Source organism: Desulfosporosinus sp. (assembly GCF_014237355.1).
Lineage (GTDB): Bacteria > Bacillota > Desulfitobacteriia > Desulfitobacteriales > Desulfitobacteriaceae > Desulfosporosinus.
This window is the reverse complement of record NZ_JABZFS010000050.1, coordinates 115,343-173,013: the sequence shown is the minus strand read 5'-3', so window position 1 is coordinate 173,013 and position 57,671 is coordinate 115,343. Positions and strand designations below refer to the sequence as shown.

General features: G+C 44.0%; 26 protein-coding genes and 1 pseudogene (2 of these 27 running past the window's edge). 5 read left to right on the top strand and 22 right to left on the bottom strand.

Features of this window, described 5'->3' with window-relative positions:
- On the top strand, positions 1-867 hold the 3' portion of the coding sequence (locus HGJ98_RS11325) for a DNRLRE domain-containing protein (protein WP_291351435.1). It extends 276 nt beyond the left edge of the window; the window shows 867 of its 1,143 coding nt (coding positions 277-1,143); the start codon falls outside the window, past its left edge; the stop codon is at positions 865-867.
- A gap of 413 nt (positions 868-1,280) precedes the next feature.
- Here the strand turns inward: HGJ98_RS11325 and HGJ98_RS11320 are convergent, their stop codons facing one another.
- Together HGJ98_RS11320 and HGJ98_RS11315 are read right to left on the bottom strand one after the other, a co-directional pair.
- Complete coding sequence (locus HGJ98_RS11320) at positions 1,281-2,969, bottom strand: PAS domain-containing hybrid sensor histidine kinase/response regulator (protein ID WP_291351433.1); 1,689 nt, start codon at positions 2,967-2,969, stop codon at positions 1,281-1,283.
- Between the two features lie 34 nt (positions 2,970-3,003).
- Positions 3,004-5,886 carry a CheR family methyltransferase gene (locus HGJ98_RS11315; protein ID WP_291351431.1) on the bottom strand — a complete coding sequence of 961 codons (2,883 nt, stop codon included), beginning with the start codon at positions 5,884-5,886 and terminating at the stop codon, positions 3,004-3,006.
- 213 nt (positions 5,887-6,099) lie between these two features.
- Between HGJ98_RS11315 and HGJ98_RS11310 the strand changes: the two genes are divergently transcribed.
- Positions 6,100-7,071 (top strand): DUF3231 family protein, encoded by a 972-nt coding sequence (locus HGJ98_RS11310; RefSeq protein ID WP_291351429.1) that lies wholly within the window; start codon positions 6,100-6,102, stop codon positions 7,069-7,071.
- 127 nt (positions 7,072-7,198) lie between these two features.
- On the opposite strand, the gene HGJ98_RS11305 is transcribed toward HGJ98_RS11310, so the two are convergent.
- The 10 genes from HGJ98_RS11305 to HGJ98_RS11260 all read right to left on the bottom strand — a co-directional run bounded on the left by HGJ98_RS11305 (position 7,199) and on the right by HGJ98_RS11260 (position 39,877).
- Complete coding sequence (locus HGJ98_RS11305) at positions 7,199-7,981, bottom strand: hypothetical protein (protein ID WP_291351427.1); 783 nt, start codon at positions 7,979-7,981, stop codon at positions 7,199-7,201.
- A 104-nt stretch (positions 7,982-8,085) separates the two neighbouring features.
- A complete protein-coding gene (locus HGJ98_RS11300) occupies positions 8,086-8,229 on the bottom strand; it encodes a hypothetical protein (RefSeq protein ID WP_291351425.1) in 144 nt (47 codons plus the stop codon).
- Positions 8,230-8,471: 242 nt separating this feature from the next.
- A complete protein-coding gene (locus HGJ98_RS11295; protein WP_291351423.1) occupies positions 8,472-24,599 on the bottom strand; it encodes an InlB B-repeat-containing protein in 16,128 nt (5,375 codons plus the stop codon).
- Between the two features lie 159 nt (positions 24,600-24,758).
- A complete protein-coding gene (locus tag HGJ98_RS11290; RefSeq protein WP_291351421.1) occupies positions 24,759-24,923 on the bottom strand; it encodes a hypothetical protein in 165 nt (54 codons plus the stop codon).
- Positions 24,920-25,240 (bottom strand): hypothetical protein, encoded by a 321-nt coding sequence (locus HGJ98_RS11285; RefSeq protein WP_291351419.1) that lies wholly within the window; start codon positions 25,238-25,240, stop codon positions 24,920-24,922. The genes HGJ98_RS11290 and HGJ98_RS11285 overlap by 4 nt, the downstream gene beginning before the upstream one ends.
- A 229-nt stretch (positions 25,241-25,469) precedes the next feature.
- Positions 25,470-26,336 (bottom strand): response regulator, encoded by an 867-nt coding sequence (locus HGJ98_RS11280; RefSeq protein WP_291351417.1) that lies wholly within the window; start codon positions 26,334-26,336, stop codon positions 25,470-25,472.
- Positions 26,333-28,273 carry a histidine kinase gene (locus HGJ98_RS11275; protein ID WP_291351414.1) on the bottom strand — a complete coding sequence of 647 codons (1,941 nt, stop codon included), beginning with the start codon at positions 28,271-28,273 and terminating at the stop codon, positions 26,333-26,335. The genes HGJ98_RS11280 and HGJ98_RS11275 overlap by 4 nt, the downstream gene beginning before the upstream one ends.
- A 152-nt stretch (positions 28,274-28,425) precedes the next feature.
- Entirely contained in the window at positions 28,426-28,698 is a 273-nt protein-coding gene (locus tag HGJ98_RS11270) for a hypothetical protein (RefSeq protein ID WP_291351412.1), read from the bottom strand.
- Positions 28,699-29,015: 317 nt separating this feature from the next.
- Complete coding sequence (locus HGJ98_RS11265; RefSeq protein ID WP_291351410.1) at positions 29,016-39,182, bottom strand: cell wall-binding repeat-containing protein; 10,167 nt, start codon at positions 39,180-39,182, stop codon at positions 29,016-29,018.
- Positions 39,182-39,877: a hypothetical protein gene (locus HGJ98_RS11260; RefSeq protein WP_291351408.1), complete on the bottom strand. Its 696-nt coding sequence runs from the start codon at positions 39,875-39,877 to the stop codon at positions 39,182-39,184. The genes HGJ98_RS11265 and HGJ98_RS11260 overlap by 1 nt, the downstream gene beginning before the upstream one ends.
- Before the next feature lie 497 nt (positions 39,878-40,374).
- Here HGJ98_RS11260 and HGJ98_RS11255 point away from each other — a divergent pair, with 497 nt between their 5' ends.
- Positions 40,375-41,649 (top strand): ATP-binding protein, encoded by a 1,275-nt coding sequence (locus HGJ98_RS11255; RefSeq protein ID WP_291351406.1) that lies wholly within the window; start codon positions 40,375-40,377, stop codon positions 41,647-41,649.
- On the opposite strand, the gene HGJ98_RS11250 is transcribed toward HGJ98_RS11255, so the two are convergent.
- A complete protein-coding gene (locus tag HGJ98_RS11250) occupies positions 41,639-43,597 on the bottom strand; it encodes a cell wall-binding repeat-containing protein (protein ID WP_291351404.1) in 1,959 nt (652 codons plus the stop codon). The genes HGJ98_RS11255 and HGJ98_RS11250 overlap by 11 nt on opposite strands.
- 262 nt (positions 43,598-43,859) lie before the next feature.
- Positions 43,860-44,303 (bottom strand): hypothetical protein, encoded by a 444-nt coding sequence (locus tag HGJ98_RS11245; protein ID WP_291351402.1) that lies wholly within the window; start codon positions 44,301-44,303, stop codon positions 43,860-43,862.
- Positions 44,304-44,666: 363 nt separating this feature from the next.
- On the opposite strand from HGJ98_RS11245, the gene HGJ98_RS11240 reads away from it, so the two are divergent.
- Both HGJ98_RS11240 and HGJ98_RS11235 read left to right on the top strand, forming a co-directional pair.
- On the top strand, positions 44,667-45,404 hold the full coding sequence (locus HGJ98_RS11240; protein WP_291351401.1) for a LytTR family DNA-binding domain-containing protein: 738 nt from the start codon (positions 44,667-44,669) through the stop codon (positions 45,402-45,404).
- Between the two features lie 220 nt (positions 45,405-45,624).
- Positions 45,625-47,745: pseudogene (locus HGJ98_RS11235) on the top strand (thioredoxin domain-containing protein).
- 292 nt (positions 47,746-48,037) lie between these two features.
- Here the strand turns inward: HGJ98_RS11235 and HGJ98_RS11230 are convergent.
- The 8 genes from HGJ98_RS11230 to HGJ98_RS11195 all read right to left on the bottom strand — a co-directional run.
- A complete protein-coding gene (locus HGJ98_RS11230; RefSeq protein WP_291351399.1) occupies positions 48,038-49,105 on the bottom strand; it encodes an HD-GYP domain-containing protein in 1,068 nt (355 codons plus the stop codon).
- A gap of 329 nt (positions 49,106-49,434) precedes the next feature.
- Positions 49,435-51,366, bottom strand: coding sequence for an adenine deaminase (ade, locus tag HGJ98_RS11225; RefSeq protein ID WP_367142720.1), 1,932 nt, complete (start codon positions 51,364-51,366; stop codon positions 49,435-49,437).
- A gap of 2 nt (positions 51,367-51,368) precedes the next feature.
- The gene (locus HGJ98_RS11220; RefSeq protein WP_291351397.1) at positions 51,369-52,700 is read right to left on the bottom strand and encodes a 5'-deoxyadenosine deaminase; all 1,332 of its coding nucleotides are present in this window, start codon (positions 52,698-52,700) and stop codon (positions 51,369-51,371) included.
- A 220-nt stretch (positions 52,701-52,920) separates the two neighbouring features.
- On the bottom strand, positions 52,921-54,276 hold the full coding sequence (locus tag HGJ98_RS11215; protein WP_291351395.1) for an NCS2 family permease: 1,356 nt from the start codon (positions 54,274-54,276) through the stop codon (positions 52,921-52,923).
- 183 nt (positions 54,277-54,459) lie between these two features.
- Positions 54,460-55,464: a molybdopterin cofactor-binding domain-containing protein gene (locus HGJ98_RS11210; RefSeq protein ID WP_291351393.1), complete on the bottom strand. Its 1,005-nt coding sequence runs from the start codon at positions 55,462-55,464 to the stop codon at positions 54,460-54,462.
- The gene (locus tag HGJ98_RS11205; protein ID WP_291351391.1) at positions 55,461-56,726 is read right to left on the bottom strand and encodes a molybdopterin cofactor-binding domain-containing protein; all 1,266 of its coding nucleotides are present in this window, start codon (positions 56,724-56,726) and stop codon (positions 55,461-55,463) included. The genes HGJ98_RS11210 and HGJ98_RS11205 overlap by 4 nt, the downstream gene beginning before the upstream one ends.
- On the bottom strand, positions 56,723-57,190 hold the full coding sequence (locus tag HGJ98_RS11200; protein WP_291351389.1) for a (2Fe-2S)-binding protein: 468 nt from the start codon (positions 57,188-57,190) through the stop codon (positions 56,723-56,725). Before HGJ98_RS11200 ends, HGJ98_RS11205 begins: the two co-directional genes overlap by 4 nt.
- Positions 57,187-57,671: the 3' portion of an FAD binding domain-containing protein gene (locus HGJ98_RS11195; RefSeq protein ID WP_291351387.1), read on the bottom strand. Its footprint extends 358 nt past the window's final position; only the last 485 of its 843 coding nucleotides appear in the window; its start codon lies off the right edge, out of view; its stop codon occupies positions 57,187-57,189. Before HGJ98_RS11195 ends, HGJ98_RS11200 begins: the two co-directional genes overlap by 4 nt.

The following is a 57,671-nucleotide window of genomic DNA, read 5'->3' as shown; positions in this document are numbered from 1 at the left end:
GAAAATGATTTTAGCCAAGCGATTGTAACATGGGACACGGCACCGAATACTGTCATTACCCCCTATTCCTTTAATATAACTGATAGCAATGTAGGAACTTATATATCTGTTGATATAACAAGTTTAGTTCAGGGCTGGAGTAATATGTGTCATGAAAATTTTGGCATTACACTTATAGGTAAGGAAGGTAAGGCAAACACAATCATTGGGTACGAAAGTACAAATAATGTCAATCCGCCATATTTGCTCGTGAACTATAGCTCATGTGCGGGAGTCACCGGGGCAACAGGTGCAACCGGAGCAACTGGGACTGCTGGGGCTTCTGGGGCTACCGGTGCTGTTGGAGCTACTGGCTCTAATGGAGCTACCGGCGCTACCGGTGCTACCGGTGCTACCGGTGCTACTGGAGCCGCTGGTGCTACCGGCGCTACCGGCGATACTGGCGCTACCGGCGCGGGATTAGCTGAATTCGCCTATATTTACAATTTAGGTCTTCAAGTTGTACCTCTAGAAGCGGATGTATTATTTAGTGATAACGGAGTAATTGTAGGTAGCATTGCCCATGCACCGGGAACAGCTCCAATTATACTTGGTACTGCGGGCACCTATTCTATCTGGTTTAACGTGGCAGGTGTTGAACCAAACCAGTTCACTCTCTTCCAAAATGGCGTTCCCGTTGCTGGTTCCACCTACGGTTCAGGTGCAGGCACTCAACCGAATCCAGGTATGGTAATCATTACTGCTGATGCTGGTGATGTGTTAACCTTGAGAAACCATACTAGTGCTGCAGCGGCTACCCTACAGACTTTAGCAGGTGGAACTGTAAGTAACGCAGATGCCTCAATCTTGATCCAAAAAATAAGTTAGTTTTCTGACGGTCTTTGTTACTTTGGCGCAAACTGTAGTCAGTCTTTATACCAACGTCTTAACGATAGCTAAAACTAGTCCAGTATATTTAGAAGGAGTCCTCGAACTTGAGGGCTCCGATATTTTGTATACAATCCCTAGTGTAATCAAATATTGATTCTTTTTACCCATAAAAATAGTTATTTTGAAATTTAAGCAATTACAATGAACATTCTGCTCATTGCTTCCAAAGCAAAGGACAATGCGTTATCCTTCTTCAAAAGCGAATCACATAAAAATTGCCCAATAACAATCTACATGAAATGTTGTTCTATCGCTTCTATCGTTTTATAATGCAAATTTCACAGTTCTTTTGAGGAATTCATATAATGATCCTTTGGAATATCGAGAAATGCCGATCTGACAGATAAAGATTACCTGGAGTCCATAACAGCATTCCTAAGGACTCTGCTTAGTTCCTCCAGGCAAAAAGGCTTAGGTAAAGCCGCTCTAAATCCATATTTTTTAAAATCAGTCATAATGGCGTCGTTACAGTAGCCGCTGGAGGTTATGGCCTTGACATGGGGATCGATTTTAATAATCTCCTCTAGGGCCTGTCTGCCACCTGCTCCACCGGGGACCGTTAGATCGAAAATAACAGCATCATAGGGCTCGCCCCTCTCACTGGCTTCCCTGTAAAGAAGGATGGCTTCCTCTCCATCTACGGCAAAGGCAGGTTCACAACCCAACTGGGACAGCATTCCTCCGATAACTTCTCGTATGGAAGCTTGATCATCCATAACCAAAATTTTGCCATGCCCGGAAAGAAACGGTTCTATAGCCTTCTTCACTGTCAGAGCCATTCCCAGTCTAGCTGGAAGGTAGACAGATACAGCTGTCCCTTGACCAGGTTCGGACTCAACCCTAATGTGACCATTGTGCCGCTTTACTATGGAGTAAGAAGTAGCTAATCCTAACCCGTTACCTTGAGCCTTTGTCGTAAAGTAAGGATCAAAAATCCTGTTCAACTGATCTTTATGGATCCCAACGCCTTGATCTTCCACGGTTATCTTCAGATAGGGGCCTATGTTTAAAGGCAGTCCCTCTTCCTCTGTCAAGTATTTGTTCTCACACCTCAAAGACACCGTCCCGCCATTGGGCATAGCCTGCTGGGCATTGATGACCAGATTATTCACCACCTGTCTGATATGTCCGCCATCCACCTCAACCATCCATAAATCATCGGACAATTCAAGTTCATAACGCACATTGGAACCCCTCATAGCAAAAATGACGGTATCATTAAGTAATGGCACGATGGACATCACCTCTTTAAAGGGCTTCCCCCCCTTGGCAAAGGTCAATAACTGCAAGGTTAAATCCGTGGACTGCTGGCAGGCTTTTTCTGCTTCTTCCAATAGTTCCAGGTTTTTTTCCTGCTTCAAATTCTTCATTTTATATAATGAGATGTTACCTAATATTACCGTCAGTAGATTGTTAAAGTCGTGGGCTATCCCCCCAGCCAAAATTCCCAAAGATTCTATCCGTTGATAATTTAATTTATCTTCCTCATTCTTCTTCCGTTCGGTAATATCTTTGACCGCAAGAAAGCAGAGAGTGTTTTTTTCATCGTTTTCTTGCTCCTTTTCTGCTATACCTTCAACTAAAGCACAAAAAACTGTCCCGTCATTCTTCCGGAGGTTCAGCTCGCATTCCTGCTTTGTCTTAATTTGCATTTGCCACAGTGACTTGCAGTAAAGAGAAAAAATGTGCTGGTGTTCAGCTACCACAAAGCTAGTAAACGCCTTACCCAATAACTGATCCTTCTCCACTTCGAATAAAGCAGCCCCAGTCCGGTTTACTTCCAGGATCAGGCCATTGATCCCACAGGTAAAAAAACCTACTGGGGCAAAATCATATAATCTTCTATATTTGTCCCTGGATAATTCGTTCTCCAGACCAACACGCTGCAATTCATCATTTTGCATTGATAATTCGATTTGATGAACCTCCAGTTCCATATTCCCTGTTAGACCATCTGCAGAAATATTCCCTATAGCTCTGTTCTTTTGGTTTCTCAGTGCTTCAGCTTCTGCTTCTTGGCGTAATTTTACACCATCCATGCAATCACCAACCCCCTTATCAAACATAACTAAATTAATTCTCCGTCTTAAAGATGACTAGGATTAAATCTGCGGATGGCTTTTTGCTGTTGATTCGGTAGGCATCGAGGTAAATCTTTTTATTGCCATCGCCTGGGAATTCATAATCCAAAAGGAAGCTTTGAGAAGATATCCCTTCGGTAATAATAGTGGTGATTTTTTCCTCTAACTCGCGAGTATTCCATCGGCCTTTGCTAAGTTGTGAAAGCAACGTGCCTTCAGTCTCTAAAGGCGTTACCTGGAAAACGCGGTAAAAATCAAAGTTTGCTGTTATAACCTTAAAATCACCGTCCAGCACCAGAAGGGGAAAGCCAATGGCCTCAATGATACTAAAGGCATAATCACGTCTGTCCCTAAGCTCAGTGTTTAATAAATTTAGTGCTTTAAGTTTACTGATATTAACAAAAGAAACTACGACACCGGCCACCATGTTTTCGGAAGTTCGATAGGGTGTTAACCGCATCAGGTACCATACCCCCTCTATGGTTTCTACCTCTTTCTCAATATGTCCATATGTCTCCAGAATCCTCTGGGCTTCGCGGACAATATCCGTCTTTCGGAGCTTTGTTACAAGGTGAGCCAGAGGACGACCAACATCTGAGGGAATGATGTTAATAAGCCTAGGGACTAAAGGAGTATACCGCATAATATTCAAATTGCTATCCAGAAATATAAAGGCAATTTCTGTGCTGTTTAAAAGATTCGTCATATCGTCATTGGAGTGGGCCAGTTCATTCAGTTTAGTTTGCAGTTCATTGTTAACGGTTACGACTTCCTCGTAGAGGGACTGCATTTCTTCTCGGGAAGTCTCCATCTCTTCATTTGAACTCTGTAATTCCTCATTAGCGGAGTGTAGTTCTTCGTTGGCCGCGGCTGTCTCCATGTAGGATAATTCAATCTCTTCGATGGTTCTGAATAGTTGAACTTTTGTACTCTTCAGCTCATTCTCCAGTTCGTCGATCCGCGTTACAGCGTTGGACGAGCTGTCACCGATGTTACTTAGCGGAGTATCAACGGGTATTACATTAACTTCCTCAAAGATCACCAGGATCAAACCCTGTAATGCTCCGGGTTCCTCAATCGGCCTAACACCAAAATTAAGCGTGACTTGTTCATCATTGATGATCACCCTCACGCCTTCAATCGTAATTTCTTCTTTTGTTTTAGCTGCTTGACGAAGTACTGCCCTTAAACTATACCGCATTTCCTCCTTAACCATGGTTGCGATGTTTAAGCTAACTTCTCCTGTAGCTAGTTCAAAATATTTTCTACTACGTCCATTGATATAAATGATATCTCCCTTTTCATTAACTATAAAACAGGGTGGGGTATAGTTTTCCAACAACATTTTCTCTATGGAATTAATCATAACTGATTTGTCTGATCCAACGATGCTTGTTAAATCCGCCCTTGCTTTGGCTGCTGTGATTATTGATGAATTGGGAAGAAAATTTGCCCAGACTTTGGAAATGACATCCCGGCGTTTATATAACTTCCATTTGCTATTTAACACAGTATAAAGGTTCGTGTTGCTTCCAAAGGATTCGGAAGGGCCTAAAAAGAGTATTCCATTGGGTAGTAAGCTGAAATGAAAAAGATTGGAAATCTTTTTTTGCAAGGAATTTTCAAAGTATATTAAAAGGTTTCGGCAGCTGATCATATCCACCTTAATAAAAGGCGGGTCTTTAATAAGATCATGAGAAGCAAAAATTATGGTTTCCCGGATTTCCTTCGAAATCCGGTATCGATTTTCTTCCTGCTTAAAAAAGCGTTTTAAGCGCTCAGGGTGTATATCCTCCGCGATACTTAAGGGATATAAGCCAGTTCTTGCCGTTAAAACGGCGTCTTCGTCAATATCTGTAGCAAATAACTGTAGAGTCATATTCTTCCGGGCTTTGTTCATGCATTCCTGAATTATGATTGCCAGGGAGTAAACTTCTTCCCCGCTAGAACACCCGGGGATCCATATTCGCAAGTTATATCCCTCCGGTTTATCCGCCAGTAACTCAGGAATCACTTGATTCTCCAGTACCTGAAAGGCTTCAGAGTCACGGAAAAAACGGGTTACGTTAATAAGTATCGCTTTAAAAAGAGTTTCCACTTCTGCCGCGTTTCGCTGCAAATAGCGAACATACTCCTCAATATCTTGAATATGGCAGACGCGCATTCTGCTTTCTATACGCCGGTAAATAGTTCCTTTTTTGTAAAGGGAAAAATCGTGGCTGTTGTGCATTTGGATAATGAAAAGCACTCTCTTTAGTATTTCTGAGTTCTTACTCAATTTTTCGTTCATACTCCGGGAAGCTCTTCGTTGCAACCACTTGCTATGCACAAGGAGCTGATCACACATTTTCTCAATAGGAAGAATATAATCTGCCAATTCCAAGACGGAGGCCTTGCCAGCGGAATCAGCGGAATCAGCACAACCCGCTAAGCCCTCGTCCTGAACCATGACCATACCAAACTGTGCTTTAATTTCTTTTAAGCCCAGCGCTCCATCATGACTTATGCCCGAGAGAATAATACATATGGCATTTTCACCCTGGTCATAGGCCAGGGTGCTGAAAAAATAATCTAAAGGTTTTCGAGGATTAGAAAGGGGTTCCCGTAAATAAAAATCACCCCGTACAACTCCAGTATCTTTATCTTTCGGGCATATGAACACATGGTTGGGCATCATCTTTATATCGTCTTTCACAACTAAAACAGGCATAGATATGTATTCCTGCAGGATCTGAACCGTCATTTCGTGACTGCCGACAATAACAAAGGCCATCCCACAGTCGTCAGGGATATTTTTGAAAAAAGCTTTAAAACCCTTTCCCCCAACATCCGAGACTCCGATGCCCACAACTGGAAAACTATCGTTCAAGCTCATGTGATTTTGCACAAATTAACCTCTGTTCGTTCCGTATTTTAATATCTATATATATTAGACATTATTTGTATTTTACCTCTATTTTTCTTTAATTATATTAAACACTCAAATGCCAAATTAGTTGTCGCTCCCGGTTCCCCAGACCTGTCTGTGCATGGCATAAAAATACCCTGCCCAACGGATACTAAAAGAATCTTATAATGAGGTGATGTTTTGTTTTCTTTCTTTAAAAAACTATCAGGTGTAGAAGTTATTGATATTCTGGGAGCCTTCAATTTATGGAACGCCTTAAGAGCACGTTATGGAAGTATAGAAACCCTTCAGATGTATAGGAACTTTATCCATGACCGTGATTTTGATCTTATGCTTAGTCGCTTCTTAAGTACCTTTATAAAGGAATCAAAGATATTGGAAGAGAAAGCAACCCATTATTCTGTAACCTTGCCCAAGAGACCCGCAGTGGATATCCGGATTGACAAAAAGCTTGATGAGCTTACAGATAGATATATTTACAGGAGAATCTATGAAGACCTAGTTACTCAAATGGTTGTCCTTGGTCGGTGCTATAGAACCACTACAAGTAATGATCAACTCCGTGAACTTTTCAAACATGCCCTGTTAGGCCACGCCTATCAATTTCAAATACTCTATAAATTTGGTAAGTTAAAGAGCTGGGAGGACAATCCTCCGGCTTATAAGCCCTCCAAGCCAATTAAAACTGAGGATTTATCAATCAGTGAAGCTTTTCATCTCTGGGACCATTTAAACCTAAGATATGACCAGCTGGAATTGGTCATGCTCTCCATTAGTTTTGCCCATGACACAAGCTTTATTGCTGTCTTAGATATGGGCTTAATAATTATCAAAAAGCAGATCGAGAAACTTGAGGAACTGTGTCTAAACTATAGTGTCCAAGTACCTGAAAGGCCACCAGCTGAAATGGTGCAGCGCATAGATCCGGAAGCAATGGAAGATCAATTTATGTATAGAATTCTTCTCACTGGCCTTCAGAATTCTATTGACCTTCACATGAGGGCAGTAATGGAGACGGTAAGAAATGACAGCCTGCGCAAAACATTCATCGATTTATTAAAAGACGAAATGAGTTCCTATGATAAATTCCTAAAATACGGTAAAGCGAAAGGCTGGACAAAGACACCACCCACATATGGAGCATTAGTATAGGAAACGATTGCTGAAGCTACTTGGGCAGGGAAAAGAAAAGGTCATTGGCAAAAAGCAAGATAAAATTAAGAAAACTTGGTCGGTGACAGATTCACAGACCAAGTTTCACTTAAACTGCGGATTTTATCTAGGCGACTTGTGTGATAACTAGATGAGCCGAAACTGGCCTTGTTCCTCCGGCGATAGTGGTAATGGTTAGCGCTGTTGCATTGCCGGCAGGGTTTCGGACAGTGAGCACTGAATCGGCGGCTGTTGTAGTCACATAAGCCATTCCCACTATTTGAGAAGTACCTGTTGCCCGCCCGACTACCGTATATGCCAAGCCGACTCCATTGAGAGTTAAAACCAACTGGCCCGCCTCGCTCACACTTACCTGAAACAAAACCTGATAAGTGCCGATTGCAGACAAGTTAAATTCAGTATCACTAGTTCTGGTAATAGTTGTTCCGCTGGTAGGTCCGTCTTGGGGAAAGCTTACGTCAGTACCGGGAGCAACTGTTGCTGCATTATCAGGAGGCATCAGGGCAAAAAAGTCGGCAAAGTTTAATACTGTCGTTAACGGTAAAGTGTTCTCTTCAAGTTCTGCCGGTAAGACTCGATGGGCTGCCACTAAATTGCCTGCTGCATCCTTACCCCAAGCCGATATTGCTATTTCCGGCGAGCTGGTGGTAAATTGAAATTCAAAAGCATCAAAATCGGCAAAATATATTCTTTCCACCGCTTCGCCGGGCAACATATTAATTTGCTCTAATACATAGAGCACTTTTATTGCCCCCAAAACGAAGCTGCCTTCAGTCATCACTGATTCTGTTGTGGTCCCATCATTTGTAATCCTCACCACAAAGGTTACGGTCGGCCTGACGCCTAGCACAGCTGTATTTTCAATCAAACCGGTTGTTAATTCAGCCATTAATTTTATCCCTCCACATCGTTTAGTATCAATTGCTTATTAAAATCAAGCATTTTCGTATATTGCTCTTAATACAATATATGAAATCTTTTGGTACAAGTTAACTAAATCGAGCACTTTGAACCCTCACAATATGCAGGTTCCTTAATGTCCAGCACTGATAACGCTAATGCAGTTGGTTGGGAACCTTCCTGAAGAGATTGTTTGAAGTGATCAACGGCGTACATAATTTGATTGCGTGTATACATTTGAATTCTCCTAATACACTTATACCTTTAGGTAGGAATCAATTACCTTCCATGAGATAGCTCCTTCATTTGTATCGTATCTTAATAACATGGGCCACTTAGTTTCCAGAACTAAATAGAAGAAAACGGATTCACCTATAATGCGCGAACCCGTTTTCTTCCGTTGTATAGACTTTTATTCCATTTTCACTTTTTACCCTCTGTATGCTACGAAGCATTTCAAGATGATTGTAACTTATTTGTCATTTATCGCTTGTATATTTGTTAATCAATTGTCCAAGCTGCTCTTCAATGTCTTTAGTGACGACGGCTTCTCCTCCGAATAGGGTTGCTCCGGTCATTTTCAGGGTCTTCAAATAATAGATTTGTTCTTCTGATAAGCTGCCGTCTACTAAAATAATAGGGGCATTGACATTAGCAGCATAGACACTCCCAGCAAGAGCATCCGGGAAGTTGCTGCCCGTTGCTACACAAATTGTTTGTCCCTCTGAATTGAAGTATTGGGCTACTGCCAGAGAGGTTTCATATCGGTCTGTTCCGCCGATTCTTACGATACTCTCTTGAGCCAGAGACGTTATTTGGGCAACTTCCCTTTCTGCTACTGAGCTTATGACTCCTTCAAGGCCGATGATATATACTTTTGAGGGCTGTAGTTCTACTATCTTTGCCTTGACTTCCTCACTGATTCCATCTTTTTGAATTAACAGGATTGGACTTTGCATTATTCCTGCCCTGCTGCTTATGGACAAAGCGTCAGGATAGCTTTCTCCATTAACTAACACAAGGGGTGCTCCAGTCTTTACTACCAGTTGATCGGCAATTTTTATTGCAGTTTCATATCTGTCTTCTCCAGCGATTCTGGTTATGTTTTTAAAACCAAGGATGGTTACTTTTGCTTCCATTGCGCTGCTGACGACTGCTGTGCCTCCAAGAATATAGACTGTCCCTGCCGAATCCAGGTTTTTCTTAAGATAGTCCAATACTTTTTCCTGGTCTGTTTCTGTGCTGCCAACCAGCAGGATCGGAGCCTTCAGTTTATAGGCTAGTACACTTCCGGTTAAAGCATCGGGATAGTTTTCCGCTGTTGCTAAGACAACGTTGGAGACCTTTCCTTCGTAACTTGCTTTGGCAATTTCCAGGGCCGTATCGACTCTATTAACTCCCGCGAGTCTTTTTACGCCTGTTTTTTCAACGAAAATTGCACTTATTGTGTGCTTTTCGCTGTCTGTAAAGGTATATGTCGCAATTGCGCCAACGCTCTTGCCATCCACCAGTACATCGAAAATTATATAGCCTTCGTCGGGGGTAATGGTAGCGGTCTTTTGATCCCTGCTGATGGTAACCTTTCCACCTGTATTGCTGTCGGTTGTAATGGTCGGTGCAGTGCTTGTGCCGCCACCATTACCCCCGCCACCTTTGCTTGGTGTTGAAGTCGCTGTGTAACCAATGGCATAGGTGGAGAATTTTTTGGTGTGGAGCTTTATTGACTTACCGTCAGCGCTTAACTCAATATACTCACCATCGGTGTTTGTTTGAGTGATGGTTTGAACCTCTGTACCATGATAACGATAAACCACATAATTGCTCTTGCCTTGCAGCTCAGCAGGAAGGGGTATGTCAATAATTAAGGCATCATCTAACTCCCTTATTGGAATCGGCTGTTCTGCTGTACCACCGAGAATCGGTGTTACAATTTTGCTTAAGCTTAAATTCAGGAAAATCCCGATTTCTTTTCCGCTTGCTGCAGCTATAATGCTCTGCGCATTTTCAGCGGCATTGTCGCCACTTTCAACCCTTTGCTCAATGATTAGCCTAATCTCAACCGTTCCGCCGGCATCGATAACATTGCTATCATCTTGAGTAAATTGATTGCTAGTAAAGAAGTCATTGAGTTTATCAACAATTATATCTGGAGTACCGGACTTAACCTCTACGACACTATTTTTATTACCCTTTGGCAATGTAACCGATCCGGTTGTAGTATTACCCGAAACTGTGATGGTTAAGGTTATAATTTGGTCGGTGCCTTTGCTGATTACCAAGTTATAGATGCCTCTTGGAATTCCGCTGATGGTGAAAACGCCGTTAGCGTCGGTGGTTGCTTGGACAACTTCTCGACTACCTGCCATAAGCTTCACTGTGGCACTGTTTACATTGGCGTCATCTTCATCCTTGACATTACCGGTGACTTCGTAGGTGATTTGCTCCCACTTGGCGTGAAGGGTTATATTTTCCGCACCCATTGTATTTGAAAGATACGAGGTTGCAAAGCCACTGTCCCTATACCAGCCGGCAAAGTTAAAGTCTGGTTTTGTAGGGGTTGGGAGAATTAACGCTGTGCCGTAAGTTCCGCTTATGGCAGCAACAGTACTTCCACCGCTTGAATTAAAGGTTATGGCGTAGGTTTGCGTTGGTATTAATACACCTACTGCTGTGATTGATAACTCCCCTGTCACATTGTAAACCGTTAAAGTTCCTGTTGTTGCTGATGTCTTTGTATAGATGTAATCAACACCGGGCACAAGGGTCACTCCGCCCATTGTAATGGTTAGGCTGCTGGGCAAGGTGTAACCACTGGCTGCGCTTAGGGTTGTGGTGTAGTTTTGGTATTGTTTTGCGATTGTGTTGTTTAGGGTAATGTTACTTAATGAACTGCCACTTGCTGAAACATCGTAGGTAGGTGCTGGTGCCGCAAGCACAATCACCGTTTTAATACTGCTGGTGTTGGTTGAGGTTTTTGTTTCGCCGCCGACGATCGCTGTATTAGTAACCTCTACATAGTAATAGGTTGTGCCAACAAGATCGGTGGGTGGTGTGTAGCTTGAACTTGTTGCACCGCTTATGGGCGTACCACCAGTTGTTGAATTTGTTGCATTTTGGTACCACTGGTAGGTAAGAGTGCCACTATCGGTTACTGCTGCTGTTACTGAAAGCGGTGTTAGAGCAGCATTTTTAGTAACTGCTTCAATACCTCTCACATTGCTTGCACTAAATACTGGGGTTTGCGCGGTCGTTATGGTTGGCGGGTTTACGGTTATATTCCCGCTGCCACCCGTTACATCACCATCGTCAACTATTACATCGTCACTGCCGATACCCAGGGTTTCGCTTCCTTTGGTTACGGTAATTGTATAGGTCCCATCAGGTACACCGGGAATGCTGTAATTACCGTCGGCATCCGTTGTGCCTGTGTAAGTTTTGCTACTGTCGTTTGTATCCGTCAAGGTTATGGTTGCACCGGATACGGGATTGCCGTCAGTGTCCGTGATTGTGCCGCTTACGGTGTGGGTCGAGATGGTCGGTGGGGTCACGGTTATATCTGCGCTTTCATCCGTTACATCGTCGCCTTCAACTGCAATACTGCCGTTACCCAGGGTTTCGCTTCCTTTGGTTACGGTAATTGTATAGGTCCCATCAGGTACACCGGGAATGCTGTAATTACCGTCGGCATCCGTTGTGCCTGTGTAAGTTTTGCTACCGTCGTTTGTATCCGTCAAGCTTATGGTTGCACCGGATACGGGGTTGCCGTCAGTGTCCGTGATTGTGCCGCTTACGGTGTGGGTATTTGGTGCGTTGGCTGTCCACTGTGCTGTAAAGGTTACATCGTTTGCTGGCATCGTATACGTTGTACCCGCATCATAAGTCGTCGTGCCATCATTCCAGCCTACAAAGGTATAGCCGGTTTTTACAAATGGGTTGGCTGGCAATACCACTGCTCCTGTTGCTGCTTGGGTCGGTGCTTCACCTGTTGCGCCTGTGCCACCTATGAAGGTTACGGTATACGTGGTTGCTGTGTTTTCTATCCACTGCGCTGTAAAAGTTACATTCTCTGCTGGCATTGTATATGTTGTACCCGCATCATAAGTCGTCGTGCCATCATTCCAGCCCGCAAAGGTATAACCGGCTTTTGTGAATGGGTTAGCTGGCAATGCGAATTGAGCATCTTCCGCTGTTGCTGCTTGGGTCGGTGCTGTGCCTGTTGCGCCTGTGCCACCTATGAAGGTTATGGCATACGTGGTTGCTGTGTTTTCTATCCACTGCGCTGTAAAGGTTACATTCTCTGCTGGCATGGTATACGTTGTACCCGCATTGTACGTCGTCGAACCATCACTCCAACCGGCAAAGGTATAGCCGGTTTTTGCAAATGGGTTGGCAGGCAATACGAATGTACCATTCTCCGCTGTTGCTGCTTGGGTCGGTGCCACACCTGTTGTGCCTGTACCACCTATGAAGGCTACGGTGTAAGTATCAGGTGCGTCCACTGTCCACTGCGCTGTAAAGGTTACATTCTCTGCTGGCATGGTATAGGTTGCACCCGCACCGTAATTATTCGTACCATCATTCCAGCCGGCAAAGGTATAGCCGGTCTTTGTGAATGGGTTAGTTGGCAATACCACTATACTGGCTGCTGTTACTGTTTGGGTCGGTGCCACACCTGTTGCGCCTGTGCCACCTATGAAGGTTACTGTGTAAGTATCAGGTGCGTTGGCTGTCCACTGTGCTGTAAAGGTTACAGCATTGGCTGGCATCGTATATGTTATGCCCGCATCATACGTCGTCGTGCCATCATTCCAACCTGCAAAGGTATAACCGGTTTTTGCAAATGTATTGGCTGGCAATGCGAATGTGCCATTTGCTGCTGTTACTGCTTGGGTCGGTGCCACACCTGTTGCGCCTGCACCACCTATGAAGGTTACGCTGTAGGTATCAGGTGCGTCCACTGTCCACTGTGCTGTAAAAGTTACAGCATTGGCTGGCATCGTATATGTTGTGCCCGCATCATAAGTCGTCGAACCATCATTCCAGCCGGCAAAGGTATAGCCGGTTTTTGTGAATGTATTGGCAGGCAATACGAATGTACCATTCTCCGCTGTTGCCGCTTGGGTCGGTGCCACACCTGTTGCGCCTGCACCACCTTTGAAGGTTACGGTGTAGGTATCAGGTGCGTCCACTGTCCACTGCGCTGTAAAGGTTACATTCTCTGCTGGCATGGTATAGGTTGTACCCGCATTGTACGTCGTCGAACCATCATTCCAGCCTGCAAAGGTATAGTCGGTTTTTGCAAATGGGTTGGCAGGCAATACGAATGTACTATTCTCCGCTGTTGCTGCTTGGGTCGGCGCTTCACCTGTTGCGTCTGCACCACCTTTGAAGGTTACGGTGTAGGTATCAGGTGCGTCGACTGTCCACTGTGCTGTAAAAGTTACAGCATTGGCTGGCATCGTATATGTTGTGCCCGCATCATAAGTCGTCGAACCATCACTCCAACCGGCAAAGGTATAACCGGTTTTTGTGAATGTATTGGTTGGCAATTGAAATGTACCATTCTCCGCTGTTGCCGCTTGGGTCGGTGCCACACCTGTTGCGCCTGCACCACCTATGAAGGTTACGGTGTAGGTATCAGCTGCGTCGACTGTCCACTGTGCTGTAAAAGTTACAGCATTGGCTGGCATCGTATATGTTGTGCCCGCATCATAAGTCGTCCTGCCATCATTCCAGCCTGCAAAGGTATAGCCGGTTTTTGCAAATGTATTGGCTGGCAATGCGAATGTGCCATTTGCTCCTGTTGCAGCTTGGGTCGGTGCTTCACCTGTTGCTTCTGTACCACCTGTAAAGGTTACTGTATAAGTGGTTGCTGTGTTTTCTATCCACTGGGCTGTAAACCTTACGGCATTTGCTGGCATGGTATAGGTTGCACCCGCACTGTAAGTCGTCGTGCCATCATTCCATCCTGTAAAGGTGTAGCCCGTTCTCGTAAATGGGTTTGCTGGCAATGCGAACGTATCACCTGCTGCTGTTGCTGCGTGGATAGGTACTACGCCTGTTGCGCCTGTCCCACCTCTTAACGTTACATTGTAGGTATTGGGTGCGTTTTCTGTCCACTGTGCTGTAAAGATTACACCTTTTGCTGGCATGGTATAGGTTGAACCTGCATTGTAAGTCGCCGAGCCATCACTCCAAGCTGCAAAGGTGTAGCCAGTTCTTGCAAATGTATTGGCGGGCAATGCGAACGTACCATTTTCTGCTGTTGCTACTTGGATAGGTATTGTGCCTGTTGCTTCTGTTCCACCGGTAAAGGTTACGGTATAGGTATTGGATGCGTTGGCTATCCACTGGGCATAAAGTGTCATCGTTGATCCCGGTTGAAGTTCTGTCCAGGCACCTTGCGGAAGGTTACCGCCAGTGCCGGCTGCATTGGTATTCCAACTAATAAAAGTATATCCAGGGTTGGTAAATTCGTTTGCAGAAATGACTGTTCGCGTCCCTGCCTCTGTTGTTTGGGTGGCAACACTTCCACTGGTTGCACCATTTCCATCATATATTATCTTGTATGGGGGATTATCTATCCACTGTGCATAGAGAACGATAATTGTACCTTCGGGTTGTGCCGATACATTATCATATTTCCCATAAGCAGTACCACTGCCATCTGCTTTCGTATTCCAACCTGTTAATGTTTTTCCTTTTAAGAAAAATTCGTTTGTAGGAATGTGTATGCTATCACCGGTAGTATTCGTTTGAGTTGCAGCACTACCGCTTGTTGCACCATTGCCGTCAAATATTACGGTATATGTTTGCGGCGGGGCTGTTGCCCACTGGGCATAAAGGATTGCCGTGGCATTTGCTGTCGTCAATGATATTAAGTCACCTATACCATAAGGAGTGCCGCTACCGTCTGCATTGGTGTTCCAGCCGGTAAAAATATACCCACTCTTCGCAAACCCGTTTCCATGAAGTGGTGTTGGCGTTCCTACTTTTATTAATTGGCTGAGAACACTACCGTTTGTTGCACCATTTCCATCATAGGTAAGTGTGTAGGTTTGCGCCTGTGCTTGTGGTGTCCATCGGGCAAGGATCATCATGTGATCTGTAACCAGAGTAGTACAAGTAAATAGTGTATCTGTCCCATCTATATACCAACCATCAAAGATATATCCCTCTCTGACTGTTGTTGGTAGTCTTGGCGCTGTGCCATCTTCATCTACCCATACGGAAGAAACTGAAGTGCCACCTTGAGGATTGAAGACTACAGACCATTTCTGTAGTTGTCTCCACTGGGCTGTAAAGCTTACATCGTTTGCTGGCATGGTATACAGGTCGCCTGCACTGTAAGTCGTGGTTCCATCATTCCAACCGGTAAAGGTGTGCATTGTTTTATTATATGGATTTAAAGGTAATGTGAACTTTACATTTGCTGTTTTGAATTCTGAAGCGGGCGCTATGCCTGTTGCTCCTGTTCCACCTGCAAAAGATACGATATAGGTATCGGCTGCTCTAACGACTGCTGAAGTTGGATTACTAGTCAAATCACCCGTATAGAACCCGGTTCCAGTTGCAGTTACAGTGATTATTTTTCCTATATCAGCTCTTTGCACAATGTAGCTCGCAACATTTGTGCCTATAGATGTGCTACCTACTGTCCATTGATAAGTCGCCGTTGCGCCACTGGGCGTCACGATTGCGGTAAGGGTTTGCCCTTCCTGGGCTGTACCGTCGATTGAAACATCGGTTAGGGGTATTAACGACGGCATAATCGTCCAGCCATACCAAAGATTGTCGGATGTGTCGCCGTCATTTACCGCCTGATAGGCTTTTTGCGCCGCAGTTAAATGAACTCCTATCAAGTCAGCACCATTTTCATCAACAAATACAAGGTTTTTGAGTGTTGGTGGCCAAGTAAAAACATCTGGATCTCCCAGGGGCGGTGTTGCCGGTAATTTTAAAGTCACCATAGCTTTGTTATGACGAAACGCATAATTACCAATAGAGGTCATCACCGGGAAATTTGCATTTGTTAAATTCTCGCATTCATAAAAGGCGCTTTCGCCCATACTGGTCGCTACCGGGAAATTTGCTGTTGTGAGATCAGCTTGATTAAACGCCTCGGCACCAATCGTTTCCACCCTCGGGAAATTCGCATTGATGAGGCCGCTGCCATTAAACGCATCGACACCTATACTGGTCGCCACAGGGAAATTTGCTGTTTTGAGATTATTAGAAACCGAAAACGCCTCGTCCCCAATGCTGATAACTTTGGGGAAATTCACCGTTGTGAGTGCGTAGGGTTGTCTAAACCCATTATTCCCAATGCTGGTCGCTACAGGAAAATTTACACTTGAGAGCTGGTAGCAGTGAGCAAACGCAGAGTCCCCGATACTGGCCACTGCCGGGAAATCTGCTGTGGTGATACCAGACAGATAAAAAGCATAGGCACCAATGCTGGTCGCTGCTGGGATATTCACGGTCGTAAGATATACGTTACGATAAAACGCATAAGACCCAATCGTTGTTACATTTGGGAAGTATACATTCTTGAGCTTAGCTGTATAAGATGCCAATTGATGATCTCCATTAAACATGTCTCTTCCAATCGTAGTCACCTTAGCAATCTCGACCGTTTCTAATGCTCTAGATGTCATATAAGAAAAAGTACCATCAGGTATCTCTGCAACTGTACTTACCGTATCCACCACTTTAAGGGTAACGACTGAATAGATCGTTTTAATATAATCCCAATCGGCAGTGGTAACCGTACCTTCGATGATTTCGATGGAGGTGATGGTATTTAATGCTATACCAGACTTAATAACAACATCCGCAAGGCTATTGCCGCCAATTGGAGAGTTATCGTTGATTTTGGCTGTGATAACCGGAGTGGTAACTGCACTGGTTGGATTGCTGGTTATCGCACCGGCATAGTTGCCGGTTCCGCTTGCCGTTACGGTGATGGTTTTACCAATATCCTCTGCTTGCACTGTGTAGGTCGCAGCGTTTGTGCCGACAGCTGTGCCGTTTGCTTGCCATTGATAATCCACCGTTGCATTACTGGGAGCGACGGTTGCCGTTAGGATTAGACCTTCCTTGGCTGTACCGCTGATTAAAACTGCGGTTAGTGGGACTCCGGTTACTTCACTGGTTGCTGCACTGGTTACTGTACCAGAATAGCTACCTATTCCGGTTACCGTTACGGTGATGGTTTTTCCGATATCCGCTGCTTGCACATGGTAAGTTGCAGCGTTTTCGCCGACAGCTGTGCCACCTGCTTGCCATTGATAATCGACCGTTGCATTACTGGGAGCGACGGTTGCGGTTAAGGTTTGTCCTGCTTCGGCTGTGCCGCTGATGGTTACTGATGTAAGCGCGTTTTCTGTCCACTGCGCTGTAATGGTTACCTCATTTGCGGGCATAGTAAAGATTGTGGTTGTAAGGGTAGCGTCTGCAAATGTCCCGCCATTTGAAGTTGTCCAGCCGCTAAAGGTGTAGCCCGCTTTCGTTCCAGCGTTGATAGCAACCTCTGAACCGGCGATGTAATTTCCTCCTGTAATGCCGCTATTACCACCGTCCAGGTTTACGGTTAAGGTGTAGGTACTTGGTGCTGTAAAGTTGAAGGTGGTAGGTGCTCCAGCAGTATGGGTTGCTGTTTCTGCCACTCTAACCTGTAAATCCACTGTTCCTGTCAGATCAGGGAGGTTCGGTGATTCTTCATTATATGCTGTCCAGTTTATCCCATCCGTTGAGAATTCCATGGTTGCAGTCATACCTGTCATTGTGTTTGCGGCATCATCGCTTGTAACACGGGCTAAATCTGGTCCGTCTGCTTTGGCTACAGCTATTGTATACGTTATTGTCTTACCACCGACTGTCACTGTCAGTGTCTGATTGGCTGCCACCGCTGAGCTATCAAAACCGCTTACGTTTGCGTATGTTATAGTTTCTTCTTTTGTACTGTTGTCACTATATGTTCCAGTTACTACCATACCAGAGATATCAAGCTCATCGCCAACATAGTATGCTGTCTTCGTCGCTGGGATGGTAATCTCTATACTGACTAGTACTGTAAAGTTGAACGTGGTAGGTGCTCCGGCAGTATGGGTTGCTGTTTCTGCCACTCTAACCTGCAAAGCCACTGTACCTGTCAGATCAGGGAGGTTCGGTGAATCTGCATTGTATGCTGTCCAGGTTATCCCATCCGTTGAGAATTCCATGGCTGCAGTCATACCTGTCATTGTGTTTGCGGCATCATCGCTTGTAACACCGGTTAAGGCTGGTCCGTCTGCCTGGGTTATATACCATCCATACCAGAGACTGTCGGTTATATCGCCGTCACTAACTGCCTTATAGTTATTCTGTGCAGCCGTTAAAGCCGCACCTGTTAAATCAATACCATTGGTATCAACAAAACTAAGGGTTCTGGATAGTGGACCACCCTCAAACGCATTAACATCGGCGACTGTTGGTGACAGAGCGGGAAGTTTTAAGATGACCAATTCTGAGCAATCATAAAATGCACCTGTTCCAATGCTGGTCAACATCGGGAAATTTGCTGTGGTAAGACTGATGCATCCATAAAACGCACCACCCTCAATACTGGTCGCCACCGGGAAATTTGCTGTGGTGAGACTGGTGCATCTAGCAAACGCACTATTCTCAATTTTGGTCGCCGCGGGAAAATTTGCAGTCTCGAGTGTTATTATTGGGAAAAAAGCAGACGCGCCAATACTGGTGGTCGCTGGGAAATCTGCAGTTTCAAGACTGCAATTAGAAAACGCATTCGAACCTATCGTTTCCGCCTTAGGAAAATTTGCAGTTTTAAGACCCGTGCAACCAAAAAATGTTTGGTTCCCAATGCTCGTCACATCCGGGAAATTTACAGTGGTGAGTGCTGTGTACGAATCATACGGTGTGCTACTAAACACGCCGGCGGTAATTGAGGTCAGCTTGGCAATATCGACCATCTGAATTGAACTACGAAAAACTCTATCCCCTGGTATCCACCCAGTCGGCAGGTCGGCAACTGAGGTAACCGTATCTGCCACCCTAAAGCTTGTGAGCCCATCTAATGATGCAAATTGAATCGTCATATAATGCCAGTCGTTGCTTGTAACACTGCCCTTGATAATTTCGATTGAGGTGATTGCGGGTAATTCTATACCCGATTTAGTAAATACGTCCGCTAGGCTATCGCCACCTATAGGACTGCCGTTGTTGATTTTTGCTGTGATAAGAATTGCGGTTACGGCACTGGTTGGTGTACTGGTTATCGTGCCCGTATAGCTGCCGGTTGCAGTAACCGTTACGGTAATGGTTTTGCCGATATCCTCTGCTTGCACAGTGTAGGTTGCTGAGTTTGTACCTACATCTACCCCGCCTGCTTGCCATTGATAATCGACCGTTGCACCACCGGGAACCACTGTTGCCGTTAGGATTTGTCCTTCCTTAGCTGAGCCAGAGATTGCAACTGCGGTTAGTGGTGTCTTATAGGTCGGCACGGTTACCGTTACTGTTGCTCCTACATTAAAGCCTGTTTTAGCTGCATATCTCACTTCGTAGGTTCCTGCTGCTAAGCCGGTGATCTCTGATTCTGTTGCCGGTTTGTAAGTAGCATCCGTTGACAATTTGTATTCCATGGCAGTTGTGGCACCTGTGATTTTTCCATCATTGCCGTTAAATGTTGTCGGTGCAGCTGCGCCCAAACCGGTTGGTGCTAACTGCTCTGCATTTGGACCAACCGGCACTGTTACAGTTGCTGTCGCTCCTGCATTAAAGCCTGTTTTAGCTGCATATCTAACTTCGTAGATTCCTGCCGCTAAGTCGGTGATCTCTGATTCTGTTGCCGGTTTGTAAGTAGCATCCGTTGACAATTTGTATTCCATGGCGGTTGTGGTACCAGTGATTTTCCCATCTGTACGGTCATATACTGATGGTGCAGCACCAACTAAACCAGTTGGGGCTATCTGCTCTTCATTTGGTGTATTTATCTGAACCTTATAAGTAGTGGTCTTGCCATTAACGGTTATTGTTAGCACCTGGTCTACTTCTGCGACATCACTATTGAAACCGCTAACATTAGCAACGGTTATGGTCTCAGGGATGGCGGTATCGTCACTGTATGTTCCTGTTACTACCATGCCAGTGATATCTAAAGTCTCTCCAATTTCGTACACTGTTTTTGTTGCTGGTGTGGTAATAGCTATGCTGGTTAAAGTTGGTACTGTAAAGATGAAGGTGGTAGGTGCTCCGGCATTATGGGTTGCTGTTTCTGCCACTCTAACCTGCAATGCCACTGTACCTGTCAGATCAGGAAGGTTCGGTGTTGTTGCATTGTATGCTGTCCAGGTTGTCCCATCCGTTGAGAATTCCATGACGGCAGTCATACCTATCATTGTGTTTAGCCTATCATCGTTTGTAACATCGGTTAAGGCTGGTCCGTATGCTTTGCCTATATTCCAGCCATACCAAAAGTTATCGGATGTATTTCCGTCACTAACTGCCTTATAGTTACTCTGTGCAGTCGTTAAAGCCTCACCTGTCAAGTTATCCCCCTGTGCATCAACAAAAACAAGGTTTCTGGGTAGTGGACATTTGTAAAAAACATCATAATTAGTAACTGATGCTGGCAGTGTGGATAGCTTCAATGTTGTAAATTTTTCGCAGTTATAAAAAGCCTCATCTCCAATACTCGTCACCCTCGGAAAATTTGCAGTGATAAGACTTGTGCACCAGTCAAACGCACCCTTCCCAATGCTGGTCGCCATCGGAAAATCTGCAATTGTGAGACTTGTGCAAGTACGAAACGCATGCTCGCCAATGCTGGTCACCGCGGGAAAATCCGCACTGGTAAGACTTGGGCAATTAGCAAACGCAGAGCCGCCAATAGAGGTCGCCATCGGGAACTCTGCAGTTGTGAGATTTGTGCAAGCAACAAAACCAAAGTACCCAATGCTGGTCGCCACCGGGAAATTTGCAGTTGTGAGACTCGCGCATCTATAGAACGCATACTCGCCAATGTTGGTCACCGCGGGAAAATCTGCAATTTTTATTGCGCAATTCTGAAACGCATAGTCTCCAATATTGATCGCCAACGGGAAATTTACAGTTTCGAGACTTGTGCAACTCTCAAACGCCCTCTTCCCAATGCTGATCGCCATCGGAAAATCTGCAATTGTGAGACTTGTGCCGCCCAGAAGCGCATTGTCACCAATGCTGGTCGCCAACGGAAAATCTGCAGTTATGAGACCTGTGCACCACTTGAACGCATTATCCTTGATCGTTGTCACCTTCGGAAAGTACACTGTCTTGAGATCCCCGCAATAAGCAAACGCATATTGTCCAATCGTTGTCACCTTGGAAATCTCCACTGTTTGTAATGATCTAGGCAAAAATCCCCCATTGTTCTCATCCCCATCTGGGATATCTGCAACCAAGCTTACAGTATCCGCCACTTTAAGGTCTGTGAGGACATATAAGAAGCTGCTATATTGCCAATCTGCTGTGGTAACCGTACCCCCTGTGATTTCGATGGAGGTGATGGTGTTTACTGCTTTACTAGACTTATTAATCACATCAGCAAGGCTAGCGCCGCCAATTGCGCTACCATTATTGATTTTTGCCGTGATCACCACATCGGCAACCGCATCAGTTGGAGTACTGGTTACCGTACCGGAATAACTATCTGTTCCGGTCGCACTTACGGTAATGGTTTTACCCATATCAGCTGTCTGTACTGTGTAGGTATTAGCGTTAGTGCCTACAGTTGTACCGTTTGCTTGCCATTGATAATCAACCGTTGCCCCGCTGGGAGCCACTGTTGCGGTTAGGGTTTGTCCTTCCTGAGCTGTGCCGGAGATTGAAACTGAGGTAAGCGGTGTCGTATAAGCCGGTACTATTACCGTTGCTGTCGCTCCCGCATTGAAGCCAGCCTTTGCTGCATATCTTACATCGTAAGTTCCTGCTGCTAAGCCGGTAATTACTATGTTTGTCACCGGTATGTAATTAGAAGCAGTTGACAATTTGTATTCCATTGCAGCTGTGGTATCTGTAATTTTTCCATCATTGCCGCCATATGTTGTCGGTGCAACCCCGTTCAAACCGGTCGGTGCTAACTGCTCTGCATTTGGACCAGCTGGTACTGTTACCGTTACTGCTGCTCCTGGATTAAAGCCAGTTTTAGCTGCATATCTCACTTCATAGGTACCCGCTGTTAAGCCGGTGGTTGCTGTCGCTGTTGCTGCTATGTAAGAAGCAGCACCTTGTAACTGATATTCCATTAACGTTGTTGTACCGTTTATTCTACCATCATTTAGTCCATAGGCTGTTGGGGCTACTCCTTCCAAGTCTGTCGGGGCATCTTGTTCTTTATTTCCGCTTGTCAATACCACCTCGACATCTGCCCCAGCATTAAATCCTGCTTTAGCTGCATATCTTACATTGTAAGTTCCTGCTGCTAAGCCGGTAACTTCTGTTGCTAATCCTGTTACCGCTGTATATGCACCGGTGTTTCCTAGCCTGTATTCCATTCTGTTGTTTACACCGGTGATTTTCCCATCACTTAGTCCATAGGATGTTGGGGCTACACCGTTTAATGTTTCTGTGGGTACACCTTGGTTGGCGTTTGACCCGGTTGCTACTATTACGACTGCATCTGCTCCAACATTAAATCCTGCTTTTGCGGCATATCTCACATTGTAGGTACCTGTTGCCAAGCCCGTGATCTCTGGGCCTGTCACGGTTGTATAGTCTGTTGCTGTTGACAGCTTGTATTCCATGGCAGTTGTTGTACCTGTGATTTTCCCATCACTTAGTCCATAGGATGTCGGTGCTACGCCGGTTAATGCTTCTGTCGGTACACCTTGGTTGGCATTTGCCCCCACTGCTACTATTACGACTGCATCTGTACCTGCATTAAATCCGGTCTTCGCTGCATATCTCACATTGTAAGTTCCTGCTGCCAAACCCGTGGTTGCTGTTTCTGTTGCTGCTGTGTAAGAACCTGCGCCTTGTAACTGATATTCCATTGCGGCTGTAGTACCAGTGATTTTTCCATCACTTAGTCCATATAATGTCGGCGCTTCGCCCATCAAGCCTATTGGGGCTGATTGTGATCTAGGACCATCTGCTACTACTACATTTACTATCTCTCCGACATTAAATTCTGGTGTAGCTGCATATCTAACATTATAGGTTCCCGCTGTTAAGCCGGTGATTTCTGCGCCTGTTGCCGTTGTGTAATTAGAAGCCGTTGACAATTTGTATTGCATTGCAGTTGTGGCACCTGTGATTCTTCCATCCGACCCGCCATATACTGATGGTGCAACCCCTTTCAAACCAGTCGGTACTAACAACTGTGCTCTTAGTTTAGGATAAGAACCCTCTGACTTGTACCAGACAGGAGTGGGAGTGGAAGTGAAATCGAAACCGGAATATGTTGTTGTATAGCTAGTTTGCTGTAGCATAGTTGTCTGAGTAAGTGAACCTGTAGTAACATTAACCTGAGGACTATCTATTTTCTTACCAACACCGAATCCAGAACTAGAACTAGTATCTAAAAAATAGCAGTTACTGCCCTGGGAAGGATAACTCGCTTGACCCACTATACCGCCTATAGCTGTTGTGCCAGTAACCCAGCCCGTATTGTAACATATGCTGATCTTTCCACTCAAATTGCCTATTATGCCCCCAACATATTGATCGCCCCTAACCGATCCCATATTATAGCAGTTTTCGATGCTAGAACTAGAACCAGACGCTGAACCCGCTATACCACCAACATTATATTGTCCAGTAACCCCGCCCGTGTTGTAGCATTTGCTGATAGTGGCTGCCCGAGCTGATATACCTCCAACGACAGTTGTTTGGTAAGTACTACCAATATGCTCCCTCTTACCATAAATCGTGCCCGTATTGTAGCAGTTGGTAATAGTGCCGTTGCCATCTATAGCGCTAGCTATGCCGCTAACTACAGCCTGATTACCCGCAGTGCCGTCACTACCAGTAATCGAGCATGTATTGTAGCAGTTGTTGATTGTACCTTTATTACCTCCTGCTATGCCGCCAACACAAAATGTATTAGTTCCTGCTGTTATGTTTAGATTGCCATTAACGACACCAAGGTTCTTGATTGTGCCACTATTATAACCAAACAGTCCATAATATGAGGATGTGTATTGGTTTGAGCCCGCGGTTGTGGCAGTTATTTTCATCCCACTAACATAATGCCCATTGCCATTGAACTGGCCGGAAAACCCATTAGTGTGAATAGTATAAATACCAATCGGCGTCCAATTTGGTATGCCGGATATGTCAATATCATTTTCCATCTGGTAGTATGCTGCGGTATAAGCTGTATCCCCATTATTCACAAGCGTCGCCAACTGTTGTAGGTCGTTAGCGCTACTGATCAGATATGGGCTGGCCGGCGTTCCGGAGCCAATAAAAGGTGACCCGGCTGCTACTGCTGGGGTTGGTGTCAAAGCAATAATTAAGAATAAAATCACAAGACTAAAATTAATGATAGCCTTGCGCGAATTGAACTTCGCAACATGCGTTACTCCTTCCTCCAACACTAAACTCAAATACCCTTTCTCTCTCATAACTTTCAATCACCCTTCTTTGATGTTTCTTTTTTCTTTTGATAATCTCAATCCTCAATTTCGACTTCTTTAAATCTTCACTCTTGCAGAACTCTCAGTAATAAAAGCTTTATTCCTTCTTTGCTAACTGGCAGCAATAAAAACCCATCCGCTTCCCATTCAAAAGCTTCCACCGCAAATTCCCCATGACTGCTCATGAGAATCACTTTGGGAAACAGGTTTAGTGGTAAAGCTTCCCTGAAAATCAAGCATTTCATAGCCATCCAATAGTTCTTTTAAATTAATACCGTTTTGCTTCTTCGGGTCGGCAATAATATATTTCATGAAGGTTTTTCCCTTCTATCTGAGGTCATTTCCCTATTACTCTTTACGTATAAGAAAAGAGAGCCAATTACTGCAAATAGGATTGCTAAAACAAAATATACCGTTGCCATGGAAATAGAAATGGTATAGTCATATGTAGTTATATGTTCTGGAACCGTTGTCCTAATGACCAACGTTTTAAAATATCCCATCCCATAAAATAATAAGGTAAAAAAATAACAAATAGCAGTTACCTTTTGCACATTATCCCCCCATATGCAAAGACCATATTTATGCTTTCCGACGATTTTAGAGACCATGGCCACTTGTTGTCCCATCTAATTAATTCTCCTAAATATTACTAATTCTCGCAATATAATATATTTACGAGTTATTTTCCCTAGAATATGATTTCATTCTCCATCATAAAACACGAACCCTGAATGAACCCTAAATGAAAAGTGCCCTATAAGACGAACCGTCCTATAGGGCACAAAGCGCAAAGCCTTATGGGGTAAGGGTTTGCGCTCTTTTGTATAAATATGTAAAATATTACCGAAAATATTTTTATATTTTCTGCTTCTCACTTTCTATCACATTTCTGCACATTTCATTAAGTTCAGCCGCTTTAGGATAGGCCCAGGCATACCCATTCTCTTCCAAATATCCGTTTTGCTTCAACCGCTCCAGAACTCGAAGATCTTCTTTTCTTCTCAACTGATTGCTCATAACCAGTTCCTCCAGTTGATAGAGATCACAATCAACCTGGTCGGTTACAACGCTATAATTCCCACGGCCGTTTTGCAGGATCTGCGAAAGGCCTGCTTCCGCCAATCTTTTGCGCAGCAAATAAGTGGTGGCATGAAAATTTGTCTGAGCTTTTTCGGAGTCATAGTCTGGCCAAACTGCATCCGCTATCTTTTCCCAGTTTACCGGCACACCTCCTTTATGGACTAAAAAAGCCAATACTTCCTTAGCTTTAGAATTTTTCCAGGTCAGCACTTCTCCATTAAAGAACACTTCGAAGCCGCCGAAGCATTGAATAAATGGTTTATTAGATTGCCTAACCGTTCTTTTGGTTTGTAATAATCGCCTGACTGTTTTCCCTAGTCTTTCTTCAGTCAAGGGCTTCAGAATATAATCCATAGCTTGTCGCTCAAAAGCCTCCACCGCATATTGATTAAAGGCGGTGACAAATACAATATCAATAGTTTCGTTCAGGTCTAAGATCTGCTCAGATAACTGAAGCCCATTAACCCCTGGCATTTCAATATCCAGAAATACAGCATCCAGAGACTCTTTTGCTAAATAATCCAGAAGCTGTTCTCCTGTTTCAAACAAACCACATAACTCCAATTCCTTACTTTCCTCAATCATTCTTTGGAATCTTTCCAGCACATGCATCTCATCATCGACCGCCGCTATCCTGATCATTGCTCTTTTCTCCTTTCCGGTATCAATAGTCTCACGCAGGTGCCATGTCCCACTTCGCTGCTGATCTCCAAACCTCTGTCATACAATCGAAGCAGTCGGTGGTGGATATTAAGAAGGCCTACGCTTTGGCCTTTACCCTCTTCCGTTAAAAGATTGACCAATTTTTCACGAGGGATACCCACACCATCATCTTCAATCTCAATATTGATCCCTTCGTCGATCTGATTCATTTTTACGCTTACTGTGCCGCCCCCTGTTTTTTTGGAAATACCATGACGTACTGCATTTTCCACTAAGGGTTGAAGGATCAGAACAGGGATTTGATCGTTGAGCGAGATTTCAATTTCTTTTTGCAGGCTAATTTTTTGCCCAAAGCGTGCTTGCTCAATGTTGAAATACGTATCTATAAATTCTAGTTCTTTTTCGATGGTGTCCATTTTATCTAGGTGATTAAATTCTAAACTTTTTCTTAAATACAGGGCTAAATCGATAATGAGTTTGCCTGCCTTTTTTCCATCCATTTCGCAGACATTGGCAATGGCACTCAAGGCATTGTATAGAAAATGCGGCTTAATCTGCGCTTGTAAAAAGGACATTTCTGTCGCCATTATTTTGTCCTTGAGTCGGTCTGCCTCTATTAAATTCTGGTTATACAAAATAAGTTTTTGTTGGGTACTGGCCTGTTGTCTGGCTTGAATAAAAGACATCGCCATAACAACGGCAAAATTCCCATATAAAAACATATATGAGAGGTTAATGCTGCCCATCCCCTTATAGCGAACTAGATCTGCTAGGATTGTAAAATTAAACACACTAATAACCATAAACAGCAATAGAGCATTGTCTCTTCTCCTGTGTACTGCTTGTATTAGTACACATAAAATATAAATCATTTGGAGCAGCATGAGTATGGTAAAGTAACTGTTGAAAGAAGCCCTAAATCCAGCCGGTGCCAGCAATAGTACCCCAAAAAACAGATTTGGCAGCAAGATCAAAGTAAGACTCTTTTTATGATAATCCAAAGGATACAAGCTGATAACAAATAAGATTATTAGCGGCAACAAACTATAAATTGTAATATATTCAATGAATATCCCATCTTGGATGCGCAACTTGGGAAATAAGACCATTAGAGGTGTTTCGCCCCACACTGAAGCGCGCAAGGCAGTGGTTAAACAAAGAATGCTAAAAAGCAGAGTCGTCTTATTCTTCCTCTGCAAAAGAAAGAGTAGAAAATAATAAAGACCAAACCCAAAGACACTGCCGATAACGATTAACTGGGTTGCAAAGAGAACCATCTTTTGCTGGACTAAAACCTGCTTTGAACCAAATACCAAACTATCCCGAAGTCCGCCCCTAATATAATTCAGGTTAGCTACCTGAATTATCAACTCAAGTTTACTCGAGCTATTTGGCAAATCTACAATCAGCTGCTTATAATCTGCTTCGAAGTGGGAAAGTTTGTCTGATACCTTTCCCACTTCTGTTATAAGCTGTCCATCGGCATAGAGCTTATAAGCTGCGGAAACTGTTTTTATGCTGAGTGCAGGATCCTTAAGAGAATCTGGGTAGGTTAGAATTAAGCGATAGGTGGCAACCCCATGATTGGGATATGGCTTAATTCCGGCTTCTTTATCATTCCAACTGCCTGGGACTTTGAGAAAAGAATCTATCTTAGGAACATGCTCCGTCATAAAATCTTCCGATGTCAACAGGCGATCCCAATAGAATTCCCACTGTCCATTCAAATCAATAGTTTCGTTGTGTATAAAATCAACCCTCGATAAATCAACCTTACCGTTAGCAACGAGTCCCGAAACTGGAGAATACATCTTACTCAGGGCAAAAAGCATCAAAGAAATAATAAAGAGGATGATTATTATTCTCCAATTTGAAATGATTTTTCCCCATATTCTTCTTTGATCCACTGTTATCATTCTCCCTTTTTCCTCATTAAACCTTCTATTGTCTTAAGACCAAGTTCTATTAACTCTTTTTGAGTGTAACATAATTGTAAGTCTTTTTCTGTACAATTAGGTGCAACCGACACAATTACGGGAGGGCTTCATTCGCAAGGCCACTGAAAAACCTATGGTTTTTCAGTGGCCTTGATGATCTCAGAGGGCTTTTTTTCTTCCTCTTCATGGCTTCGGTTCATGAGGTAGTGGCACACGCTGTGGGTCCGATGCTCACTCATGTCTTTTCTGAAATCCGAATACTTGCAGTACCAACACTCACGCATGGGTGCAAGGCTCTCTCCTCCTGTACATTCCCAGTGAGGGCAGGTATCGTCTTCTCTCACCACGGGATAAGTGTCGGCCGTCATGTAGTTGTTCTTTGGCCGCATATTTCCGCTATCCAACTGCAACCACTCCTTCTCTAGTCATTCGAATCTATCTTCCGATAATACCAATCCTCTAACGTTTACTACAAAAAGAATCGCCTGGTAACGCATCTGCATTCACTATCCCAATAGTTATAGTCCCAAAAATTCCCTTTAACCATAACATAAAAGTATTTGAAATAAATTTATATCTGCATGAAATGTATGTTTTTTGTTTTGAAATGCACAAAAGATTGGTGGAAAAAGGATATTATGAAATGTAAGAAAGCCAAAGCCCCACAGGTGAGCCTTGTTAAGACTCTGCCCGTGGGGCTTTGGCTGATAATTTACCTTTCCTATTTCCCGAGCAACTGTTCAAGTTGCTGCTCAATGGCTTTACTGATGACGGCCTCTCCTCCGAAAATACTCGCTCCAGTCATTTTTTTGGTCTTAAGATAATTCAATATAGTTTCTGAGAGCTTGACATCGGCTAAAATAATCGGAGCATTGAAGTTTGCTGCATAAGCACTACCTGCAAGAGCATCCGGGAAGTTTTCGCCAGTTGCCACACTAATTGTTTGCCCGGCTAACTTAAAGTAGTTTGCTACGGCAAACGAGGTCTCATAGCGATCCACTCCACTGAGTCTTACAATAGCTCTTTTTCCTAGGGGTGTCAGCTCAGACACTTGATCCTCAACGGCTCTGCCTACAACCGCTTGCCCCCCTATGATATAGACCCTGATCGGCTTTAGTTCCGCGATTTTTTGCTTGACTCCATCGCTTATTCCATCTTTTCCCACCAATAGTATGGGATACTGCATGGCCGCTGCCGCGCTGCTTATGGATAAGGCGTCTGGATAGTTTTCCCCATAGGCCAGTACGATGGGGGTGCCTGTCAAAAGATCTAATTCATCGGCAATTTTCAGGGCTGTTTCATATTGGTCGAATCCACCTAATCTCTTGATCTGAGAAAATCCACTAGTTACTATTTTCTCTTCCACAGCAGCACTGACCGCTGCCCTACCCCCTAAAATATAGACAGTTCCTTTAGGATCCATGTTGTCTTTCATATAAGTAATGACTTTAGTTTGATCCTCTTCACTGCGTCCAACCAGTAGGATGGGTGCATTCAGCTTATAGCCTAGGACGCTTCCTGCCAGTGCATCGGGGAAGTTATCGGCGGTTGCCAAGATCACATTGGAAACCTTTCCGGTATAGCTTGCTTTGGCAATTTCCAGAGCGGTATCCACTTTTGTTAAGCCAGCAAGTCTGGTTACACCGACCCTGGGTTGATTCATTTTAAAGTCTAATTTTACAATGTCTTGTTCTACTGGTATGGTCGGACTCCTGAATTGATCATACCCATCCTTTGTTGCCACAATATAGTAGTCTGAAGTGGGGAAGACCATGAATCCATAGGCTCCTCCTAGATCACTGATTTGTGGATTTTTATTATCGTTTGGCTCGAACCCTTCAATAATAGGCAGTTCTACTAATGAATCCGGAATTTTTCCAGCAGTTTTGTTTCGCTCAGTATCGGCATAATACAAGGTTACATCAGCACCGGTTATAACCGCTCCAGTAGCAGAATCCGTTATGATCCCATAAGGGTCGATTAAGGTAGTGGTTAATTTGACATTTCCATTGCTGTCCATATTAATGTCCATGGTTCCCATAGTAATCCTTTGTCCGTTGCCCAAATCATAGAAGATAATAAAATGATTATCTGTTCCTTTAGCCAAGTTCTGTACTTGGATGGTTCCATCGGCAGAAATTGTGGCTGGAGAACCTGTTGCCGTTGTGATAGCCACTTTGGAGAAATCACTTAATGGGCTTGTTGTTCTGTCGGGCTGTTTTAGGATTAATACTTGCACAGCATTCATGGAAACTGTAACATTGCCCTCCCTATCCGTCGTTACGGTAACTGCGACATTGGAAACCTGAGCGCCTGTTTTACCGTCAATGACACTGCCTGTAACAATCGTGGATGTTGGGGTTGTCGGATTTGTCGGTCTCGGGATGTGTGAACCCCCTCCGCCTGACGATCCACCAGGATTACTCGAGCCAGTGGAGGTCTGGGCAGTATTTCCTGCCATATCTGTTGCCACAATAGTGATAGCGCCGACGCTATTTGCTGTAATGTTAGCAGTATAGGTATCTGTATCCCCTTGTTTTTGCATGGGGTAAGTTGTACCGCCACTTGTCATCACCACGCTGTAAATGCCGCTTAAAGCATCGGTCACCTCAGCAGATACAGTCAGTGTATCTCCTGCCAGAGCTGCTGACGTTTTGCCTGCCCCAAACGCAGGGGCCGTTCTGTCCACTTTTACGGTCAAACTGTTGGCTGTCAAATTGTAATCATTGGCATCTTGAAGTTTGGCACTGATGAAATGGGTGCCCTCAGCTGTGATATTTGTTACATCAATAGGGCTACTTGTATAGGTTTTGCTCGTCCAATCGCCATTATTTACTTTGTATTCCATTTTTGTTGGAGTGAAGTTAGTTAGGCCAGTGGCTGTCAATGTGACAGGTACTGAGCTGCTATTCCACCACCCTCTTGGGCCAGGCTCTGAAGCAGAGAGTGTCACACTTCCGTTGGCAGGAGCTGCATTGTCAACCGTCAGAGAGTAAGTTTTCGGCAGTGCTCCTGCACCGTCCGGCTCAACCGTCACCTCAAAGGTATTGCTGCCGCTTGCCAGTGGCAGAGTATAGGCGACAGCACCTGTTGCCTCAGCGAGCACAGTGTTGCCGGCATCCATAAGCACCACTTTAGCCTTTGGATTTGCGGAAATCGCGGTTAGGTTGGTGGATTTTAAACCATTGGCGCTTAGGTTATCATAGGTTGTAGTATCCTTGTCAAAGTTAACTCCCACACCAGTAGCACCCAAAACCAGCAGGTCTGCGTTCATGGAATCCGCTGTAGCGTTAAAATAATAGGCTTCCACATCCGCACCCAAGGTGTCAAACACAAAGGTTTTACTGATGACTGCCTCGCTGTCTAAAACAACAAGACCCTCCGCCGTATTTGACAGATACTGGGTTACAATAATATTTCCGCCCTCGTCAAGCAGGTTTACTGCAACGTTACCGTTTGTTACCTCTTGCATGGCAAGATTTTGAAGTGTTAGAACAGCTGTGGTTTTTGTCTCAGAATTTGACTGTTTAACGTCAACCTTTATGGGATTTCCGCCGTTACGCTTGACCAGATTGTCACAAAACAGGGTGCTGAAATTGTTTTCACCAACAAACTCCGGCAGCTCTTTGTCCGAGCTGTCGACGATCCAAGCCTTGGCATACAGGGTGACACCGTTAGCCGGGATTTCGTCTTTTCCTTGACCTGCCAGATAGGACTTGAGATCAAAGCTTAAATTGGCGGTATAGGCGCCGTTGTCAATCAGTGATAATTCGTCTGGATCGGAAATGGTCACCATCGGAGCCACCTCGGTCCCTGAGGTATAGGCTGAATTATCGTAGATTGCCAGTTTTACTTGTTTGCCGCTGTTCTTGAGCTTATAGTCACTGCTGTTGTAAAGACTCACGGCAAACTGACGCTGACCATCCTGCTCTTTAACCGTATCAATCTTAGTAAAGCCCACATCGGCCACTGCCAAAGGCAATGTCCCATCACCGGTCAGAATGAGCGGCGAATCACCAAAGCTTGCTGTACCGCTGTAGGATAAATCGGCTATGTTGACAGGCACACTGTAATTGACAATCAAGGTTTTACTTGTGCCGGGTAAAACTGTCAGCTGATCAAAGGTTTTACTTTCTGTGCCGTCGCCATCCCTATAGTCTAGGGTGACGCTGGTCATCACCTCTTTGCCTTGATTTTGCACTGTAAAGGCGATGGGCAAGCTAAAACCTGACTTAATTCCAGTATAGTCAAACTCTGCCGCTGTTATCTGGGCTTTATTCTGATAGGCTTGGGTTGCCGTGAACATCTTGCTTTCTGTCTTGGGCACCTGAATTTCAACGGTATTTCCATCCTCGTCGGTATCCGTTTCCGTGTCAAATGCTCCATCTTTCGCTTCAGTCCCTAAAATGATCACCTTGACTTCGTCGTTGGTAGCATTTGAAACATAGGCATCGAAGCTGTCGATGACGGTTTTCTCCGGCATCTCTGCAACGTCGACGGCTGCTGAGGTCAAAGCGAGGTTTGTTCCGTCTACTGATTCCTGCATAAATTTGATGGCCTTTAAAGAGTCACTTCCCTGAGAATTAGGTTCAACCCATAAAATAGAAATGTTTTTGAAGTCATTATTCGTTTGACTGGTGTTAACAAACTTAAAGTTGCTGCCAATCGTGTTACCGCTGGACACTGCCTTCAAGCTGTCCACAAAATCTTCTTTAGGACTGCCGTCCTCGCTAAAGGTCGCCAGGCGAATATCGGAGTTTTCTCCCTCCATTTTGTACCAGCCAAGCATGAATCGTTCCTCATCTCCGATTTTAGCAACGGTTAGCTGAGGATTTTCATCAGGTGTATCATCGTTAGTCAAACGAACATTCTTGACGATAGCACCGCCCTCATCAAGCACTCCATACACAATTTCGTAGCTATTAGCATCTCTTTCTTCACTTGGATCAATAATGTAAGTAACAGCTGAAGTTCCCTCAGACATCATCGCTGCTTCTAAGCCTACGACACTCCCTGACACACCGTTGTAAAGTGACTTGGTTTCACTCCAGTTACTTCCGTCATAAATACGGTAAACCAGGGTGTCTTTGCCGCTAAAATCCGTCGGATTGGCAGCATCGCCGGCATAGACACTCCGCCAGACAGCAACCGCCTGGCTGCCGTTTGTGGCAACCACGGGAGCCATGTCGGGTGTGCTATTGTTGGTCAGTCTTTCCGTCGTCCATGAACCAGCCTTATAAATACTGGTAAAAATCTCTGTATTGTTTGTCATCATGGCTATTTCGGCGGTGCTGAGTTCTTGATCGCCATTTTTCTCCAGCTTATCTGCTAACCTCACCCAGGCAGATATAGCCAGACTACCATTACCGGCAAAGGACAACTGGGAATCGCCAAAGCTTTCGGCTGTGGGGTTGATCTTGCCTTGGTCAATATAGCTACCGCCTTGCTTAAGTGCATAGTTTGCCGTGGTATCCCAAACATTTGAACTATTGTTATCGGATAAATACACAAACATCGAGCCATCACTGGCTATCAGTGGATTGGCATAAGGATAGGCATTTGTCTGGAGAGTGTTGGGGGCAAGATTCTCGGTATCCAGTGACAAGGCTCGCATCATTCCACTGGGTGATCCCCAAACACGAGTATACTCCTTAAGATACTCCCGGCTCTCCAGCTCAGGTGCCTTAGTGATTACCACCAAATCCTGTCCTGTTGCTGCGGCATATAAACGTGTCGCCAGACTCATATTATCCGCCGTCAGCATATCTCCGGTAGTCTCTTTCCAATAGGCCTCAATTTTGTCCCAGTTGCGATAGGTCCATTCTTTTTCGAAGCTGGCTGAGGCTAAGGTTTTCTTATAGGAAATCAACAGTAATTTAGCCACAAACTTAATTCCGATCATCCCCTGCAGGTTAAGCCTGGATCCGGATAAGGCCTTTTCTGTTTGGTTATGACCTGCGGGCAGATCGGCTATAGCCGGATCTAGATAGTTTCGGTTGAGGAACTTATTTTCATTTTCCAGGGTTAATTGACCAAACACGCCAATTTTCAGCGCCACAATCGTTGCATCAAAGCCCAAACCGCCAAAGGCATAAATATAGGCCTTAATTCTGAGATTGGTCAAATAATCTGTGGCATTTTCTTTGTCAGCTTGCCATGAGTAGTCAATCCCTCCAAAGGAAACAGGTTCATAGAGCATATGGGCATCAAACTCCAGACGCACGGCAGCACCCAGGGCAAGTTCAAAGGTAGCAGGAACAACGCCGCCAATTAGGACATTTTTTGTGGTTGAGTAATTAAAACCAATGCCCGCTTTGATCCCGCCGCCAATGGGACGTATTTCCCATTTTGCCGTTTCAAAATTATAACGAACTTGGCAGCTGAAGTAGCCGCCTATTTGGTAGTTGACCGAACTATCCTGGGCATCTTCCTGTAAACTCTCAATATCATCCTTCAGATTGCTGGCCAATTCACGGGCCTTAGCATAGCCGGATTTGACAGCGCTCTCTACCTCGTCATCATCCAGCATCAGCGAAAACTCGTCCTCTTCCGGGCCCATATCCATGACATCGTCTCCTGCGTTGAGCTGCAAGAGTCCGTTAAAGACGGTAGGATCTGAGGTGGGTGCCAACATTAAGGAAAAGTTGTCGTTGCCAAACTTGATGTTGCTGGCATAGTCAAGGGCACTTTGGGTAAACTTGTCCTTGGCATCAAAGGAAGAGCCGGCTTTAATGCTTTTTTGGAGCTCCTCTTGAAACTTTTGATTGACATCCGGGCTTTGGGAGAGGTTTTCCACGTTCAGCATATTGCGAATCGAATAGGGTTCTAAAGTGGAATTATACAGGGTTCCGTCTTCGTTGAAGAGCTTGACGGTAAGTTTCCCCCTACCCTTTTCATCCACCCAAATATTACTTTGATCAATGACCACTTGGTGCTCAGTTACCAGCATGGTGGCAAAGGGGTATTGGAAGGTTTTGAAATTCTGTCCGGCAAGGACGGAACCTTTTTCATTGATCAGGGAGATGGAGACCTGTTTGTTCTCCAGGGGTTCTCCCCACCAAAGTGCTTGAGTATCAATTCTGACCTTCGGTGTCTGGGCATTCAGTCCCAGGTTTCCTGTGGCATTTTTTATATTGTCAAGACGTCCGCTTTTCTTGTAGCGGTCTAAATACTGGGCAGCGAAAAAGGGTTTATCCTTATCCTCGGCAGCAATTGCAACGAGATTTACAACGCTCTCACCAAAGCGCAGTACATCGGCACCGGATAGGTTGCCAGAAAACTTACTAATTTGGGGCTGATAATCATCGTTGCCGAAGTGAAATTCGAAGACATAGTCAATTTGATCGCTGGCCTTTACGCTGGAAGCGCTGTTTTCCCCTCCCGCAGCTGACCAAAAGCGCGTAATATCAAAGACTTGTCGATAAGCACCGTTGTCCGGGTTGATGGAAATGGTTCTTTTCCAAGCGTCAGCCCGATCGGAAATTTCACTGGTTTCGCAGTAATTTCCGTTTTTATAGACGCCGCCACGAAGGGTAACCGTCCCTATGTAGGGTGTACCATCGGGGTTTTTAAAGTTCAAGTCCAGCTGGGCGGCTTTCCGGAGCACAAAGTTATTAATAGGATAAAGTTGGCCCTTGGAGCCGTCATTTTCACCCGATAACAGGTTGTTATGATAGATCGTTCCCAGATAGATACTATCACCTACGGTACTTTTGAGCTTTACATCGCTTTTAATACCCTTCGGTTCATAAATGGCAACAGCACCTTGATCATCGCTGGATATGGTTTTCTCTGTACCGTCTCCGTTGGTATAACTGAATTCAGTTAAAGCCAAGGGCATCGCTTGGAAGAGGTATAGTTTGTCCTTCAAGGTCTTGACTGTGACTCCTAAGGTGTCGGTCATTCTGGACAACTTATGGGTGGCATCAATGGTGGTTGTGCCATCCTTTAAACCGGCCAGGATAAAGTTGGTCGTCGGCATGTAGGATAGAGAATCGTAATCCTCAATGTTCTTGTAGGCGCCACCTTGTGAATAATTGATGCTGCCAACTTTGGAGTCACTGGATTTCCATTCAATTTGGTCGCTGACAGAACCATAGGAATAGTCACCATAGTTAATACTCAGCTGATTGGTCAAAGAGATGTTTCTTTCTAAGGCGACTATTTCCGCACTGGTCATCGCCGAAATGCGGTCGGAATTATCCAGGGTAATGGTTGAGGTCGGGTCTTGTTTATCCACCCAAATTTTCATGGCCTCAGCGTCATAGACATTGAGGACAAAGGAGTCATAGCTGTAAGCCTCGTCCCCTGTGTTTTTGATTTTGGCAGTGACTGTATACACGTCCTTTAATTTGCCGGTAACATCCGCCAAATTAAGGGTATAGCTGCCACTGGGTTCTTGGCTTTCGGTCACTGAAGCCCCATTTTTGGTCACTTCAAACTCGAAATCATACCCGCTGGCGGTGTTTACATCCATGGACTGCCAGTTTAAAGTGAGTTGATTGGCCGTATCTAAGATATAGTAACTGGCAGGGCGGTCAATTATAACCTTAGCCGGAGGGGAGGTAACGATAATGTTCCCCACTGCTGCCACCGTTTCGCCGGAAACGTTGGGATTATCCGTGCTTATTTTCACGGTATAGGCAGGTTCGGCGCCAACGGAAAGCTGGGTCAGTTGCTCCCCGGGAATAGTAAAGGAACTGGCATTTACCTCGCTGGCTGCCGTATAGGTGGGTGTTTTACCCTCCAAATCAGCGATACTTGGGTAGCTGCCCTTATAAAGCTCCACTATAAACGTTGTGTCTTTGGAGGGCTCAGCCTGTTGGTTCATGTAGATTACATTGGTGCTCCACATCACCTGCGCCGGCACACCCTTTTTGGTAGTGATAAACTTGCTCACGGCAAGGGCGGGCTTATCAAGGGATGCTTGGACTGTAAATTCGGCTGATTGAATACTTACATCCTTTGTCCCATCGTTTGTGCCATTCATGGCAACCAAGTTAAACGTAACCTTACCAACACCCACCGGCGTAATCTCGCCTGTGCTGGCGTTTATGGTTGCAATCTTTTCATCGGAGGAAACCCATTTGAAATCATCGGCGCTTTTATAGGTGGCTTCTCCGCTATACGTATACGTTAGCCGGACTGTTTCAGAATCCCCTAAATTCAGCACCTTGTCTTTTCCTGAGGGATAAGACGCCGGATAGTTAATCGTCATGTCCTTTGCGTCGACTAAGGTCAGAGCACCGATACTGAAATTGGCACTGTATCCGTTCTCAAAAATCGGGCGGAAAATTGGTTTTGATTCCTCATCCAATTCGCCGGTAGCCATGAAGAGCCGCATTTTGCAGACTGTATCGCTCGATGGCAAGTCAAATTCGGCAGTCAGTTTATCTGTTGCATCTGTAATATAGAGGGGTATTTTGGTTACTCCATTGTTATAGGAGGCAAAAAGTCGGTCAACCGTGAATTTTTGACCATCTTCTGGGTCCACAGTAGTATGGTTAATAAGCCACTCATTTTGCTTGGCCCCTACAGTAGAATGGTCGATGGTCTCATCTTCACTTTGGAACAGCCCAATTTCCAATTGACCCTTGGTCTCGTCTGGCAAATAAGCCCCGTTTAGATCAGTGTTATTTGCATGTTTTAGTGTCAAGCCCAGCAGACTGTCTAACTCGTTATAGACAAAGGTCGTTGGCAGGGGAGTAGTTTTACCTGTACCCCCATTGATTGGGAAATTATAGGCCGTACTTAGGTTGTCAGAGGTGTCCTTGACACCCGCGGAAATACTAACAGGCCAGAGGGTTATTGGGGTCTGGGGCGGTATATCAAATATGAAGGTAATTTTTGAACTTGTAACCCCTGTGTTCTCTTTTGTAACCGTATATACCTTATCGTTTGCATCTTTCAGGGTTAAGGTAAGCGCGCTGTTCTGCACAACTGGCTCGCTGAAGGTTACAACAATAGGAACCTGCTCACCAGCTTTAAAGGTTTCATTAGGTGAGCTAATAGCTTCAACTGTAGGCGCTTTGTAGTCTGTGAGATGCAAATGAAAATCGTGCATTGACGGCCCGGTAACACCACTGTTGGTCCAATTTGATGCTTCAAAACATACAGAAGCGGTGCCTGCGGGCAGGATATATCCGGAAATAGACCGAACCGTGGTATTATCACCGCCTTGGTACGAATCCGTAGCAGGAAGACCCAGCACTTTATTGTCTTTATCATAACCAATAATTTTAACATAAGTATCCATTTGTCGCCCAGCCCCTGCCCAAGAGAAGACACTAGCACTTGCCGTAAGGTTACCGTTTGCGACTAGGTTTCTAGCATCATCAGGTAGGCTAATGGTTTGTGATGCGATTAATGTTTCTTTGGGCGCAATTTTTAGCTCGCCATCATAATCGCCCTTCTGCCAATAACCGGTTGTATACCAACCCGACGTATTACTCTTTGGCCACGGGTTTGTTAACATATTAACAGCGTTAGGGCCGATAACATCTTGGTTAAATGGAAATGGAAGATGCACAATCGTTGGTTTGTAAGAGGTAAAAGCATAATCACCGCTCTTTGTTATTGGTACAAGCTGACTTGATTTCCCGTTGGAAAACAGACCCCCACGAAGGTCATTGAGGCGCACATAACATAGGGGAACTTCACCCTTCCAGAGTACATTTTCTACACTGGGTAAGTTAAGGGTAACCGATTCTGTTGGACTACTGGAAGTCAGGGTTATAGCTGCAGAGGTTGTCGTTATATCATTAGCATCCAGTATTCCAGACAAACATTCCTGAGAAAAAGTGACCTGGGCATCCGCTCCGCCCCCTGTCAAGGTGTAAGTTATGTCCACCGTGTTGTTTGCGGAGATAGCACCCAGACTATACTCCACTACTGCATCCGGATCAGTATCCTGGATTGCAGCGTTTTAGAGGCATCCTCTACAAGGCTTATCCCTTTTGTATTCAGCTGATTCTCAAGGTCTGCCAACATTTTCAGATGCTCATCCGTGACCGTTACCTGATTCTTGAGAAAATTGTCCTCAACAAATTTCAGGTACACTTCAAAGTTAATTAACTGAGAGATAAAAGCCAGCTTAACCACTTTGTCGTCGACTTTAACCTCCTTAGTTAGGTCAACGCCGGGAGCATTGACAATCTCCCCCATTTGGTCCAAAGTGTAAAGCTTGCCGTCCATCTCGATTTTGTAGGTAAGACGGTTGCCCTTTTCATCAACGATCCCCATGGAAACCATTGAGTCAAACATAGCTTCCGAGTTGTCGGGGCCGTATTGCTCCGCTAGAGCGGCAATAAGCTGCTCTCTTGCGTTAGGATTACTTTCCCCTAGGGCAAGTGAATTTACGGTAGTCTCAGAGTTGTCTGTTTCAGACACTGCCGGATCACTGGTCTCTAGATTGGAACTCCCCTGTTCCAAGGAATTTGAAGTGCTTACAGGCCCGTCTTTGTCAGACATTGCTGCGTCACTTAAGCTTAGATTAGATGCCTGAGCAAGTGAATTTAGTGGCAACATAGAAAGCAACATGACGCTTACCAAGAAAACAGACATTACCTTTTTGAAATTTCTCACTTTCTTCTGCTCCTCCCTCTAGTATTTTTTGTCTACATTCGTCCTGTTGAAACGAACTAATGAAGGGTCCCTGCGTTGCGAAAAGGGAACAATCTCACCATAGCATAAATTTTTTTAAAATAATTTGCCCCCTGCATGAAATGTATGTTTTTCGTCATGAAACGAAAAATTTCTTGGAACAAAAACTCCTTAACTTTTTAAAACGAATGAGAGAGTAGAATCAGCAACAGTAATTGCTAATTCTACTCTCTCATTCGTTTCTGTAAGAAGAGGATTTTCTGTTCAACAGTAAAGGAACACAGGCCGCTATATTTCTGCATTGTAGGATAGTGGGATGCAGATTTTGTCTTTTTTTGCATAAGTTCTGGTATAATGAATTAAATATGGATGTTACTCAAGTTATTGTATAAATTTGCTACTTTCCAGCACAGAAAGCTGAATATTTACAGATAAGTTGGCTTGCGGATGAATATGGAAGTAAATTGGAGGTAATACGCATGGCGATGGATTATATAAGGTCTCTTCTTAGCCTTATTTTCGCGATCAGTGTGATGTATATGCTCTTAGATTGCGAAATAAAACACAAGAAAAACCGCTATCTCCTAGGTCTTTATGCAACTGTCGTTCTAATTATTGATGGGCTTTTTTTGTTTAAATTCGGGTATGCATATTTCATGAAACTATATCCCCTTCTTGTCCAACTTCCCGTATTTTTAGCATTTGTGTCTATCTCCAAGTTCAAACCAATTAAGGTATTTTTTGTTCATTGGACAGTCGTCGCTATTACCTCGTCGTTCTCTTTGGTAGGACTTATTATTTCATATTTCCTCGGCTCAAGCAGAGAAACTGTGATTATTGTTTGTTATATTCTGTATCTACCGGTATGGTTCCTAATTTTCAAGTACATCCGCCCTCTATTTCTTTATATGATGCGCAACACTGATAATGGCTGGATAGGATTTTGCATAATCCCGATTTCATACTCTGTGCTAATTTACTCAGCTAGTACGTATAGCTTAAACAAGGTGATCTTAAGTAGTAATATTTTATGGAACTCCACGCTTGTGTTTATTTTGACTCTTTCAGCTTATTATCTGATTCTGCGATTTTTCAAGCAAACCCAAGAACGGCTCACCCTGCAAAACGAACAGAATTTATTAATGACGCAAGTCGCCGCAGCACATAATCATTTTAAAGCATTGGAAGAATCACAAGAAAAAACAATGCTGTATCGCCACGATATGCGACACCATTTGAATCTAATCAATTCCTATCTTATAGACAACAACAAGGAAGCGGCGCAAAAATATATTACAGAGGTCGAAAAAACCATTGATGGTGCTACGGTCGAAAGATATTGCAGCAATTATACGGTCAATTTGATACTATCTTCCTATATTGCGAAAGCAAAGAATGAACAAATTAATGTTGAAACTCAGATCAATCTCCCAGAGAATAACGCCGTATCCGATACGGATCTTTGCGTTATTTTTGCTAATGCCATTGAAAATGCCATAAACGCCTGCAAGGGGATTAACGACGCCAATGAAAGAACCTTGCAAATCGTATGCAATATCAAAAATAATAAGCTCTACATACAAATCACCAACAGCTTCGATGGCACGATCATCTTTGTTGACGACATGCCGGTAAGCACAGAGGAAAATCGTGGTCTTGGGACGAAAAGCATTGTAGCGGTAGTACAAAAATACGCCGGTGTGTATTCCTTCACATCCGAAGACAGAGTCTTTAAGGCAAGCATTATTTTGTAATGCCGCCGTCAAACGCTATAGCCTCTTGTGCAAAAAACAATCCAGTATCCTTTACTCTTTCCCAAACATCATCAAACCCTGAATCGGGATAAGGAATTTCGCTGCGATATGGACAGAGCTCAAGGGTAAAGGTCGGAATTTTTAGTGACCGGGTCCAATCCGCAATCCCAGCACCCCAATTACCTGAGGTATGTATTTTCCCTCCTTTTTCATATCCGGTGAGGCTTACAAGTCTATTTGTCATCGGTTCTAATAGATAATTAAAAGAACCGCAGTTTTTATCCGACCAAAAAATATATTCGCCTTGGGTATGATAGGACACGACAATCTTAAAGCTGTTATTTTTAACTAAATCCATGACAGCCATTACTTCAGGTTCGGTCATCGGTTGCGTTCCTTTATAGTTTTGTGAACTTGGAACCTTGGTATCGCTTGATTTTACATCCCAACCTACCGGAAAATTTCGATTGAGGTCTACGCCGTTGATATTCGCCTTCCAACTGGCGTAACCCAATTTCGGATAGAATAGGCGCATTTGCTTAACTTTCTGAGGATTATTTACCGCAGATAACCCGTTTTGCACTAAATTGACCCCGTCCGGATTGACCATGGGCACGATGTAGAGTGTTACATTGTCCAAAAGCGTTTTGACATTATAATTATCGAATGCTTCATCATACGTATAGGCATAGGCGTATTCATCAATCAATTTCATCAGGAAAGAGGTCGTCATATATTCCCTGGCATGCATACTGCCATTCAGAAAGACTTTCTTTTCTCCTTTGCCAAGTTTAAGGAGTAACAGCTCTCTATTCTCTACAGATTGGCCTATAGTTTCTAATTGTACAGCCTCAGGATAAAGTTCTTGAATTTTTGCCGCGTCCTTGCGCATTTGCTCATAGCTATATACTACATAAGGATTGACTACACTACTTTTCTGCCTCAATCCTCTTACTAATTCAGCCGATAAAGCCTGCGTCCCACCGAAGCAGGTGATAGTTGATACTGTTCGGAAATTGGAAAGTTCTTGAATCTGTGCATTAGGGTTGATCAATAATACCGGAGCTTTGGTTTGGGCGGCTAGCATGCCTCCCGTTATACCATCAGGGAATTGGAGACCGGATGCTAAATAAATATTGGAGGCATCCGGAGCAAAATAATTGGCGATCTGACGGGAGGTATCATATCTGTCTTTGCCGGCGAATCGTATGAATTCCGCTTCCGGTTGAATCAGCTTTAACTCCGCTTCCACTTCAGCAGATACTACCACTGTTCCCCCAGTAATATAGAATTGGGAAGGTTTAATCGAGCTTATATATTCTTTAATTGAATCAGGTAGTTGATTGTTCTCACTAAAAAGTATCGGCCAGCCATTGGCTGCAGCAATGCTGGAGATCGATAACGAATCAGGAAAATTTTCACTAGTAGCAATAACAACCGGTGTCCCTATCTGCACACTCAATTCTTTGGCAATCAAATGGTCTGTTTCAATCTTGTTTTCACCGCTGATTCTCGTAATGTTCGCACACCCGATATCCGCTAATTTACTCTCAAAATCTTTTCCTATCTGATCTCTGTCCCCAACAAGGTAGACCATGCCGGCAGTATTTAAGTGTTTGGCAATGAAATCAAAGGCTTCTTTCGTTTGATTGGCGCTGGGCCCTACTAAAAGAAATGCTGCTTTTTTTTGATACGCTAAAACTGCTGCCGGAATAGCATTCGCATAACTATTTCCAGGAACAAGGACAATATTTTCTACGGTATCGCTGCTATATTTTTCAGCAATCGCTTTGGCTGTTTCATACCTATCTGCACCCCAAATCCTTGTGACCTCCGGTGTTTGAGTTAAATTTATCGAGGGGGTGGCTGCAATCGTGCAGGTGTTAAATAGCATAAAACTTGTTACAGCAAGTACAGTAATGAATACCTTAAAACTATTTCTTTTCATCAATACTCCCCTCTCAATAGAATTCTCACAGGCATTGATCGCGTATTTATCAGGCTAAAACTGCTTTTCCTCAGAATCCACGTTAATTTATTTAGATTGAGGAGTGCCTTTTTTCCCCGATTGCTTTTTGTCGCGTTAACGCTCCCGTTTTCATCCGCTTTTTTGTTACTTCGATTTCTTTGTCGAAATATGCGGGGGTGTTACCCATATTGTTGCTACGCCTGACTTGTGGGGTATGCGATTCGATTTCTCTTATCCCTTTTTATTTTGCGAATGGCACCGAAACTCTTTGCCTAATATTCGTGTCTAATTCTGTAGATAAGTCATCAGTCGCACTTAATATTGCGTCTAAGTCAACACCGTGAGCGGACGATGGATCTTTGATCATAGAGTTAAATGTTTGACTGGTAGCATTAACGGCGTTTAATTCTTTTAATGTCAATTCATCTTTATCCCAACCATTTTTCATGGCTAAAGTTACAACCTCATTATAGACCTCTACAAGTTTTATATTTTTGCCCTCAAGCTCCTTTAACTTTCTAAGCTCCTCCATTACAGTTGCATCCTTGGAATCGGCAGGGTTTGTTGTTTCTTGGGAAGTTGCTGGCTTTTCTGGTGCTGGTGAAGTGGTTGTTTCTCCGCCGCACCCAGTAAGCATACCAGCTGTAATGATAAGGATAAGTAGCAGTGGAATAATTTTCTTCATTGTGTTTAACCCCAATATTTTTTATTCGTCATACAACTGACATGGCAATTATAAGCTAAAAAGCTTTCTACATTTCATCACCTGCATGAAATGTATCTTTTTCGTCATGAAATGAACAAACAGGTGACATGACATCACTCAAAGGTATAGGTCTCTCCTGAATTCAAGATATGCCGAAATACAAACGAAATGAAATTAGGAGTTCTTTATAAATATATAAAATATTACCAAAAATAAAATTAGTGTTTGATTAGCGCTTCACAAATATCAAATGTAATAATTTTAATGCTATAATTAAGTGTTATTTTTAAAGAAGGGCAATCTATGCTTGTGCCTTTGGCATAGCCGAAAGGAATAAGACTTATGCTGCGAATTTCCATTTGCGATGACAATAACACCGAATTATTACTAATTAAACAAATCGTAGAGACGTTTAAGGCTTCTCATATTTTTAAATATAATATTAAATGCGACACCTTTTCGAACGGCCTTGATTTGCTTCTGGCAACGGAAAATGGTACAAACTATGATATTTTAATTCTAGATGTTATGATGCCTTTGATGACTGGTATCGAGGTTGCAGCAGAGATTAGGAAAAAAAATAACATTTCTAAAATAGTTTTTTTAACCTCATCACATGAGTTTGCTGTGGATTCTTACAAGGTAGATGCTTTTTATTATCTTTTAAAGCCAATAAAAAAAGAAGGGCTTATTACCATTTTAGAAAAGGCTTGCGCTGATATTGTTGATAAAAGAGAAAAGGGGATCATTGTAAAATGTAAAACGTGTTTAACAAACGTTTTTTTACATAACATTGAATATATCGAAGTTTTAAGGCGAACCTTATTCTTCCACTTAACAAGCGGTGAGGTTTTGGAAAGCCTTGGTACTATGAGCCAGCTCGAAAACGACTTGCTTAGCGATAAACGGTTTATTAAGCCCCACCGCTCTTACATAGTGAATATGGACTATATTCACCGTATTTCAGAAAAAGGTATCATCACCTTTTCAAATAAGCCTGTTCCAATCTCAAGAGAGCTCTATAAGAGTATTAAACAGACGTATATTGATTTTTCGTTTGATGGATGTAATAACATATGATGAAATTGACATTCGTAACGTAATTGGAATGTATCCAGATCGGTGGAAATCAACCGACTATTGCACACACTATTAGCCAAGGTTTCGTATGAACACGGCTCCATCGAAAATATCCCCAATTAAGTATAGATAAAATAAGAGCCTCGTGGGATATAATAATACAAATCCCATAGGGCTCGTTTTTTTGTAATGAATTTTTTATAGAAAGGAGGTGTTGCCCATGACAACAAATGAACAAATACCCAATAGATTAGCTACTGAAAAATCACCCTACTTGCTCCAACACGCTTATAATCCCGTGAATTGGTACCCTTGGAGCGAAGAGGCTTTTCAGACAGCGAAAGCAGAGAATAAGCCTGTTTTCTTATCTATTGGGTATTCGTAGTTTGGTCTTTTACCGACTTGTCACTGGTGTCACGTTATGGAACGGGAATCCTTCGAAGATGAAGAAGTTGCGGCTTTACTTAATCGCGACTTTATCTCCATTAAAGTGGATCGGGAAGAACGCCCGGATGTCGATCATTTGTACATGGCCTTCTGTCAGGCTCTTACTGGTTCAGGTGGTTGGCCCCTAACTATTATGATGACACCCGAGAAAAAGCCTTTTTTTGCTGGGACATACTTCCCAAAAACTGAGCGCTATGGATATAAAGGGATCATGGAACTCTTAGACCAAGTAGGGAGTCTCTGGGCAAGTAACGAAGAAAAATTGCGAGAATCTGCCGATCAATTAGTGGTTGCCATTCAATCGGGGCGTTCATTGCCGAGTAAAACCTCTTCCCCAATTGCAAACGAGCTAAAAGAAACTTCTAATTCCTTTAAGTCCTGGGGAACGGAGGTTATTTCCAAAGCTTATGAAACCTTAGTCCAGAGCTTTGACGAGGGTTACGGAGGATTTGGTCGTGCTCCGAAATTCCCCACCCCTCATACCCTTACCTTCCTTCTTCGTTATGCGATGGACCATCCCCAAGACAAGGCACTAGAAATGGTCCGCAAAACTCTCGAAGGAATGGCTCTTGGTGGAATGTACGACCACATAGGATTTGGTTTTGCCAGGTATAGTACGGACGAAAAATGGTTAGTCCCTCACTTCGAGAAAATGCTCTACGATAATGCCTTGTTAGCTTTAGCGTACTTGGAAAACTATCAAGTCTCGCATTTAGAAAAAGATGCTCAGATAGCACAAGCAATTTTCACCTATGTCCTAAGAGACATGACGTCCTCTGAGGGCGGTTTCTATTCCGCTGAAGACGCTGACGCTGAAGGGGAAGAAGGGAAATTCCACGTTTGGACTCCCGAAGAGGTTGAAGCCGTATTGGACAAAGAGACGGCCCTTAAGTATTGTGCTGTTTATGACATCACCTCACAAGGTAACTTTGAAGGAAAAAATATACCCAACCTTTTAATGGGATCTATTAAGAAAGCTGCTCACGATAACGCCCTGAAAGAGGATGAGATTATAAAATCTCTGGAAGGCGCACGTCAAACTCTCTTTGCCACTCGAGAAAAACGGATACACCCTCATAAGGACGATAAAATATTAACCTCCTGGAACGGTTTGATGATTGCCGCCTTGGCAAAAGGAGCCCAGGTTTTCGGAAACAGGTCTTATTTCGAAGCCGCTGAAAAAGCTGCAAACTTTATTCTTACTCATCTTCAACGTGGTGATGGACGCCTCAAGGCCCGTTACCGAGAGGGCGATTCAGCCTATCTCGGCTACCTAGATGATTATGCTTTCTTCATCTGGGGTCTGCTTGAACTATATTCTGCAAGTGGTAATCCTCAATTCCTCAAAACCGCACTTCAACTTCAAGAGGACCAAGATCGCCTGTTTTGGGATGAAAAAAGCGGAGGATACTATTTAACTGGTTCAGATGCCGAAGAACTACTTTTCCGTCCTAAGGAAAGCTATGACGGAGCTGTTCCCTCTGGCAACTCAATCACTGCACTCAACCTTCTTCGGCTAGGTCGACTGACTGGTGATGAACGTTGGGAGCATAAGGCAGAACAACAACTGCTTGATTTTAGAACGGTTCTTGAAGAACATCCCTCAGGATATACAGCGTTTCTACAAGCACTACAATTCGCCCTTCATCCTACTCAGGAATTAATATTAGCGGGTCCCCTGGACTCAGACGATCTAGTTGAGATGCGCCAAGCTTTCTTTTCCACATTCCGCCCCTATGCTTCGGTTCTATACCAGGAAGGAACGCTTGGAGAAATAGTCCCTTGGATCCGTGATTACCCTCTTGACCCAAGCCAAATAACCGCTTATTTGTGTGAAAACTTCTCTTGCCAGCGGCCAGTACATCAAATAGAGGACTTTAAAGATCTTCTGTAGGAGCAATTCATGAATTTCCCCTCCAATACACTTGCAACTTTCACCTACTCTGTTGGTTAATGTCATCCTGAGCGTTAGCGAAGGATCTAGATCCTTCAGTCGTTCCTCCTTCAGGATGACACATCACTCGAGATGGATTCGTAGCAATGACAAAAGCATACTGGATCTTTCATTCATCCGTGGTGCCTCGAAGCGGCATGGGGGTCTACACTGAAAGAGCCTTAGGTTTACTTCACTTTATAGAAGTAAACCTAAAGCTCATAATTTTCTCATTTTTACTACTTCTTTGGTTTCAGCGATTATCGACGGAAACAATCATTAGCGACGGACACTCTGCTAGATTATAATCAATTGGGCAGGCCAGTTCCCGTTCATCCTCGTAAAACACCCTAACGAAGGGGCGATTAGGAAACGAAGGATTTTGTTTTACAACGTTTCCTCTTTGTCCATTGCTTAGAAGTATACCGGAACCAGAGGGGTAGACGGCGATATGTTTCTTAAATATTTCTAAGGTTCTTGGACAGAAATGAGAATTCGATTGAGATATGATATATTCAAAGGCCTCATTGGGCTCAATGGCTTTGCGATAAACTCGTTTGCTGGTAAGGGCTTCGTACACATCGGCAACTGACGTAATCCTACCATATTCGTGAATTTCGCTTCCTTTAAGACCCCTTGGATAACCTGAACCATCCCATTTTTCTTGGTGTTGAAAGGCTACATGAGTGGACAGTAGACTGAAATCATTATTTTTGCGCAGGATTTCAAATCCCTTGACCGTATGTCGCTTGATCTCCTCAAATTCTTCCACTGTAAGTGGTGTCTTCTTATTTAAAATCGATTCTGGAATTAATATTTTCCCAATATCATGCATGAGTATGCCCATGCCAAGTTCAAGTAGTTTCCGCTCAGAATAACCTGAAGCGATACCTAGTACAAGTCCGATAATCGATGTATTAATGGAGTGGTGAAATGTATAATTATCATATCCCTGAATCTCAGTCAAATTCCCTAGAATGTCTGAACTAGCCAACAAATCATTAACCATTTTCTGAATGGCTGCTCGCACGTCGTCCACCACTAGAGAACCTTCCATACCACTCTCAATATAACTGCTAACATGTTTAATTGTTTTATAGGCAACTTCACGTGTTTGCCCAGTTATAGACTTACCAAATTCAACATCATCCAGTCGATCATCCTGAATAAATAAAACATCATAACCCATATCTTTTAGACGTTCAATATAGGAGGCAGTTACACGAACTCCTGATTGCAATAAAACACTACCTGAAGGACTAATCACAGGACGTGCTAAGACTGATCCTTCCCTGATATAACGAGTATTTACCAAGCGCATGAATCTTCACCCTATCCATCTGCGTCATTTCTCTAATCGATTTAATTCGTCAAAATACCGTAAAAACCTTTAATTGTTTAGGTATTTTAAATAAATTTTTCCCTTTAGTCCTACTTGATTAGAAATACCGACATACCATTATCATTTAATATTGTTTATTAATTATAATATTATACTAATAGGTAATAGTTTTCAATACATCTCAGGAAGTATATTAACAATTTTCTGAAGTTGCTACAGAAAAAAAAATGCCATCTTAGCTAAATAATAAGCTAAGATGACACTTTCCATAAAATATACTAACTGTCAGTTCCATTTTTAACCTACCCTTACAAAACGACCTTCGTCAATCGAAAATGCTCTACATCTACCAGCCCTAAGTCTGTCAGTTTCAAGAGGGGAATTACCGGCAGGGAAAGAAAGGCTAGAGTCATAAACGGATCAACCTTTTCACTAATTCCAAGGCAAAGTGCCTTCTCATGCATTTCGGTTAGACTTTGTGCAACTGTTTCAGCATCCTGATCCGTCATAAGACCTGCAATTGGCAAAGGAAGCTTGCCTATTACCTGAGTACCATCAACAAGGCAAAGCCCGCCCTCCATCTCATTACAGGTCATAATTGCCAAGTTCATCTCTTCGTCACTCATTCCTACGACAACTAAGTTATGCGAATCATGAGCTATTGTTGAAGCTATGGCTCCTTTTTTCAATTCCAATCCTTCGACAAATCCGAGACCTACGTTACCTGTTTTGTGATGTCGTTCAATCACAGCAATCTTCGCAATTCTCTGAGCCGGATCTGGATAAACAAGACCATTACGGACCGGCAGTTCACGGATCAAGGCAGACGTCACCAGCGAATGCTCTTGGACTCCGATAACCCGAACCTGGGCTTGATTCGACTTTGACTCGCTATTTGTAAAAACCCTCAGCTTATCTGAGGACCACTTACCAAGATGAACACTTTTCGTAAGTCCTGCGACATTATAGCGTGAAAATCGTGGACGCTCATTGCCTTCACTTTGTTTTATTCCACGCCAAAATACTTCCAGGATCTCAAAGGTGTTAAGATCCTCCAAAACAACGAAGTCAGCCTGATATCCAGGAGCCACAGCCCCTAAATGCTTAAGTCCAATGGCACGAGCCGCATTAATCGTGGCCATTTGAATGACCTGCACAGGATCCATGCCTGCCTTGATTGACAAACGAACAAGATGATCAATGCTTCCTTCGTGAATAAGGTCCCTCGGATGACGGTCATCCGTTACAAGAAGACATTGCCCTGAGTTTTGAGAGGTGACCACTGGCAATAGATCTATGAGGTTTTTAGCAGCGCTGCCCTCGCGAAGCATAACATGAAAACCACGTCTTAGACGCTCTCTAGCCTCTTCAACAGTGGAACATTCATGCTCCGTGTGTATTCCCGCTAGATAATAGGCATTTAAATCCTGCGGAGATATTCCTGGAGCATGCCCATCAAAAAAGGGAACCGGCAGTTTCAACTTGTCTACCATATCGGGATTAGCTTGGATCACACCTAGATAATCCATAACCTCCCCTAAACCTATCACTCTGGGATGACCAACGAATTGTAACAAATCCTTCGCTTCAAGACGAGCCCCTGAGGTCTCCAGTTCTGTAGCTGGAACGCAAGAAGGAAGGGCAACAAACGTATTGAAGGGTAACCTGTCAACACTATCAAGAATATATTGAATTCCTTTGATCCCCGTAACATTAGCAATTTCATGGGGATCTACAACAGCAGTGGTAACTCCATGGGAAAGAAGAAGGGAACAGAATTCTTCCGGACAAAGATGCGAGCTTTCGATATGAACATGTCCGTCAATCAGACCAGGAACAACATATTTGCCGGATAAATCAAGTTCATTCTCTGCTTTCTCGAACTTGCCAATACCGACAAAAACACCTTCATGTACTCCAATATCCGTTTCATGAATTTCTCCAGAAAAGACATTAACTAACTTAGCTCGTCGCAGAACCAAGTCAATCTTAACAAGCCCCCGGGCCTCATCCATCGTTTGCTTATAGTTCGACATTTCCATCACTCCATCCAAACAGATATCTTGGTTAGCGCCCGCACACGCAGACACTGTCTTCGCACTAATTAGCTTTCTTGCAGGATGTGGGCGAAGCTGCCCGACCTTCATCATCTGCTGGTGCCGCTTCAGGGGCATACACCAGGAAAACGAACCTAACGGTTCGTTTTCCTGGCGCTGCGATATTGAATACCGCGTCAGCATTCTTATATCAGTCCAACCCGCTGCATAACCCTATTTAAACTCTTTGTCGAACTTATCTTAAGCTTTGGAACATCAATCGTTAACAGTTGGCGATCTTTCATGACTATTTGGCCGTCTACCATTGTTAACCGGACATCCGAAGAAACTGCTTGATATACTAATTGTGAGTAAACATCAACATGCTCATTAGGCCAAGTATGCAACCCCTGCAAGCTAACCACTGCCAAATCTGCTTTTTTTCCGACTTCTAAGCTTCCTAGATCATGTTCATGACCAATGGCCCGAGCACCACCTAGGGTCGCCATCTCAAAAACCTCTCGTGCAGGCATGGCCGTTGGGCCATGTAGGGGTTTCTGAATCAATGCTGCGTGACGCATCTCTCGAAATCCGTCTAAATTGTTGTTGCAAGGTGCTCCATCTGCGCTCAAGGAAACCTCTGCCCCGCGTTTCATAAGCTCTGGAATCGGTGCAATCCCCGAGGCTAGCTTCAGATTCGAAGAAGGGCAATGTGAAATTCGAGTCTTAGTCTGGACCAGAATTTCCTTTTCTGCCTCATCCAGCCAGATGCAATGCGCTAATATTAGTTTTGGCCCGGTTAAACCGACTTTATCCAAGTAAACGATGTTGCGCATCCCTCGCGTGCTCTCGACAACCTGTATTTCCGAGCGATTTTCAGAAGCATGTGTATGCACAAAGGCATTTTTTTCTTTTGCGAGTCGGGAAACTTCCTTTAATAATGTATCGGTGCAGGAAATAACGAAACGAGGTGTAAAAGCAACTTCGAGCCGCCCATTTCCTTTGCCGTTGTATTTCTCAAATAAATCGACGCTTTCTTGCAAAGAAACATCCGTCTTCTCTTGTAAAGAAGGAGGAAGATCTCCGTTGCAATCATCCATCATAACCTTTCCACTCAAAGCTCTCAAGCCGGTAGAAAGAATAGCTTCGAAGGCATGTTCTGTATGATGCACAGTTTCCATGTCCACAATCGTCGTGGTCCCTCCAAGGAACAACTCTCCAATACCTAATAATGCTGAATCATACAAGGATTCTGGATCATGTCCGCCTTCCAAAGGCCAAACTCTTAGCCTAAGCCAATCTAAAAGCTCTAAATCGTCTGCCTGACCCCTAAATAATGTTTGGCACAAATGAATATGAGTCTGAATTAAGCCGGGAATTATTAGATCCCCATTAAGCTCTATTACCTGATCTGCAGGTTGTTCGATGACACCACCAACGGCCACGATTTGAGATCCATCTACAAGCAGGTCTCCCATAATAATCTCACGCGCGGCATTCATTGATACAATAGTGGCATTTTTAAAGAGAATACGCATCCTATTTCATCCTTTCCCTTCTTGCTAAAGGCGCTCTCGCCAAACGAAAAACGTCTAGCATTAGGTAAACCTAGGCAACCCTATCCTACTTTGACCTTTAATTTTTGGTAGCTCCTAGATCAGATCAACTATACTTTATCTCAGGGAGAAAATCCACCACAGTTTTCCAGTTATGGAGAGATGTGACCACCACATCTCTCCGGGCCATTTTAAGGTTAGATTAATGTCCTCCGATAATAAAGTGAATGATAAAGAGAACCGTGAAAACGTACATAACTAAATTATTTTCCTTATGCTTGCCACTCACAAGTTTAATTAAGGTGTAAGACATAAATCCGAATGCAATACCTTGAGCTATGGAGAAGGTTAACGGCATCATAACGATCGTCATGAAGGCAGGTAAAGCTTCAGTAAAGTCGTCAAAGTTAATGTGAACAACTTCCGCCATCATCAAGACACCCACTAATATCAAAATAGGTGCAGTTGCTTGACCAGGAATCAGTCCTACCAGAGGAGCAAAAATTAGCGAGACTAAGAAGAGACCTGCAACCGTAACAGCAGTGAGTCCACTTTTACCACCTTCAGCTGCGCCGGCGGCACTTTCAATATATGACGTTACGGTTGGAGTTCCCACGATAGATCCGAAAGTCGTTCCCACCGAATCTGCCATTAAGGCTTTTCCAGCACGAGGTAAATTTCCGTTTTCGTCTAAAAGACCTGCTTTACGCGTTACTCCAAGTAAGGTGCCGATATTGTCAAACAAGTCTACCAGGGTAAAGGCAAAGAGAATCGAAATAAATCCATAACTTAGAGCTCCCAAAATATCAAGTTCGAAGGCTACCGGTGCAACAGCAGCAAATGGATTAGTAAGGGAGATAAAACTCGATATTCCAGTTGGATACGGAGAAACACCCATGATCATGCTCAATAACGTCGTAGCAATGATCCCAATCAACAAACCGCCTTTAACTTTCCTTGATATCAGCGCACCCGTAAAGATGAGACCGAAGACAGTAACAAGAACGCCAGGTGACTTCATATTTCCCAGTTTAACAAACGTGGCTTGATCAGCAACAATTAGGCCACCATTTTTAAGTCCAATAAAAGCAATAAATAAGCCTATACCTACCCCAATAGAAATTCGTAAAACCGGAGGTACGCCCTCAATAATCCACTCTCGAATTTTCGTGACCGTCATAATGAAAAAGACGATACCTGAAATGAAAACTGCTCCGAGTGCTGTTTGCCAACTAAGTCCCATACCTAGAACAACAGTATACGTAAAGAAGGCATTAAGCCCCATTCCAGGTGCTAAGGCGATAGGATAGTTGGCGTACAACCCCATAATCAGGGTACCAAATGCTGCTGCCATGGCGGTAGCGGCAAAAGTCGCACTAATAGGCATTCCGGCATCTTGTAATATTAAGGGGTTTACAAATAAAATATATGCCATCGTAACAAACGTGGTTAACCCCGCAATAATTTCCGTTCGAACATTTGTCCCTAATTCGTTTAGTTTAAAATACTTTTCTAAGAAGCCTTCTGGGTTCCCTGATGAATTTTTAACGGTTGACATGAACAGCCCTCCCATTAATTACAGTCCCTAATGTTAATTTCATTTCTACTTTGTAGTTTAAGCTAAACTTATTGATTTTATTAACTTTGTTGTTTCTCCTAAATTACTGCATTGCTAATTCATGATTGCATCACAAAATAAACACCTGAATACAAATAATAACTCAATTTCAGCTTCTGGATGCTAACTTTCTCCCCCCCTCTTTTTCTCTGCCAACGCTTGCAATATCTTTTCTGGCGTCGCTGGTAAAGACGTAATCCTTACTCCCACAGCATCATCAATTGCATTGATAATTGCCGCAACGGTTGGAAGCATTGCTGGTTCGCCCAGTCCCTTCGCACCAAACGGACCGGTACACTCTGCATCTTCCACATACAAAGCTTCTATATTAGGCACATCTAAGGCCGTGGGAATCAAATAACTAGAAAGGGCGGGATTTTTAATTTTGCCCTCGTGTAATTCTAGTTCCTCTAGCAAAGCAAATCCTATGCCTTGAGTCACTCCGCCCGCAATTTGTCCTTCAACTTGAGTCGGATTTAAGGCCTTTCCTACATCATGAACTGCAACTACTTTAAGAACACGAACCATACCCGTTTCTGTATCAACTTCAACTTCAGCAGACTGACAGCCAAAGGCATAAGGCCAGTAAGGCGCTCCTTGTCCGGTTTCCGGGTCTACAGGCGTTGAACGCGCTGTCGAGCTTTCTGCACTAATAAAACGTTCCCCCGCTAAGCGAGCTTGGAACACCATATCTGCTAAAGGCATCTGGCGAGAAGGATCCCCTTTGACCCCTATAGAACCGTTCTTTAACTCAATTCCTTCTGTCGTCGGACAGGAAAACTTGTGAGCCGCATAATCCAACAGCGAAGATTTTGCTTGGCGAACGGCTTTCAATACTGCATTTCCCGTATTATAGGTTTGCCTTGTTGCCGCCGTTGTCCCTGAATCCGGCGTGGCATCCGTATCACCAGAATAAACACAGATATCCTGAGACTCCAGTCCAAGTTCTTCCGCGACAATTTGAGCAAAGATCGAGTTACTCCCTTGTCCAACATCAACGGCCCCGGTCAGCACCGTGGCTGAACCGTCATCGTGAATCTCTATAAAGGCGCTTGAGACATCTGGGAATCCGTTCCCGTAACCTGTGCCATACCAAGAACAACCTAATCCAATTCCCCTCTTTTTCACTGGGAGTCCCCCCCTCTCTCGAGATAAGGTGCGATTTTTGCCAGACACTGATCGAGTGGAACGCTACCCGTCAGTACTTGACCAGTGGCCGTTGTACTTCCCACCTTAAAATGATTGCGTAAGCGAATTTCTAACGGCGAAATCCCAATCTCCCTGGCAAGGAGATCCATTTGACTTTCATAAGCCAGGACAGTTTGAGCTGCACCAAAGCCTCGCATAGCTCCGGCATAGGGATTGTTGGTAAACACTGCGTAGCTATCAATTGAAACATTAGGAATGACATACGGGCCGCTTGCATGGACCGCCGATTTGCGCAAAACGTTGATACTCCACGAAGCATAAGCTCCTGCATCACCAATGATCTTGGCTTCTAAAGCCACTAACTTGCCATCCTTTGTTGCACCAGTCTTATAATGCATCTTCATGGGGTGACGTTTGGAATGGGAATAAAAAGATTCTTCCCGAGTATTTTCCATTTTTACAGGTCGGAGTGTATTCCTGGCCATAAGGGCCGCGATAATCTGCAGTGAAATATCTTCTCGTCCCCCAAAAGCTCCTCCCACGGCTAAGGTTTTGACTTGAACTTGACTGAAGCGAAGCCCTAAAGCATGGGCAATTTCACCCCGATCATAGTGAGCGTATTGGGTAGCTGTTTGCACTACCATGTGTCCGCGTTCATCCACATAAGCCAACACCGCCTCGGGTTGCAAAAAGGCATGGTCCACATGTTGAGTGCTGTATTCTTTCTCAATGACTATATCTGCCTTAGCCCAACCCTCTTCCATGTTTCCACGTCGGATCGGCATGTGATAAAGAACATTAGTTGGACGAAGGTTTGGATGTAGAGGGAGTACAGCAGGCGTCATAGCCTCTTCTGGGTCAAAAACTGCAGGCAGAACCTCGTATTCTACGACTACAAGCTTTGCAGCAGCGCGAGCAATTTCCTCTGTTTCCGCTCCGACTACCGCCACCGGGTCTCCAACCATGCGTACATATTCAGCGAGAACTGGCTGATCGCGAAAGAGCACTCCATGGGAATTATTAGGAACATCCTTGGCTGTCAAAACTGTCACAACACCCTCAAGGCTCATGGCCTTCTCGGAGTTAATACCTAAAACTTTGGCATGAGGATGGGGACTACGAATAACCACTGCATAGATCTGGCCTGGGAGATTTACGTCCGCAGGGAACTTAGTTTGCCCAAAGACTTTTCCCCATGCATCTTCTCTGACAACTCGCGAACCTATTACTGAAGATTTCATTTTGCCCCCTCCTCAGCAGCGATTTTCACAGCGCGCAGAATTTTGTCATATCCGGTACATCGACAAAGGTTCCCGGACATAGCAATTCCTATTTCCGTTTCACTAGGCTTTAAATTCCTATCCAGTAAATTTTTTGCAGATAAAACCATCCCAGGGGTACAGAATCCACATTGGACGGCTCCGACTTCAACAAAGGCCTTCTGAACTGGATGAGGGGAGCGCCGATTTCCTACTCCCTCTATCGTAGTAATAACACTTCCATTAGCTTGAGCAGCAAGAACAAGGCAGGAGTTCACAGTTTTACCGTCCATAATCACGGTGCAGGCTCCGCACTCACCTTCACCGCATCCTTCTTTTGTTCCAAGTAGTCCTAGACGGTTGCGTAAAGCATCAATGAGACGTTCACTCGGTTCAACGTTCAAGGTATAAGGCTTTTCATTAACCACAAGATTAATCTCTATCATGCTTGTATCCCTCCCTCTGTGATGATGGATTCTAAAGCTTCACGAAAGACTCCAGAAACCGCTACTCTTTTATAGGGCGCAGATGCCCGAGTTCCCAAAGCTTCTCGGACAATCCGTTGAACTTCTAAAACTCCTTTTTCTAACCATTCCTGATTTAATTCTTGACCACTTAAGACCTGGCTAAGAGATTCACTAAGGAAAGCACGTCTGCCAACTGCCCCTAGAGCTACACGAACATTCTCAACCTTATTTTCATTAACTTCCAAAGCCACAGCAACGCTCAGACGCGCAATGGCTAAGGCTCTGCGTCGACCTAGTTTAGCAAACCCACTTTTCAGTTCCTTTAATGGAATACGAAATCCACGAATAAGAGTTTCCTGCCCAAGAAGTGGAGTACGTCCCAAAAGAGTCGCTAAAGGAACGATCTCCTCTTTCTCGGCGGACATTAAATGAACCTCAGCCCCCAACGCTAGGAGGGGTG

Excerpts from the sequence above, each read along its gene's own strand:
- HGJ98_RS11320 (WP_291351433.1), bottom strand. The coding sequence starts at position 2,969 with ATGGATGGTGTAAAATTACGCCAAGAAGCAGAAGCTGAAGCACTGAGA.
- HGJ98_RS11315 (WP_291351431.1), bottom strand. The coding sequence starts at position 5,886 with ATGAGCTTGAACGATAGTTTTCCAGTTGTGGGCATCGGAGTCTCGGAT.
- HGJ98_RS11305 (WP_291351427.1), bottom strand. The coding sequence starts at position 7,981 with ATGGCTGAATTAACAACCGGTTTGATTGAAAATACAGCTGTGCTAGGC.
- HGJ98_RS11300 (WP_291351425.1), bottom strand. The coding sequence starts at position 8,229 with ATGTATACACGCAATCAAATTATGTACGCCGTTGATCACTTCAAACAA.
- HGJ98_RS11295 (WP_291351423.1), bottom strand. The coding sequence starts at position 24,599 with ATGAGAGAGAAAGGGTATTTGAGTTTAGTGTTGGAGGAAGGAGTAACG.
- HGJ98_RS11290 (WP_291351421.1), bottom strand. The coding sequence starts at position 24,923 with ATGAAATATATTATTGCCGACCCGAAGAAGCAAAACGGTATTAATTTA.
- HGJ98_RS11285 (WP_291351419.1), bottom strand. The coding sequence starts at position 25,240 with ATGGGACAACAAGTGGCCATGGTCTCTAAAATCGTCGGAAAGCATAAA.
- HGJ98_RS11280 (WP_291351417.1), bottom strand. The coding sequence starts at position 26,336 with ATGATCAGGATAGCGGCGGTCGATGATGAGATGCATGTGCTGGAAAGA.
- HGJ98_RS11275 (WP_291351414.1), bottom strand. The coding sequence starts at position 28,273 with ATGATAACAGTGGATCAAAGAAGAATATGGGGAAAAATCATTTCAAAT.
- HGJ98_RS11255 (WP_291351406.1), top strand. The coding sequence starts at position 40,375 with ATGGCGATGGATTATATAAGGTCTCTTCTTAGCCTTATTTTCGCGATC.
- HGJ98_RS11250 (WP_291351404.1), bottom strand. The coding sequence starts at position 43,597 with ATGAAAAGAAATAGTTTTAAGGTATTCATTACTGTACTTGCTGTAACA.
- HGJ98_RS11245 (WP_291351402.1), bottom strand. The coding sequence starts at position 44,303 with ATGAAGAAAATTATTCCACTGCTACTTATCCTTATCATTACAGCTGGT.
- HGJ98_RS11240 (WP_291351401.1), top strand. The coding sequence starts at position 44,667 with ATGCTGCGAATTTCCATTTGCGATGACAATAACACCGAATTATTACTA.
- HGJ98_RS11230 (WP_291351399.1), bottom strand. The coding sequence starts at position 49,105 with ATGCGCTTGGTAAATACTCGTTATATCAGGGAAGGATCAGTCTTAGCA.
- ade (WP_367142720.1), bottom strand. The coding sequence starts at position 51,366 with ATGCTGACGCGGTATTCAATATCGCAGCGCCAGGAAAACGAACCGTTA.
- HGJ98_RS11220 (WP_291351397.1), bottom strand. The coding sequence starts at position 52,700 with ATGCGTATTCTCTTTAAAAATGCCACTATTGTATCAATGAATGCCGCG.
- HGJ98_RS11215 (WP_291351395.1), bottom strand. The coding sequence starts at position 54,276 with ATGTCAACCGTTAAAAATTCATCAGGGAACCCAGAAGGCTTCTTAGAA.
- HGJ98_RS11205 (WP_291351391.1), bottom strand. The coding sequence starts at position 56,726 with ATGAAATCTTCAGTAATAGGTTCGCGAGTTGTCAGAGAAGATGCATGG.
- HGJ98_RS11200 (WP_291351389.1), bottom strand. The coding sequence starts at position 57,190 with ATGATAGAGATTAATCTTGTGGTTAATGAAAAGCCTTATACCTTGAAC.